Here is a 56,818-nt window from a genome sequence, read left to right as displayed (position 1 = left end):
ATGCTGGCCACCTACCACCGGGCGCGCCACCGCGAGATTCTGATACGGGTGAAAGGGATTGATCTGTTGAACCGCAGTTCAATGATTGAAGCCCGCCCGCTGCGCGATCTGCGTGCGCTGGGACTGAATGCGCTCTATTCGCTGGCACCTGTACGGCGCAGCCTGATGCAAATGGGGCTTGGAGTGAAATCCTAGGCCTGCGGCGGAAAGCATAAGAAACCGGCTTTCCCAAGGGGAAAGCCGGGGCCTTCGGCGAAGGTATTTTCAGCAAGATGAAATCAAGGCCCCACATCTGAGGCCTTTTGCCTGCAAATGGCCCTTAGAGCACCTGATCCAGGGCGGGTTTCAGGCGCGCCAGCGTTGCCTCGACATCATAGAGTTTATCAAGGCCGAAGAGGCCGATCCGAAAGGTGCGGAATGCCTCTGGTTCATCACATTGCAGCGGTACGCCCGCGGCGATCTGCAGGCCAAGGCTGGCGAATTTCTTACCGTTTTGCACCTCTGGGTCGCGGGTGTAGCTAACCACAACGCCCGGCGCGCCAAACCCATCCGCCGCCACGGATGTGACGCCCTTGCCGGCCAGTAGCGCGCGCACGGAATTGCCCAAGTCCCACTGGGCCTGTTGCAGGCGTTCAAACCCGTAGTCCCGGGTTTCCAGCATGGTATCGCGAAAGGCGCGCAGGGCATCGGTGGGCATGGTTGCGTGATAGGCATGGCCACCGTCTTCATAGGCCTGCATGATGGCGCGCCATTGTTTGAGGTTGAGGGCAAAGCTGTCGGAGGTCGTGTCCTCAAGCCGGGCAAGCGCGCGTGGCGAGAACATCACCAGGCCGGCAGAGGGCGCGGCGCTCCAGCCTTTTTGCGGGGCTGAAATGAGCACATCGACACCGCTGGCCTGCATATCCACCCAGGCGCAGCCAGAAGCAATGCAGTCGAGCACCATCAGCGCACCAACTTCATGCGCGGCGGCAGCCATCTGCTGCACATAACCCTCTGGCAGAATGACGCCAGCGGCAGTTTCCACATGTGGTGCAAACACGATACCCGGTTTTTGTGCGCGGATGGTCGCGGTGACCTCGTCGATGGGGGCAGGTGCAAAGGGCGATTGGTCTTCATTTCCTGCCCGACGGGCCTTGAGCACGGTAGAGGAGGCCGTCAGACCGCCGGTTTCAAAGATCTGGCTCCAGCGATAGGAAAACCAGCCGTTGCGCACCACCAGAACATCCTGGCCTTTGGCAAACTGGCGCGCGACAGCCTCCATTGCGTAGGTGCCGCCGCCCGGTACCAGCGCCACTGCCTCGGCCTGGTAGACCTCTTTCAGCATGGCATTGATATCCAGCATCACCGCCTGAAAGGTCTTTGACATATGATTGAGCGAGCGATCGGTGAAGACCACCGAGAATTCGTCGAGACCGTCCGGGTCCACAGTGTTCAAAAGCGCCATTATAGTCTCCGATGTTTTTGCATGACTGCCCGCCCGCCTTGGATACCGGGCGCGGTTACCTTGCAGATATACTGAATTGCGCGCCCGCTCGAAACCCGGCATGGGGCGATAGCTCTGTCCAAAATCAAAAGACAATGCCACCGAATAGGCCTAACCCAAGGGGCCGGGGCGACGTTCTTCGGATAGCAGCACATTGGCATCCACAGAACCGACCCCCGGCAGCAGCATGACCCGGCGGCGCAAGACCCGTTCAAAATCGGCAATATCGCGGGCTGTGACCCGCAGGCGATAGTCGTAAAGCCCCAATACATGTTCCACTGTCTGCACCTCGGGAATGGCGCAGACCGCGCGTTCAAAATCTTCCAGGCTGACGCGGCCCTTGGTGCCCAGTTTGACGCCAAGAAAGACCGTGACACCAAAGCCCAGCTTCTCGCGGTCCAGTTCCAGCCGCCGGCCAGTGATGATGCCCAGATCCTGCAGCCGCTTGATGCGCCGCCAAGTGGCAGGCTGGCTCAGCCCCAGTTTGCGCCCCAGCGCACCCGCCGACTGATTGGCATCGCGCGACAGCGCCTTGAGCAGAGCAAAATCGATAACATCAAGATCGCTCATATTGGCAGGCTTTCATTGGTTTTGATGCGGGCGACATGCATCAGGGCCTCAATATCCGAGATATGCGGCAGGGTCAGAATGGCGCTGCGATAGATCTGCTGATAATGCGCCATATCACGGGCAATCACCGAAAGCCGCACATCGACCTGCCCCAGAAAGGTTTGAATTTCCAGCACTTCGGGAATTTCACGCGCTTTGGCAATAAATTCGTCAAAGGCACGCGGGTTGGCCTTTTCCAAAGTAACCCGCAATGACACTTCAACTGTGTAGCCAAGCGCGTGCCAGTCAATCACCACCCGGCTGCCCAGCAGGACGCCTGCCTCACGCAATTTATCGAGACGGCGCGACAGCCGCGTCGGCGTCATTCCCAGTGTCGCGGCCAGATCCGGAATCGACTGTTCCGCATCGCCTTGCATATGGCGCAATATGCGCCGATCCAGATCATCAAGCATGAAAAGATCAATATCTGAATTTAGTACGAATGAATACTGTAAAAATCCTGTAAGTTCCAGCCAGAACCACCGTGCATTTCGCCCCCTCCTTGCCTATGGTGCCTGCAAACGACAACCAAGAGGATCTTAGAGATGCGCGTATACTATGACCGCGACTGCGACGTTAACCTGATCAAAGACAAGAAAGTGGCCATCCTGGGCTACGGCAGCCAGGGCCACGCCCATGCGCTGAACCTGCGCGATTCCGGTGCCAAGAACCTCGTGGTTGCCCTGCGCGAAGGCTCCCCTTCTGCCAAGAAAGCCGAAGGCGAGGGCCTGAAAGTCATGGGTATCGCAGAAGCCGCAGCCTGGTGTGACGTGATCATGTTCACCATGCCCGATGAACTGCAGGCAGAGACCTACAAGAAATACGTCCACGACAACATCAAGCCAGGTGCTGCCATTGCATTTGCCCACGGTCTGAACGTGCACTTTGGCCTGATCGAGCCAAAAGACGGCGTTGATGTAATCATGATGGCGCCCAAAGGTCCCGGCCACACCGTGCGCGGCGAATATACCAAAGGCGGCGGCGTGCCCTGCCTGGTAGCCGTCGACAAGGATGCCACTGGCAAGGCGCTGGAAATCGGCCTGTCTTATTGCTCTGCCATTGGTGGCGGTCGCTCGGGCATCATCGAGACCAACTTCCGCGAAGAATGCGAAACTGACCTGTTCGGCGAGCAAGCCGTTCTGTGCGGCGGCCTGGTAGAGCTGATCCGCTGCGGCTTTGAAACTCTGGTTGAAGCGGGTTATGCGCCCGAAATGGCCTATTTTGAATGCCTACACGAAGTGAAGCTGATTGTTGATTTGATCTATGAAGGCGGCATCGCCAACATGGATTACTCGATCTCCAACACAGCTGAATATGGCCAGTACGTCACCGGCCCGCGCATCCTGCCCTACGACGAAACCAAAGCCCGCATGAAAGCGGTTCTGGAAGACATCCAGCAGGGTAAATTTGTGCGTGACTTCATGCTCGAAAATGCCGTTGGCCAGCCTACACTGAAGGCCTCGCGTCGCGCCAATGACGAACACGGCATTGAAGCCACCGGCGCCAAGCTGCGCGGTATGATGCCCTGGATCTCGGCTGGCAAAATGGTCGACAAAGAGAAAAACTAAGCTGCCAAACTGGCTTGGCGGAACAGTCCGCCCGGTCTAGTCCCTTTTGGCCTTACTTTTCTGCCGGGCGTTCCATTTCTTGGGACGCCCTTGCTATTTTTTATCAGGAGCCCCCCATGCAGAGCCCAGCCCAAACGCTGCCCGCCCCAACCGGGGCCGGCACCATCAACTGGATCAAGCTGCTTATTCTCGGGCTTATCTGGGGTTCCTCCTTTATGTCCGTGACCCTTGCCCTGCAGGGGCTGGGGCCGATGACGATTGCCGCTGGGCGGATCAGCCTGGGCGCGGCCGCCCTGCTGACCATCACCTCGGTGATGCGTATTGGCCTGCCCTCGCTTGCCAGCCGCCAGGGGCGCCTTATCTGGCTCTGTGCTTTGGGGATGGGTTTTTTCAGCAATGCGCTGCCGTTCTCGCTGCTCAGTTGGGGGCAGACCTATGTGGCCAGCGGCTTTGCCGGGGTCTGCATGGCGGTGGTGCCGCTATTTGTGCTGCCACTGGCACATGTTCTGGTGCCGGGCGAGCGCATGACCCTGCGCCGCGCCCTGGGCTTCCTTATCGGCTTTGGCGGCGTCTTGACCCTGATCGGGTTCAAGGCCTTTGCCAGTGCGGGCAGTGACTATGAATCACTGGCGCGGCTGGCCTGCCTTGGCGCAGCGCTGTGCTATGCGATTGGCTCCATCATCACCCGGCTGTGCCCCGGCGTGAACCTGCTGTCGCTTTCTGCAGCGGCGCTAAGTTGCGGCGCATTGATGATCGTCCCCACCGCCCTGTGGCAGGAAGGCCTGCCCAGCCTGCCTGAGGGACGATCACTGCTGGCGGTGCTCTATCTTGGCCTGGTGCCGACCGCGCTGGCGCAGGTGCTGCTGGTGCAGGTGGCGCGCAGTGCCGGGCCCAGTTTCCTGGCAACCGTAAACTATCAAGTGCCCGTCTGGTCGGTGTTCTTTGGCGCCCTCTTGCTGAATGAAACCCTGCCGCCGCAGCTGTTTGCGGCCCTGGCTCTTATCCTTGCCGGACTGTTGCTCAGCCGCCCGGCCGCCCATCGCCAACGACCATAAAGGGCCAGAATATGCCGGAACATATGGGCCGTTATTGGCTGATGATTGCTACGCTGGGGCTCGTTTGGGGATCCACCTTTCTGGTGATCGAGCTGGCGCTGCAGGGCATTACCCCGGTCTGGCTAACCGCTGGGCGGATTGTATGTGCTGCGCTGGTAATGGGGTGCATCTGGGGGGCGCGTGGTTTTCGCCTGTTTCATGGGGCCCCCAACTGGCCAATCATCGCCACTCTTGGCCTGACCAGCACGGTGCTGCCCTTTCTGCTGATCAGCTGGGGCCAGCAATATATCACCTCTGGCTTTACCGGCGTTGCCATGGCGGGCACCGGTCTGATGGTCTTGCCACTGGCGCATTTTCTCATCCCCGGAGAACGCATGTCGCTGCGCCGCTTTATCGGGTTCCTGATTGGTTTTCTTGGGGTCGCACTGCTGATCGGGACCCAGGCGTTTGACAGCACGGGCGCAGCGCACGAACCCCTGGGCCGGGCGGCATGTCTGGGGGCAGCCGCCTGCTATGCGACTTCGTCAATCCTGACGCGCCGTCTGCCCCCGGTGGATCCCGTGGGGCTGGCGGCTGTCTTGCTGTGCCTTGGCGCGCTGCTGATCCTGCCCCTCGCGCTGATCCTGGAGGGAGCGCCCCCGCTACCCGATCACCAAACACTGTTCTGGATCGCCCTGCTGGGTCTGCTGCCCACTGCGGCAGGCAATTTCCTGCGCATACTGGTCATTCGCGGCGCGGGTCCCACCTTCATGAGCCTCACCAGCTATCAGGTGCCGATCTGGTCGGTCCTGCTAGGCGCGCTGTTTCTGGCAGAACCGCTGCCCGCGACCCTGCTCTTGGCGCTGGGGCTTATTCTATCCGGGGTTTGCATCAGCCAGTGGGGCGCCTTGACCCGGATGTTTACGCCAAAGACAAAGCGAGCCTAATGCACCGCCTGCCACAGGTTCAGTGCCTGAACGGTCTCGGCCACATCGTGTACCCGCAGCAACTGCACGCCTTCGGCCACCCCAGCCAGCGCCAGCGCAATAGAGCCGGGCGCGCGTTTGTCGGCCTCGGGGGCATTACCAATGCTGCCAATAAACTTCTTGCGGGACACCCCCAGCAGGATTGGACAGCCAAGCCCGTGAAACAGGCTCAGCCCTTTCAACAGCGCCAGATTATGTGCCTGCGTCTTGCCAAAGCCGATGCCCGGATCCACCACGATCTGTTCGCGCAAAACGCCGGTTGCTTCTAGTCGATCCACCTGCGCCGCCAGGAAGTCATACACATCCAGCAGGACATTGGCGTATTTTGGATCGTCCTGCATAGTTTCCGGGCTACCCTGCGCATGCATCACGCAGACCGGAGCCCCCGCCTGCGCCGCCAGAGGTGCCAGCGCAGGATCATAGGTAAAGCCGGACACATCATTGATCAGTTGCGCACCTGCGTCCAAGGCCTCCATCGCGACCTGCGCCTTGCGGGTATCGATGGAAATTGGCACCGAAGATACCGCCCGAATGGCAGAAATCACTGGCGCAGTGCGCGTAATTTCCTCTGCTTCGGGTACAAACTTCGCACCAGGACGGGTAGATTCGCCCCCAATATCAAGGATATTGGCCCCATCAGAAATCAAACGCTGGGCTGCACTCAGCCCGGCGGCTACGCCGATACTGCGCCCGCCGTCAGAAAAGCTGTCAGGTGTTACGTTCAAGATCCCCATGATCTGGGGACGCGTCATATCCAGCCCGGCAATGGCGGCGCGGCGAAAACTCAGCCGCTGGCGCATCTCTGCCGGGATAAGCCCAGCCGGAACGATGCGCGGCGGCGCATCCCGGCTTAGCAATTCGACTTCGGAAAACCACAGCGCCCCACCGGCAAGCGGCAGCGCACCTTCTGGTCTTGTCTCTCCATGCCGCACCAACGGCCGGTAATACATCACAACTGTGTTTGCTCCACATCCACGACGCGCAAAGGAACCTGAGGACAGGCAGGCAGCTCGGCGCCAATGACGATCATCTCGCCTGCCTCAAAGGTTGCCGCAAACCAGGCAGCCAATGCAACTGATTCAGACGGGGCCGCAGATGGTCCGTCCACCGCGTCCAGCACAATCTTGGACGGAGCCCAGACGCAGATCTGCCCATTTTTCATTGCCCAGTCGAGCTCTGTCCGGGTGGCGACCACCACACAACGGTCATCTTTTGCCGCCACGCGCCAGGCGTTTTGCTCGATCGACAACAGATCAATGCGGCGCTGGGTCATCTTATGGCCGGTTTTGGGCACCTCAAGTGGATGCGCCCCAACACAGAGAATCAGTGGTCGCTGGCGGCAGGCCATCTGGTCGATCCAGGTAGAGAAGTTTTTGCTTTCGATGGCTGCATTGGACAGGTACATCAGCCGGGGATGCGGTGGCTCATCCTCTTCGACCACGTGGCTCACCTGATCCTTTGAGCGCGCGATCTCGACCCCTAGGGCACCGGGGCCACGGTCCAGCTTTTCGATCCGCACAAAGACCCGCACGGCCTGGGGTTCCAGCAAGATCCGCTCTGCCACGCGTTCTGCCAATGTTTCCAAAAGGTTGATACGCTCTGCCGCAAGCTCATAAGCGATGGCTTCCGTGACCTTGTCATAAGACAGGATCCGGTCCACGTCATCGTCCAGATCGGCTGGTAAGGGCGTCACTTCGACCACGACATTGAAGCTGATCCGCTGGGTATTGCCGCGTTCTGCCTGAAAGGCACCAATCTCAACCTCAACCATGTGATCGCGCAGAGAGATCCGGTCCAGGGGGCCTGGCCGCGCCGTTGCGGCGGCGCGTTCGCTAGGGTGTTCAAAGGCGAGGCGAACTTCTGAAGACATGGGCAAAGACGGGCCTTTGGCTGGCTAACGGGAAAAGGTGGGTTCTGTGTACTCTTGTGCCGGGGCCTTAACAGGCCTGCAAGCGCCAGACTAGAGAGCGAATGCGGCGTTGCAGCTGCTTCGCCCGGCCCAAAACATCCTTCCACGTCACATCAATGGGCCGCACTGGCCAGCCGGCCCCTGCCTTGATCTTTCGCAGATTGCAGGCCGTTTCCGGTACAGAGCTGGCATCAACCTAGCCGTCAGCTCTCGTCGTTCATCGCGGTCCGGTAGCGGTCGTCACGGTAAAACTGGTGCACCCCAATGCGCGTGGTTTTGGTAAAACTGCGGCTCCAGCGCGGACGCACAGCTGTGGTGTGGTAATAGGTGGCGCCCTCGGTCAGGTCCGGGACCTCCCCATCAATCACGGCCCTGGCCACCTTGGCCACCCGCTCATAAGCGGTTTTTTCCCGAATCACCTCTTTGTGTCCATCGCAGGTATAGGTGAACTGACACTGATAGCGCCGCCCAGTACCCTGATTGATTACACCGCACAGCGAATTGGGGAACTGGGCGCTTTCAACCCGGTTCATGATCACTTCGGCAACCGCAAACTGGCCTTTGACCGTCTCGCCGCGCGCCTCAAAATACAAGGCCTCTGCTAGGCAGGCAAAGTTTTCTCCACCCTTGGCCATGGGCTGCTCATCCAACCAGGCTTTCGAAAACGAAAGATCATCTGCTGGCGCATCTTTGGGGCGAAATTGAAAGCCAAGAAAACCGGACAGCCGGGTATTTGGGACCGCGCTCAGGGTGGATTGCTCACGCTTGAACAGGGCACCCAAGCTGGTTTCGGCCGCCGCCACTTGTCCCATCATTGATGTTGCTGCCGCCAGGGCAGCCAAGGTCAGGAATTTCATGTTCAGGGATCCTCATTTTTCCGCTTGCGTGCGGCCTCCCCAGTCCGTCACAAGCGCCTCCCTTAAGCGCATTTTGGCAAAACGTCCAGTTCTGGCAAAATCAGGCCCACACGACACCAGTTCGCCCCCACAGGGACCAAAGAAACGTGGAGGTGAAAAGAGGAAAATTTTCTTAGCTTTTTTCGTAAGTTGGAGAAACCACCCCGGTTTTCTCTTGGATTGCGAGCTGCGCCGCGGCCAAGCGCACCACCGGAACCCGGAACGGGGAACACGAGACATAATCAAAGCCAGCCTCTCGGCAAAATGCGATTGATTCGGGGTTGCCACCGTGTTCGCCACAGATCGACAGGGTCACCTCGGGGTTTGCCTCACGGCCCCGCTGCACGCCAAGCTTCAACAGCTCTCCGACGCCATCGACATCCAGCACATGGAACGGGTCTTCAGGAAAGACCCCCTGCTGCACATAATTGGACATAAAGCGGCCCGCGTCATCTCGCGACAACCCATAGGTCATCTGTGTCAGATCATTGGTGCCGAAGCTCAAGAAAGAGGTATGCGGCGCGATCTCTGCCGCGCGCAGCGCAGCGCGCGGGGTTTCGACCATGATGCCAAGACGGTAATCAAAGGTCTCCCCCTGCTCTGACGCGACAGCCGCCGCCACCGCATCGATGCGCGCCTTGACCAGTTCGACCTCGCGCTTGGCCGAAACCAGCGGGATCATCACCTCGGGCACCACTGGTGCCCTATCGCGAGACGCCAGAAGCGTGGCTTCAAAAATGGCGCGGGCCTGCATGTCGTAGATTTCCGGCACCGTCACGCCCAGGCGCACCCCGCGCAGGCCCAGCATCGGATTATACTCCGCCATATCCTCGACCCGGCGGGTCACATCGCTCACCGGGATCCCCAGGGCCTCTGAAAGCTCCCGCTGGCCCGACTTGGAGGTCGGCAGGAATTCATGCAACGGCGGATCAAACAGGCGAATGCAGACAGGCAGCCCCTCCATGATGCGAAACAATTCATGGAAATCATCGCGCTGCATCGGCAGCAGCCGGGCCAGAACTGCGGCGCGCCGACTTGAGGTTTCGGCAAAGATCATCTCGCGCATGACCGTCAAGCGACCCGGATCAAAGAACATGTGCTCGGTCCGGCACAGGCCAATGCCCTGGGCATTGAAATTGCGCGCCGTCTGCGCATCTGCCGGGGTATCGGCATTGGCACGAATATCGATGTCACGGGCCTCGTCCGCCCAGGCAAGCAGGGCCTGGAAGGCATCATCCTGCGCCGCCTCCAGCATCTCTGGCTCGCCCGCCAGCACCTCGCCACTGCTGCCATCAATGGTCACGATATCACCAGCGTGAAAAACCTGCCCCTTAGAGGAAATCAGCTGTTTCTTGCGGGAATCAAAGGTCATATCCGACGCGCCGACAATGCTGGGCAGGCCAAGGCCGCGCCCGATAACCGCCGCATGGCTGGTCATGCCGCCCTTGCCAGTCAACACCGCCACCGCCGCATGCATGCCGCGCACATCCTCTGGCGAGGTCTCGCGCCGCACCAGCACGCAGGGCTCGCCACGCGCCGCGCCAGACTGGGCATCCGCCGCCGTAAAGACAAGATGCCCGGTTGCCGCGCCGGGACTGGCCGCAATGCCGGAGCCGATCACATCCCGCGCCGCGCTTGGGGCAACCTGACGGTGCAGCAATTCATTCAGCACATGGGCATCCACCCGCATCACAGCCTCATGCGGCGGGATAATCCCATCCTGGGCCAGGGCGACCGCAATCCGCACAGCCGCATGCGAAGATCGAAGCACCCGCACCCCGTCAAGGATATGCAGTTTTCCGTTTTGAATAACAAATTCGACCTGCATCTCTTCGCGTAGACGCTGCCGCATCAGCGCGGCATCCGCCTTGATGCTGGCAAAGGCCTCCGGTGCCAGCTCCTCCAACGAAGGTCCGCGCGCATCCTTTTCCAGGAACAGCGCATTTGACCCCGCCCCCAGGGCCTCGCGCCCCTGGCTCTGGCTCAGGTAGCGGCCCGTCAGTTGCCGCAGGCCGGTCGTCGAATCCACCAGTTGCAACACCCCAGAGCCGCATTCCCCCTGACCCAGCCCCGGGATCATCTCTTGCACCACCAGCCCCAGGCCCGCATCCACCGGCGCGCCCTTGGCCTGACGCAGCAACCGCGCCGATGTCCCCTCCCAGGCCCGTGCCATGGAACGTAAGACCGCCGCCAACTGCTCGCCGGGATCCTGCGGGAACTCCTCATCGGTTTCCGCCTCATAGGCCTGCAGGATTTCGCTCAAGGCATCCGGCCCGCCATCCTCTACATCGTCAAAAACATCCGGGTCCAGCCGCGCCACATGCACCGCATAAGATTGCACAAACCGCAGATACAGCGAGGCCGCAGCCTCCTGCCCCAAAACCTTGCTCAACGACAGGTAGCGCGCGTCGTTCATGCCGATATTCAGGATCGCACTTGGCCCGCCCCAGTCCTGCACCTCTGAAGATGGGCGCACACAGAGCAGCGCATCCTCGGAAAACTCTTCCAGGATGGCGCGAATATCGGGCAACGCCCCTGCGGCCGCATTTTTCACTGCAGCAAAGGACAGGGCCACGGTACAGGGCACCGGCAAATCAAGCCGAACCAGTCGCTGCAGGCATTTGGCCCGGCCGCCGTGACTGGCCGTGGCAATGGGCGCCGTTGCGGTGATCAACGAAGCAAGCGGAGTCTCAGACGGGGGATTCTGCACTGCGGCACCTCTTCTTTGTGTTGCAGCATAATCCCCCAAGATCACACCGCAAGGCCCAAGCCCCGACACCAGGCCGGAAAAGCCATAAAACAGTGCTGCAAATCCCAAAAGCAGGCAAGAAGTCCCCTTTTTTCGCCGCGACGGGGGTCAAGGCCCGCGCAGCGGCCCTGCACAGCAGGGTTCAGCCTTGAGGCCCGCCGCGGCCTCAAAACTCGCAGCGGCGCTTTCAGGGGCAGATCGGCCCCTGAAACGCTTCTCAGCAAAACAAAAAAAGGGCCGCACCACAGCGCGACCCTTGAAGATGTTTGATCCACTTGGCCAGGAAACCGGGCCAATCGTCTTGGCAGACTTACGCTTCGATCCGGGTCAGATCAGCCACCTGGCCGCAGACCTTGCGGATCTGGCTCAGCAGATTCAGCCGGTTGCGGCGAACCACTTCCTTGTCGGAGTTCACCTGCACCGCCTCAAAAAACGCATCCACTGGCTCGCGCAGCGCCGCCATGCCGCCCATGGCGGCCGCGAAATCTTCGGCCTCGATGGCCGAAGAGATCGCCCCCTCGTTTGCGGCAAGCGCATCGAACAAGGCCGCTTCTGCCGGGTCTTCGATGAATTTCTTGTCGGCACCAAAGGAATATTCGACCCCGTCTTTTTCCTCGGCCTGGCTCAGGATGTTGTTGGCGCGCTTGAACCCTTGCAGCAGATTCTCGCCATCCTCGGAGGACATGAACGCCTCAAGCGCGCGGGCGCGTTTCACCAGGAGCGTCAGGTCATCATTGCCCGCCATCGCCACGCAGGCGTCGATCACATCGTGACGGATGCCCTGATCGCGAAGAAAGACCTTCAGGCGGTCGTGGAAGAAGCCCAGCAGGTCACGCGACATGTCCGGCAGGCTGGTTTCCAGCTCTTCCAGATGCTTCGGCAGATCGCCGTCGAATGCGTCAACCACGGTGCGCAGGGCCGAGCCGAAAATGCCGTGTTCGGCAATTTCACCCAGCATGTCGCGCATCAGGCTGGCTGACACTTCGTCATCGCCATTCTGGGCAATCTCGTGGCGCAGCAACTGCGCATCGAAGTAACGGTCCAGTGGCAGCCTGGTGTTGTTTTCCAGCACCAGGCGGATCACGCCCAGCGCGGCACGGCGCAGGGCAAAGGGGTCTTTTGACCCGGTGGGCTTTTCATCAATCGCCCAGAACCCGGTCAGCGTGTCGATCTTATCCGCCAACGCCACGGCGACAGAGACAGCTTCCGTTGGCACCTCATCGCTGGGGCCCAGCGGCGAATAATGCAGCTGACAGGCATTGGCGACCTCTTGCGGCAGACCGGCAGCCTGCGCGTAGTAGCGCCCCATCAGGCCCTGCAATTCGGGGAATTCATAAACCATTTCAGACGACAGATCCGCCTTGGCCACACGGGCGGCCTGTTCGGCCAGATCGGCATCGGCACCGACAACGGGCGCGATCTCGCGTGCGAGGACTGCGATCCGGTCGATGCGTGCGGCTTGGGTGCCAAGCTTGTTGTGGAAGGTCACATTGCCAAGGCTCTCCAGCCAGCCTTCCATGCCGACCTCGGATTTTGCGGTGCGCAGGTCGTTCTCCCAGAAGAACTTCGCATCTGCCAGACGCGCGCTCAGCACCTTTTGGTTGCCTGCCAGAATGGTCGCGCCGTGATCTGCTGTTTCACGGTTGGCCACGGTGACAAAGCCTTCGATCCGACCGGTTTTGGGGTTTCTCACGCTGAAAAATTTCTGGTGTTCCTTCATCGAAGTCTGCAGCACCTCTGGCGGCAGCTCCAGAAATTCAGCGTCGATATCGCCCAGCAGCACCACCGGCCATTCCACCAGGCCGGCAACCTCGGCCAGCAATCCCTTGTCTTCGACCAGTTCCAGCCCACGGGCAAAGGCCTGATTGCTGGCCTCTTGCCAGATCGCCTCGCGGCGTTCGGCCGGGTCCAGCACCACATTGGCGCGCTTCAATTTGGCGGCGTAGTCCTCAAAACCCGATACGCTGATTTCATCCGGTGCCATAAAGCGGTGGCCGCGGGTGGTCTTGCCCGTCGTGATCCCGTCCAGCTCCAGCGGCACCACTTCGCCACCGTTTTCATCGCTCAGCACACACAGGATGGAGTGCAGCGGGCGCACCCAGCGCAGGGTTCCCGCCCCCCAGCGCATGCTCTTGGGCCAGGGAAAGTTGCGAATGGTTGCCTCAAGCACCTCGGCGATGATCGCAGAGGCCGGGCGTCCGGCTTTTTCGATGCTGGCGAAATAGATCGCCCCCTTGGGGGTGTCGCGCTCTTCCAGCTGGTCTCGCGTCAGGCCAGCCCCGCGCAAGAAACCTTCGATTGCCTTGTCCGGCGCTCCCACCTTGGGGCCTTTGCGCTCTTCGCGCAGCGTCGGGCTTTCGGCCAGCAGACCTTCGATTGCCAGGGTCAGACGACGCGGCGTGGAAAAGGCTGCAGCCCCGGCGTAGGTCAGCCCGGCCTCGACCAGGCCATCGGTCATGCGCTTTTTCAGGTCCTCGGCTGCACGCGCCTGCATGCGGGCCGGGATCTCTTCGGAAAACAGTTCAATCAGCAGATCAGGCATCGAAGTTCCTTGCACAGTCGTTGCGCCATCTTTTGACGGCGGGCGCGCAGATAGATTGCGCTTTGGTCTCACGGGGCGGCGGCCATCCCATCACAAGCGGCCACCGCATTTAGATCGTCTTCGGGCTAGTCGCCCTGGGTGGGACGCGGCGGGCAGGTTTCCCCGACCACGGTGCCATCATAGGCTTTTTCACCGCAGGCGTTCAGTTCATGCCAGGCAAAGCCCTGGCCCTGTTCCGTCACCGCAACAATGCGGTCCACCCCGTAAAAGATGTTTTTGACAGAAACAAAGGCCGTCGCAGTGCCATCCGCAAGAGCCGCGCCCAGGGCCTCGGCGTCAAAGCAGTCAAACCAGCCCGGCGCATTGCGCGGGTCCTTTTGGCTGGAAACCTGAAACAGCTGTTCCAGCGCCTGCGGCCGCAGCGGGGTGGTGAAACAGGCGCGATAGCGGATTGGCGAGCTTTCTGCGTCAATCGCCTGGAAATTTTCATAGGCAATCGGCTTGGGGGTCTCGGCGTTCAGTGGCAGCAGCACCACATCCTCCCCCGGGGTCAGGGCAACATCGTCATAGTAGCCATAGACCTGCAGGTAATACATCGCCCCGCCCGCCGCGAGCCCGGAAACGACAAGAACAATGGCAAGAAACTTACCCAACATTAGCAATAACCTTCATAATTTCGCCCCGCACAGCGGCGCGCTTGGGGCACGGTGCCCGGATATGACCACCGCCTTTTCGTCAGCCGCCCTAGGCGGCGAACCCACCGGCGCTGGTCTGCACAAAGGCATCAGCGCATTGCTTGGCCAGGTTGCGCACCCGCCCGATATAGGCCTGGCGTTCCGTCACAGAAATAACCCCACGGGCATCCAGCAGGTTAAAGATATGGCTGGCCTTGATGCACTGGTCATAGGCAGGATGCGCCATGATAATACGTTTGCCGGTCTTTGGGTCGTCATAGGCCTGGGCCAGGATGGTGGCGCATTCGGCCTCGGCCTCTTCAAAGTGGCGCAGCAGGACATCGGTGTTAGCCACATCAAAGTTCCAGCGAGCGTATTCTTCTTCGGTCTGCTTGAAGACATCGCCATAGCTCAGCGGGATCGGCGCATCCGGGTCATTAAAGGGCATGTCCATCACATGATCGACGCCCAGCACATACATCGCCAGACGCTCCAACCCATAGGTCAGCTCGCCGGAAACCGGGTGGCAGTCGTGGCCGCCGACCTGCTGGAAATAGGTGAACTGGCTGACTTCCATACCGTCGCACCAAACTTCCCAGCCAAGGCCCCAGGCCCCCAGGGTTGGGCTTTCCCAATCGTCTTCGACAAAGCGGATATCATGCAGGGACATGTCAACGCCGATTGCCTCAAGGCTGCCGAGGTACAGTTCCTGCAGATTGGGCGGGCTGGGTTTGATCAGCGCCTGAAACTGGTAGTAATGCTGCAATCGATTGGGGTTTTCACCATAGCGCCCATCGGTGGGGCGACGCGAAGGCTGAACATAGGCAGCCGCCCAGGGCTTGCTGCCCAGCGAACGCAGCGTGGTGGCCGGGTGAAAGGTGCCTGCGCCCACTTCCATGTCATAGGGCTGCATGATGGCGCAGCCCTGGCCAGCCCAGTAATTTTGCAGCCGCAGAATGATCTCTTGAAAAGAGCGCGGAGCGGCTCTGGCCGCGCCAGATGTCATCTCAGATGTATGGCCGGTGGTCTGGGTCATGTCCAAATCCTTCGTATGGGGCGAAGTGCAGCAGCAAATGCGCGCTTCTTCCTATGCAAGCCCCCCGGCAGGGTCAACGGCTAGAACGCCACCAGCCCCCGCCAGAGGACCATTGCCACACACGGCACGGGCCGAAACCCGCCTTTTGCCACAACAATTGCCCGGCCAACCGGATTTGCCGTGGCAATAAGGCCATAATCCCCAGTTTGCTGCAGCGCCGGGGGAATTCCCCCCCGCAAGAGGCGTTCCCTTTGCCGCTGCAAAATGTTTATCTGCGCCGCAATAATTTGGTTTACCGGGATAGGGTCCTGATAATGAAAAAATTGATCGCCGCATTGGTTCTGTCGCTACAAGCGCTGGCCATTGGCTTGGTCGTGCCTGCCCAGGCACAGCAAAACACGCAGGAAACCGTCTGGATCCAGGTGGCCGCGCGGCCCTCTCTGGCTTCGGCCAGCGCAGAGGCGCGCGCAATCGCCGCCAGGCTGCCGGATGTGGCCGGGTTTTCCTTGGGCGGCGGCTGGTACGGGGTGCTAATTGGCCCCTATACCCGCGAAGATGCGAATCGCGTGCTGCAGGTCTATCGCTCTGAAGGGCAGATCCCGCGCGACAGTTTCATCGCCTTTCCCGCCAACCTGCGCACCCAGTTCTATCCGCTGGGCGAAGACGCGGCCCAGACGAATGCAGCACCGGCAGATCCTGCACCGCAGAATCCGGATGCAACGGCTACGGCGCCAGCCAGCCCAGAGGTCGGCCAGACCCCAGATACCGCGCCTCTTGCTATTGCGGACCCGGCGCCAGCCCTGCCAGACGAAACCCCGGCACAGGCGCGGCGCAGTGAAAGCCTGCTCAGCAGGGACGAACGCAAAGACCTGCAAGTCGCGCTCAAGGCGGCCGGGTTTTACACCTCTGCCATTGATGGTGCATTTGGTCGCGGCACCCGCGCATCCATGTCGGATTGGCAGGTCTCGAACGGCCATGAGGCGACAGGAGTGCTGACCACCGCGCAGCGCCAGGCGTTGATGGATGACTATAACGCGCCACTGATTTCGGTTGGCATGCGCCGGATCACCGATGAACAGGCTGGCATCTCGCTGGAGATCCCCGCCGCAGAGGTAGGGTTTGCCCGCTACGAACCACCCTTTGCCCATTACGACAGCTCTGGCGATCTGGGCCTGCGGGTGCTGCTGATCAGTCAGCGCGGCGACAAGCGTACGCTCTACGGTCTCTATGACATCATGCAGACGCTGGAAATCGTGCCGCTGGAAGGCCCACGTCAGCGCAGCGGCGACAGCTTCACCCTGGAAGGGCGCAACAGCCGCTTTACCTCCTTCACCCAGGCCAGCCTGAAGAATGGTGAAATCAAGGGCTTTACCCTGATCTGGCCCGCCAACGACGAAGCCCGCCGCGCCCGGGTTCTGGCTGCCATGCAGGACAGCTTTGAACGCCGAGACGGCGTTTTGGATGATGCCGCCGGTGCCGATATTCAGCAGAATATCGATCTGCTGTCCGGCCTGGAAATCCGCAAGCCCAAGATGTCGCGCTCTGGCTTTTTTGTCAGCACCGATGGTGCGGTTGTGACCACTTCTGATGTGGTGCAGGGCTGCACCCGCGTGACGCTGGATCATGGCTACACGGCCGAGGTGCTTGCGCGTGACAGCAAAAATGGCCTGGCCATCCTGCGCCCTGCGCAGGCGCTGGCCCCCATGGCCGTGGCAGAACTAAGCGGCCACAGCCCGCGCCTGCAGTCCGATATTGCGGTCTCTGGCTTCTCCTATGAGGGGGTTCTGGGCGCGCCAAGTCTCACTTGGGGTAAGCTGGCGGATGTAAAAAGCCTGGATGGCAATACCGATATTGCCCGACTTGAACTGACAGCGCAGAGCGGCGATGCCGGTGGACCGGTTGTCGATGCCTCGGGTGCGGTACTGGGTATGCTGCTGCCGCAGGCGGCCAATGATCGCCAACTGCCCGACGGGGTGAGCTTTGCGGTGAATGCTGCCGCCATCCGCAGCGCGCTGGACAGCGCCGGGCTAAGCGCCAAGACCCAGCCTGCGGGCTCGGATCTGACCAATCAGGCGCTGACACGCCGCGCTACAGGCATGACCGTTCTGGTCAGCTGCTGGGACTAACCCAAGACCAATCAGCCAAGATCGCGGCACCTGTTTCTGTGCCGCGATCCAGAACAAAAAACAAAAAGACGCCGGTGGTTTCCCATCGGCGTCTTTTTGTTTCGATACGGATGTCAGCCACGGCACCGCGCTGTTGCCGTGGCCCCCGGCAAAGCCTTCAGCAAGGGGCCGGTTCAATAGGGATGGATGCGGCCATCCCAAGTGTGAAAACATCCCGTCGTCCCCAGGGTCAGCACCTCGACTTCTTCAATCAGACCGCGGGCTGCATCTTCCACACAGATATCGCCTTGATCGCCGCCCATATCGGTGCGCACCCAGCCGGGATGATAGATCCCCACGGCAATGCCTTTGGGGCGCAGATCCGTGGCCAGATTGCGACCCACATTCAGCGCCGCCGCCTTGGATGCCCGATAGGCATAGCTGCCGCCGGGCGCCCGCGCGTGGCTGGCCATCTGCGAAGAGATGATCGCGATCTTGGGCGCATCCGCAAGCCGCAGGTTCGGCAGCAGCGCCTGCACCGTCAAAAAGACGCCAGTGACATTCACCGCCATGCTCTGGCTCCAGATTTCGGCGGTATAGTCTTCCAGCTCCATCCCTTTATCGAGATAGACACCTGCGTTGCACACCAAAAGATCAACAGGGCGCCCCGCCAGTTCGCGGGCAAATCGGGCCTGTGCAGCTGGATCGGTTACATCCAATTGCGCACTGCCAGAGCCATCTCGCGATGTGCCAGTCACTTCATGACCCTGGCTGCGCAGCTGAGTGGCCATTTCAAGGCCAATGCCACGGTTGGCACCGGTAATCACGATATGCATGGGATCTTGCCTCATAAATCTGTGTTAGCTGGTCTAATTTGTCTTCCGATTGCGCCCAAAGGGCAATGGCAAAACCGGAATACCCTCCTCTATCAAGGCCTTGGCCTCTTCTGGTTTGGCCTCACCATGAATAGCGCGTTCCGGCGTATCGCCCAGATGCATCGCCCGTGCCTCGCTGACAAAATCCTTGCCCACATAATCAGAGTTGGCCTCGACCTGACGGCGCAGCGCACGCAGGGCACGCTGCAGTTCTGCGGCCTGCCCCTCTGCCGGGGCGCTCAGCGCGCCAGGACCGGCAACGGGGCCGCCCCGGGGGCCATGGCTGACCTCGGGGTCAACCTTTGCTGGGGACATAGCGGCTGTCGCCGCCCTGCTGTCGCCGCCCTGCTGGCCGGGATCCGACGCCGGGCTGCTCTGCTCTGGTTCACCGATGCCTGAAACAGCTTTGCGCCCGGTGCGCACCCGTGGCGCCATGATGGCCTTTTCGACCTTGGCACTGCCACAAAAGGAACAGGTCACCAGCCCGGCAGAGGCCAGTTTATCAAAGGCAGAGGCCGACTGGAACCAGCTGTCAAAGCTATGACCTTCGGCGCATTTCAGGCTGTAGTTTATCATTCTCTTACTCGTAGCAGGCTTTGCTGAATAGCGGGGCAGTAAATTCAAAATCAAGACAAAAAATGGCCCTCCTGCGGGGGAACGACGCCTATGTTAGGCTTTCGCCGTCAGGATAGATCGGCGCTCAAAGGAGGCCGCGTCATGGGGCGCCGGGCCAGCGGATCACGGGGCCAGCGGCAAGTGACTGATAAATCCCTCCAGCACCTGCGCCTCGGGCAGCCCCGCGTCAATCGCGAGGCGGCGCAGGCCAAAATGCACCAGGGCCACCTCGTGATAATAGCCCGAATAGACATAGTTCGCCGTAGCCCCGGCGGCTGCGCCCAAAATGGGCACTGATTGCGCTGCCAGCTTGTGCCCCAGTGCAGTGGCCAGACGGGGGGCCACCGTGCTGATCAGCTGATTGATCGCCTGGCCAGACAAGCTCAACCGGAGCGAGAAAAAGGCAGTTTCAGCCCCATCATCCCGAGCCAATGGCCCGGCAGAAGCAAAGACCCGCAGGCAGTCAAACATCACGCTTTGCGCATCGGGGTCGAACCCTTCGGATGCGGCGGCATCTTGAATCGTGCGCAATAAAAAGGCAGTCGTCGCCGGCAACTCTATCAGCGCCCCCGGCAGCCCGGCAGCGCCGCCTGCTGCCCCCATGGCCGTACTGACCAAACGATTGACCCTGGGCGTTTGCCCCGGCACCACCCGGCGGGACTGACGCGCCGCCTGCATGGCCAGATGCAACGCCTGCTGGGTCGACTGCTCCAACTGGCCGCGCAGCCCGGCTGGCAACCGTGCCAACACACTCTCGACCTGACCGCCCAGCACATTGAGAAGATTGACCCCAAGGCCACTTGCCGCTTGGTAGCGCTGCGCCAGGGCCGCAAGCTCGGCCTCGAACTCGGCCCCCGTCAGGCTGCGCCGATCTGTCAGTATCTCACTCATCCTGCCGCACTCCTTTAGGAAAAGATTGGCCCGCAGGGCACGGGTTTCAAGGTCCGGCTAGGGGGGCGCCAGCAGCTTCCCAGCGAACCACCCGCCCGGAAACCCCCTGCCAGGCCCCCGGAGCCGTCGCCAAGCCCAGCACCCGATCCGGGTTTGTCGGCGGCGGCATTTCGACACCCGCAAGACGGCGAAATCCAAAGCGCTGATAATAGGGTGCGTCACCGACCAGCATCACCCGCTGCCAGCCATGCTCTGCCGCCTTGGCCAGACTGTCACGAATGAGAGAGCCGCCAAGCCCCTCTCCCTGGTGGGTGGGATGGACGGCAACCGGCCCGAGCAACAGCGCGGTGACACGGGTATTCGGCACCTCTTCGGCATTGGTGACCTTCCGGGCGACGGCCTGGGAAACGCAATCCCGGGGCACCGGATCGCAGCGTTCAATATGGACAGGCCAGAATCGGATCGCGCCCGCCAAAATGCCCAGTTCATCACGGGCTACCTGGCTCAACCCCGGCACCGGTGGCACATCATCGCGCAGGCGATACGACGACAGCGCCTCGCGCCCCGGCGCAAAGCACAGGTCATATAGCGCCTCAACCTCCCAACGATCATCGGGTTGCTCTGCCAACAATTCGATCACGCTACTCGACCTCCGCGCGCTTGCCCGCATCTCTCGGGGCTGGAAATCGCCCTAGCACGGGCGTAAGTCTGGGGCAAACAATTGGAGACGCGACATGTTCTATCGCCCCGAAGACGGCCACGGGCTGCCCCACAACCCCTTTAACGCGTTGATCACGCCGCGTCCGATCGGCTGGATCTCTTCACGCGCCGCTGATGGGCACGACAATCTGGCACCCTATTCCTTTTTCAATGGTGTTGCCTATACGCCGCCGCAGGTGATGTTTGCCTCGACCGGCAGCAAGGACGACCAGCCCGGTACCAAGGACAGCCTGGCAAATATCGAGGAAACCGGCGTCTTTTGCGTCAATATTGTCGGCTACGAGATGCGCGACGCAATGAATGCCACCTCGCAGGCGCTGGCCAAAGAAGTGGATGAATTCGACCATGCCGGCCTCACGGCTGTAGACTGCGACACGATTGACTGCGCCAGGATCGACGGGGCCCCAGCGGCGCTGGAATGCAAGCTCACCCAGATCGTCACCCTGCCGGGCGCGGCCAACCGGGTCGCCTTTGGCGAGGTCACCGGCATTCATCTGCGCGACGACTGCCTGCGCGATGGCATCTTTGATGTGACCACATTCCAACCGCTGGCCCGGATGGGCTATCGTGATTACAGCGTAATCCGCGAGGTCTTCTCGCTGGCACGCCCTGATGACTAAGGATTTCTGATGCCCCTGCCCAACCCGGCCCTGCGCAACCCGATCGTCTTGCCAGATGGCCAGCCCCATGCCGGAACAGTCATGCTGTCGCGTGTGATTTCGCACCCCAATATCCAGGTTGGGGACTATAGCTATGCCTCCGATTTTCAACCTCCGCAGGACTGGGCCAGCCACCTCGCCCCCTATCTCTTTGCCGGGGCGCGTGAACGGCTGGTGATTGGCCGGTTTTGCCAGATCGCCCATGGCGTGCGCTTTATCACCGCCTCGGCCAATCACGCCCAAGAGGGGATCAGCTGCTATCCCTTCCCAGTGTTTGACCCGGATCAGATGGCAGGCTTTCAGCCCGATACGCGCGATACGGTCATTGGCCACGACGTCTGGATTGGCTACGGTGCGATGATCCTGCCCGGTGCCCGGATCGGCGATGGTGCCATCATCGGCGCGGGCGCGGTCGTGCGTGGCACCATACCGCCCTATGCGATCGTGACTGGCAACCCTGCCAGCATTGCCCGCTTTCGCTTTCCAAAGCCGCAGATCGCGCGACTGCTCTCGCTGAAATGGTGGCACTGGCCACAAGAGCTGCTGTCGCGCGCCGAACCGGCCCTGCTGTCGGGCGATCTCGAAATGCTGGAAAGCCTCGCCCCCGACTGACCCGCGCCAGCCCTGACCTGCTGCTTGGGTAAATCCGAACCCCCAAACAAAAAAGCCGCGCCCCGTCAGGGGCGCGACCGCACAACAAACTGGCCGGGTGGCAGCAGGATCAGTGACCGCCAAGAATCCCGGTTTTGACCGAATAGTCCGCCGCTACCTGATACTCAGGATCATCGTCGCTATCGATCATCAGATGGCCGGCCTTAGCCAGCAATTCATGACAATCCCGGCTAAGGTGGCGCAGCATCAAGGTCTTGCCTGCCGCCTCATATTTGCCGGCGATGACCTCGATTGCCTGCAACGCTGACTGGTCCACAACTCGGCTGCGTTCAAATTCGACAATCACCTTGTCGGGGTCATTTTCCACGTCGAACAGCTCGATGAAGCCATCAGTAGAGCCAAAGAACAGCGGCCCCTCAATCTCATAGACCTTGGCGCCTTCCTCACTTTCGGACTCGCGTGTGATGGCATGAATACGGCGTGCGTTGTTCCAGGCATAGGCCAGCGCCGACACGATCACCCCAACCACAACCGCAATGGCAAGGTCGCTCATGACGGTAACGACAGTCACCAGAACAATCACAAAGGCATCCATCGGCGGTACTTTGGTCATGATTTTCAGGCTGTTCCAGGCAAAGGTGCCAATCACCACCATGAACATCACGCCCACCAGCGCCGCCAGCGGGATCTGCTCGATCAATGGCGAGGCCACGACGATGAACAACAACAGGCAGAGCGCCGCGACGATACCGGCAATCCGGGTCCGACCGCCCGATTTCACATTAATCATCGACTGACCAATCATGGCACAGCCCCCCATGCCGCCAAAGAAACCGGTGATCACATTTGCAGTGCCCTGGGCGATGCATTCCTGACTGGCGCCGCCCCGCTTGCCAGTGATTTCCCCCACCAGGTTCAGCGTCAGCAGGCTCTCGATCAGGCCAATGGCGGCCAGGATCACCGCATAGGGCAGGATGATCTTAAGCGTTTCCAGATTGAACGGTGCCAGCATATCCCCGTAGATGCCCAGCCCTTGGCCAAAGGGATTATGCAGCGAGGGCAAGGCCCCCTTGATCGACGCCATATCCCCCACACGCGGCACATCTAGGCCAAAGACGATCACGATACCGGCCACGATGCCAATCCCGGCCAGCGGCGCGGGAATGATCGAGGTGATCTTGGGTGTGGCCCAGATGATCGCCATGGTCAGCCCGACCAGCCCCAGCATCACCATCAATGACAGCCCAGACAGCCACTCGGCGCCACCACTGCCCGGCACCTTGAACTGCGTCATCTGCGCCAGGAAAATCACGATCGCCAGACCATTCACAAAACCCAACATCACCGGATGCGGCACCAGACGGATGAATTTCCCCCAATGCATCACCCCGGCAATCAGCTGAAAAATGCCCATGAGAACCACGGTGGCAAAAAGATATTCGACCCCGTGCTGGGCCACCAGCGCAACCATCACCACGGCCAACGCACCGGTGGCGCCAGAAATCATCCCCGGACGCCCGCCAATCAAGGCTGTTACCAGCCCAACCATAAACGCCGCATAAAGCCCAACCAGAGGGTGCACCCCGGCAACAAAGGCAAAGGCCACCGCTTCGGGCACCAGGGCCAGCGAGACCGTGAAACCCGACAGGATCTCGGTGCGCACCCGCGCAACGGACCAGCCTTCGTCCTGCATGATCGAAAGGTTCGGCGGGGAGATATGATTGGCCAGCAGGGCCATGGCGGCGCGTCTCATTGGGGGGGTACCTGTGATTGGAGGAGCTTTGTTCGCTGCCCGCCCCTAGCGGAATTTCGCCAATGGCACAAGGGCTGGGGCCGCTGTCGGCGGCCTGGCCGATCAGATTGGCCAGGCCAAGACACTGGTCTGAACACTGGCTACAGCAGCTGCCGCAATATACAGCCCCAGCCCAAAGCTGAGATGGGTCAGCAAACTACGTCTGCGCGCGGCCCAGGGGTTAGGCAGTTTGCGCGCCGCAAGCCCCAGCCCAAGCCCCGGCTGCAGGGTTGCCATCGGGATCACCACGGTCAGCGCGCCAAAACCAAGGCACACCAGCAGCTGTGGCTCTGCCAGTGCCGCGCGCCCCAGCACCAGCCACATCGCCGCAGCCAGCCCAACGCCAACCACATAGTGAAACAGCCAGCCCAGAGCCCGGTCAAAAGGCTGCACCGGGGCGGTCTTTGCATCCTTCAGCACCCAGTGGCCCTGCGCTAGCTGTCCCAGCCAGCGCCCCACCAGGGCCCAATCCATGGATTTCTCGTGCAACAGGCGGCTGCGCAGCAAGGTACAGACATCCATAACCCCCGTCGCGATAAGCCCCACCAACAGAATGCGCCCCATTTCCAGATAAAACCCGCTCATCCAAAACTCCTTTTCTTGACGGATGATTGTAACAGGTGTCTTGTTTGCGAATTAAAGCGCACTTGAGGTCAAGATGAAATCGATGGATATCGCCGACGTGGCCGCCCGGGCTGGTGTGAAGCCCTCTGCCCTGCGCTATTATGAAGAGCTGGGCCTGATTGCCGCCGACAGTCGCAAGGGGCTGCGTCGGCAATATGACGCCTCGGTGCTGGACCGTCTGGCATTGATTGCCATGGGGCGGCGGGCCGGGTTCTCGCTGCGCGATATTGCCAACATCTTTGGCCCTGCCAGTGCGGCGCAGGCGGATTTCACCCTTGATCGCGACCGCTTGCTCAGCCGCGCAGAGGAGGTTGACCACCGCATACGCGAACTGGCCATCTTGTCACGCGCACTCCGTCATGTCGCCCGCTGCCAGGCGCCGCAGCATTCCCAATGCCCCACCTTTCGCAAGATGATGGACAGCGCCCTGCAGCACCCCGACCGCAGCCTGCGATAGGCCGCGCCACCGCAAACCACCACCAAAGACCGCCAGCCAGCCGTCCGGTACAGTGGTTGCTGCAGTTGTCAAACTGCCACCAGACAGGCACAAATCAACAGGCACAAATCAACAGGCACAACCGCAGCGCCCCAACCAGGTAGGTGGGCACGCAGGCAGGCAGAGAACCAACCGAATACAACAGGAGCAAGACGCGTGACACAGGACACCATGATCGCCGTGATCGGCGGATCCGGCATTTATGAAATCGACGGGCTGAAGGACGCCAGCTGGACCTCGGTTGAAACCCCCTGGGGCGCGCCCTCGGATCAGATCCTCACCGGGCAGCTGGACGGGGTGAAAATGGCCTTCCTGCCCCGCCACGGGCGCGGCCATGTCCATTCGCCAACCGAAGTGCCCTACCGCGCCAATATCGACGCGCTCAAGCGGCTTGGGGTGACGGATGTGTTTTCTGTTTCCGCCTGCGGATCCTTCCGCGAGCAAATGGCGCCGGGAGATTTTGTCATCGTCGATCAGTTCATCGATCGGACCTTCGCCCGCGAGAAAAGCTTCTTTGGGACCGGCTGCGTCGCCCATGTAAGTGTTGCCCATCCGACCTGTGCCCGCCTGTCCGATGCAGCTGAACAGGCCGCCCGCGCGGCAGGCGTAACGGTGCATCGCGGCGGCACCTATCTCTGTATGGAGGGGCCGCAGTTCTCGTCGATAGCGGAATCCAAAATGTATCGCGAAAGCTGGGGCTGTGATGTGATCGGCATGACAAACATGCCCGAGGCCAAGCTCGCCCGCGAGGCCGAACTCTGCTATGCCTCCATCGCCATGGTCACCGATTACGACAGCTGGCACCCTGATCACGGGGCAGTCGATATCAGCGATATTCTGTCCACGCTACAGGGCAATTCCAGCCATGCCCGCGCGCTGGTGCGCCATCTGCCCGCGCTCTTGGGGCCTGCACGCGCCCCCTGTCCGCAGGGCTGCGACCGCGCGCTGGAATTCGCCGTGATGACTGCTCCCGAAAAACGCGATCCGGCCCTGCTGGCAAAGTTGGATGCGGTGGCGGGCCGGGTGCTGGGCTGACCGCCGCCAACAGGCAGTTTTTCGCAACTGGAGGCGGGCCTTTTTGCCTGCCCCCTTTATATTTCGCCGCCCGCCCCTTCATTAGATAGGTAGCTTCACGGCGACGTGATGAGACACATTCATAGTTGTCAGACAAATTTGAGAGAGCTCCACATGCGCCAAAATGGATTGGATATTGCACGGTTTCTTGCCTATTGCGGCATGGTTCTGGTGAATTTCAGGATTGCAGCGCAGGTCACTGCCGGACAGGATTTTGCCTCGCTGCTGACCAACAGCCTGGAGGGACGTGCCGCGGCGCTTTTTGTTGTACTGGCCGGGATTGGCCTGAGCATGGGCACAAGCACCAAACGCGAAATTCTTGCACGGGCCGGGGTTCTCTTTGCGCTGGGGCTCTTGAACCTGCAGGTATTCGAGGCGGATATTCTGCATTTCTACGCACTGTATTTTCTGCTCGCCCTGCCCTTTGTGAAAGTGGCCCCCCGCCACCTGCTGGCCGCCGCGCTTGGCGCGGTAGTGATTGGCCTCCTGGGGCTTTTGCTGCTGGACTATGAGGCACATTGGGATTGGAATGACCTGAGCTACGCAGAGTTCTGGACCTTGGAAGGATTTCTGCGCCACACCTTTTTCAACGGCTGGCACCCCGTATTCCCCTGGATAAGCTTTGTCTTTATTGGCATGTGGATCGGGCGGCAGGATCTGGGACAAAAAGCAGTTCAGACCCGGCTAATCCTCTGGGGTGGCACAAGCGCCTTGCTGGCCATCCTGCCCGGCCAAATGGTACAAGATCCGGATCTGGCCGCAGTTCTCGGCACCGCAGCGCTGCCGCCGGGGCCGTTCTACATCCTCGCTGCCAGCGGCAGTGCCGCGCTGGTTCTCGGCCTTACACTGCGCGCCACCCCAACCCTGGACCGGCTTGGCCTCGGCGAATGGCTGGCCGCGCCGGGGCGGATCGCACTGAGCCTATATATCGCGCATATCCTGGTGGGCATGGGCACGCTGGAGGCCCTGGGGCAGCTGGATGGCAGTCTCACCCCGCAGCAGATCTTAGGCTATAGCCTTGGCTTCTGTGCGCTCTCCATGATGCTAAGCTGGCTTTGGGGGCTCTTCGCCAGACGCGGCCCACTGGAAGGCCTGATGCGCCTGACAACTCGAGTATTTCGCTGACCTCATGGGGATGCGCCGCACCCTCACCCCTTGCGTGCGTCCTCTGCATCAGCCAAACCCTGTTGGCCTGAAGGCGCGCCCTACGATACCATCTGCCAATAACGGAAAGCCGAACCATGCCAAAGAAGACAGTCGTCAAAGACTATATCCGCACCATTGTTGATTTCCCCCACGAGGGCATCATGTTCCGCGATGTCACCACGCTCTTTGCCGATCCGCGCGGCTTTCGCATGGCCATCGACCAGATGCTGCACCCCTATGCCGGAGAACGGATCGACAAGGTCGTCGGGCTTGAGGCGCGGGGCTTTATCCTGGGCGGAGCCATTGCCCACCAGCTCAGCGTCGGTTTTGTGCCCATCCGAAAAAAAGGCAAGCTGCCGGGCCGCACCATCAGCCAAGACTACAAGCTGGAATATGGCGAAGCCATCGTCGAAATCCATGAAGATGCCATTCAGCCGGGCGAAAAGGTTCTCGTGGTTGATGACCTCCTCGCGACAGGCGGCACCGCCTCTGCCGGGATCAAACTGATCGAACGCCTGGGCGGGGAAATCATTTCCTGTTCCTTTATCGTTGATCTGCCCGATCTAGGTGGCCGCAAGGTTCTGGAAAACATGGGAATGGATGTGCACGTCTTATGCGAATTCGAGGGCGAATAGCCTCTCATCCCTAGTTCTGACAGGGCGGTGTCCTCCCGCCCGTCAGGCCTCCATTCACATGGAGACCTTCCCGTTGGGCATGGCCTTTATGGCTGGAACAGCCATAAAGGCGCGCCGCGCGGATGCGCGGCGCCGGGCCCAAGTGGCCGGTCCTTCCGCAGGAAGGGCACAGGCTACGCGGGAGCGCCCCCTTTACTGCCTCGCAGGCCGTATCAAACCCGCTACAGCGGCAGAACCGCACCGGGGTTCATGATCCCATTAGGGTCCAGCGCCTGTTTGATCGCTCGCATCGCCGCCAGTTTCACCGGATCGCCATAGCGCTGCAGGTCGGCCACTTTCATCCGGCCGACCCCATGTTCGGCGCTGAAAGAACCGCCCCGTTCCTGCACCAGGTCATGCACCCTGCGTTTGACATCTGCAGCAAGGTGTTCATAGTCTACTCGCGATTTTCCTGGGGCCGGAAAGACGTTATAGTGCAGGTTTCCATCGCCGAGGTGCCCAAAGCAGTTGACCCGCATATCCCCCTCGCCCAGGGCGGCAATTGCCGCACCACCGGCCTGGATGAAATCAGGGATCTGCGAAATCGGCACCGAAATGTCATGGCTGGAGATCGAGCCGACCATGCGGTTGGCCTCGGGGATCTGTTCCCGCATCGCCCAGAGCGCCTGCGCCTGGGTTTGCGATTGCGCGATCACCCCGTCCTCGGTCAGCCCAGCCTCTAGCGCCGCTTCAAACAGGTCTGTGAGGGCCGCAACCGGATCTTGCCCGCGCGACAGCCCGAGATCGATCAGCACCGACCAGGTGGGCGGCTCGGCAAAGGGTTGGCGCAGCTGTGGCAGATGCTCTGCCAGAAACGCCAGCCCCTGCCGGTGCATCAGTTCAAAGGCGCTTACCCCCTCGCCCAGACGATCACGCGCCAGAGCCAACAGGGCAATCGCGGCATCGGGCGTTGGCACAACAAAGATCGCCACCCCCTGCCGGGCCGGGATTGGCGCCAGCTTAACAGTGGCTGCGGTGATCACGCCCAAAGTCCCCTCGGCGCCGATCAGCAGGTTGCGCAGGTCATAGCCGGTATTGTCCTTGCGCAGGCGGCTCAGCCCGTTCCAGATCTCGCCATTTGGCAACACGGCCTCAAGCCCAAGACAGAGATCACGGGCATTGCCATAGCGCAGCACATTGACCCCGCCGGCATTGGTGGCCAGGTTGCCACCAATCTGCGCCGTGCCTTCGGCTGCCAGCGACAGCGGAAACAGCCGGTCCTGCGCCAGGGCTGCCTGTTGCACATCGGCCAAAATGGCACCGGCTTCGGCCACCAGCACGTTTTCCTGTGGATAGACAGCCCGGATGCGCGCCATACGTTCCAGCGAGATCAACAAGGGCGCAGCCCCTTCGGGCATGACCTGTCCACCAACCAGCCCGGTGCCGCCACCATAGGGCACCACCGGCACACGCGCGGTATTGGCTGCGCGCACAAGGGTGGCAACCTGGTCAGTGCAGGTTGGCTTGGCCAGCAGACCCACCTGCCCCTGATAGCGGCCACGTGGCTCTTCCAGATATCGCGGTTCACATCGGCACAGTACCCCTTCTGGCAGCGCGGCAGAGAGGGTGGCAGCAAAGACAGCATCAGCGGATTTATATGTCATGCCCCTGCATCCCCAATCCGGCGCCCAATGGCAAGCCTCTTGGCCTGGATCATGGACAACTCAGCCCGGCAGCTGTGCGATTTCACCGGGTGACTGCAAATCCACCGGTGAAATCGCACAGCAAATAACACTCAACCGACCTGGGTTCGCCCCCGGCGATCATGTCGCAGCGCCGCATAGAGGACATGGGTGCGCCAGCGCCCGGCAATCTGCAAATAGGACTGCGCCACACCTTCGTATTTAAAGCCGGATTTTTCCAACAACCCGCGCGATGCGGTGTTTTCAGGCAGGCAGGCCGCCTCGATCCGGCTCAGATCAAGCTTGCCATAGGCATAGTGCACCACCGTGCCTATGGCTTCACGCATGTAGCCCTGTCGGCCAAAGGGCTGCCCCGTCCAATACCCCAGCGTTCCCGCCATCGCCGGTCCACGCCGGATATTGTCCAGGGTGATCGCCCCGACAATCGCCTGATCTTCGCGCCGGATCAGAAACAGCGGCAACGCCGTGCCAGAAGAGATCGAGCGCTGCGCCCAATAAACCCGATTGGTAAAGGACTTGCGTCCCAAATGATCCGCCGCCCAGGCTGGCTCCCAGGGGGTAAGATAGGCCTGACTTTTCAACCGCAGCGCTGCCCAGGGCTGAAAATCCGAATGCACCGGCGGGCGCAGCGTCAGCCGCTCTGTTTCAAGTCGGAGTTTGCGACGGCTCAGCAACATCAGGCGATACGACGCGCCTGCAGCGCAGCAAGGCTAGGGGCCCCCGAAACAGGACCATAGAGCGCCATGGCAGCGGGGGCGCGCAGGGCAAGCTCTTCGGCCATCTGGCGCACATCCTCGGTGCTGACCGCATCAATCAGGGCGACAGTTTCCTCCAGCGGCGGCACCCGTTCCCAGATCTGAACCAGACGTGCCAGACGTTCAGCCCGGTTGGTCGGGCTTTCCAGCCCCATCAGCATGCCTGCCTTCATCTGGGCGCGGGCGCGTTCAACCTCGGCGTCACTCATGTCTTGGGCTGCACGCTTCATCTCATCAATGGTGATATGGGCCAGTTCTTCCAGCTGATCGCCTGCAGTACCCGCATAGATCGTGGTACTGCCAGTATCGGCATACGCGCCGGCCTGGGCGAAGATGCTATAACACAGCCCGCGTTTCTCGCGCACCTCCTGGAACAGGCGGCTGGACATGCCCCCGCCCATAACACCCGCATAGATCTGCGCCGTATAGATCGCATCGTCCCGATAGCCCGGGCTTTCAAAAGACAGGGCAAAATGCGCCTGCTCCAGCTCTTTTGTATGGCGCGCCTCACCGCCGGTAAACTGGGCCGGTTCCATCACCCGGCCGGGGCGGGACTCCATATCGCCAAACAAATCTTCGGCCAATTTCACCAGAGTGGCGTGATCCACAGCCCCAGCAGCAGAAAGGATCATCTGCTCTGGCCCGTAGTGTTCATCAACAAACTGAGTCAGATCTTCGCGACTGAAGGCGCTGACCCGTTCTGCCGGGCCAAGGATGCTGCGACCAAGAGGTTGATTATGATAGCTTTCTTCCTGCAGCCAGTCAAAGATCACATCATCCGGCGTATCCAGCGCCTGGCCGATCTCTTGCAGGATCACGCCACGCTCTACCTCGATTTCGCGCGGATCAAACACCGGGTTGCGCAGGATGTCGGCCAAGACATCCAACGCCAGCGGCACATCATCCTTCAGCACCCGCGCATAATAGGCCGTGACCTCGCGACTAGTATAGGCGTTGATGTAACCGCCGACATCCTCTACCGCCTCGGCGATCTGCAACGCAGACCGCCGCTTGGTGCCCTTGAACGCCATATGTTCAAGGAAATGGGCGATACCGTTTTGCTCCAGCCGCTCGTTGCGCCCACCAGCTGTGACCCAGATCCCGATAGAGGCGGATTGCAGCCCCGGCATGGACTCCGTCACCAGACGGAAGCCATTGGCAAGTTGATGTTGCTGGACGCTCACTGTTTGTTTCTCACTCTGTGATGTTCTTTCTGATATGGGATTCAATGGCGCCAAGGTCATTGGCGATCTGGCTGACCCGTTCGTCGCGTTCAAACAGATCGGCCATCCGTTCAGGCAGCGCCGGATGAAGGCCAGAGGCCTCTTTGACGGCGGCAGGGAACTTGGCGGGATGGGCGGTGGCCAGGGTAATCATCGGCACCTTGGATTCGCGATGCTCTGCAGCGACCTTGACCGCCACGGCCCCATGCGGACACAGCAACTCTCCCGACGCGGCAAGTTCAGACCTGATCGTCGCCAGGGTTTCCGCCTCGGATGCGCGGCCCGATTTATAGGTTTCGGACAGGGCCTGCATGGCACCCTGGCTCACCTCAAATCCGCCAGACTTCAGCTCTTCCATCAATTGCGCAACCGCACCTGCGTCCTTGTCATAGGCAAAATACAAGGCGCGTTCAAAGTTTGACGAGACCTGAATATCCATCGACGGAGAAATCGAAGGCACGGTGTCCCCCTTGTGATAGCCTGCCCCGCTCAGGCAGCGGTGCAGAATATCGTTCTGATTGGTGGCCACCACCAGGTCTTTGATCGGCAGGCCCATCTGCTTGGCGATATAGCCGGCGAAGATATCACCAAAATTACCGGTGGGCACGGCAAAGCTCACCTCGCGCGCAGGGGCGCCAAGGCTGACGGCGGAAGAGAAGTAATAGACCACCTGCGCCAGCACCCGAGCGATATTGATCGAGTTCACCCCGGCGAGCTTCACCCCGTCGCGGAACTCAAAATCATTGAACATGTCTTTGACGCGCGCCTGGCAATCATCGAAATCGCCGTCCAGCGCCAAGGCATGAACGTTCTTGTCAGCAGGCGTCGTCATCTGGCGCCGCTGCACCTCGGACACGCGACCATGCGGATAGAGAATGAAGACATCGACATTGCTGAGGCCGCGAAAGGCCTCCATCGCGGCGGATCCAGTATCGCCTGATGTCGCGCCGGCAATGGTCACCCGCTCGCCGCGCCGTTCCAGCGCCACCTGAAACAGTTGGCCGATCAACTGCATGGCAAAGTCCTTGAAGGCCAGCGTCGGGCCATGGAACAGCTCTAGCAGGAAATGGTTCGGCGCCAGCTGTTTCAGCGGCGCGCGGGCGGCATGGTTGAACCCGGCGTAGGCGCGTTCGATAATGCCGCGAAATTCGTCATCGGTGAAACAATCGCCCAAGAAAGGGCGCATCACGCGAAAGGCGGTTTCCTCGTAAGACAATCCGGCAAGGGCTGCGATCTCTGCCTGGCTCATCTGTGGGATTTCGGCTGGCACATACAGCCCGCCATCACGGGCCAGCCCCGTCAGCATCGCGTCTTCGAATGACAGTTCGGGCGCCTGGCCACGGGTAGAGATATATTTCATCGCTTCAACCTTCGGATTTAGCGTTTGTGCGCCATAGGAAAGAGGCAGTCATCGCGGCCCAGATGAAGGCCAGCGAAAACCAGGTGATCGCATATTGCAAGTGGTTGTTTGGAATGCCAGCACTTGTCACGGGCTGCGGCTGAACTGCGGTTTCGGGCGACACGCTGCGCGCGACAACTAGCACTGGCTCTGTGCCCAAGCGTTTTGCCATATAGGTGACATCGCGTGCATATAGAATGTTTGTGTCCAACTCGGGCGCAGGCGTTGTCCAATCACCTTCGTCAGGCCACAAAAGGTTCCCGGTGATCGCACTGGCCCCGACGCTACGGAGCCTGCCCTTGGCCGCTGATGGCACAAAACCGCGGTCCAACAGAATCCGCCGCCCCTCCTGCGTGACAAGCGGCGCGATGATGCGATAGCCGGTCTCAGCCTCTTTGGTGACCCAGAAAACATGCAGCTCCGGCTCCTCGATCTCTCCGCGAAGGGCCACGGCCCGGTAGGCATCACTGTCAGGGCTGGGCGCGGGTGGAAGGGGCACGGGCGCGGCCGTAATACGTGCCTGGATCGTTGCGAGACGCTCCTCTTTCCAGGCGAGGCGCTGCACCTGCCAGATGCCAAGGCTTACCAGGGCTGCAAGCCCAAGCCCACCAATGACCGCAAGAAAACCCAGTCGCTGCATATCAGTCCCGTTGCCATAAAAAACAGCGCATGAGTTTCCCCATGCGCTGTGCTTGATACGGTCTGTTGCCTGGTTTTAAAACCTCAAACATGTACCCGGTACATTCGGCCGGACACAGCTGCCAGATTACATGGCAGGGGCACCCCAGAGGTAGACGGCAAAGAACAGGAACAGCCAGACGACATCGACAAAGTGCCAGTACCAGGCTGCGGCTTCAAAACCGACGTGCTGTTCAGGGGTGAAATCGCCCTTCATCGCACGGATCAGACAGACGATCAGGAAAATGGTGCCCAGCAGAACATGGAAACCATGGAAGCCCGTCGCCATGAAGAAGTTCGAGTAGAACTCATCCTCGCCGAACTTCCAGCCCTCATGCGCCAGCAGTTCATAATATTCATAGGCCTGCAACAGGGTGAAGAAGACGCCCAGAACGATGCCGATGGCCAGGCCCTGTACCAGCGACTTGCGGTCGTTGTCATGCACCAGCGCATGGTGCGCCCAAGTGACGGCACAGCCCGAAAGCAGCAGCACCAGCGTGTTCATCAGCGGCAGATGGAATGCATCAACGGCATGGATCGCAGGGGCGACATATTCGGTGCCGACATAGGTCTCCATCGGGTAGATCGCATGTTTGAAGAACGACCAGAACCAGGCAAAGAAGAACATGACTTCGGACATCACAAACAGGATGAAGCCGTAGCGCAGACCAATCCGGACAACTGGGGCGTGATCGCCCTCGCGGGCCTCTACGACCATTTTGGACCACCAGTCAAAGGCAGTGTACAGAACGGCAACCAGGCCGATCCAGAACATCCAGGCGGTGATGCCGTGCATCCAGAGAACTGCCCCGAAAAGCATGATGAAACCACCAACAGACGCCATAAGCGGCAAAATCGATGGAGGCAGAATGTGAAAATCGTGATTTTTAGCGTGCGCCATTTAAGTGTCCCTCACCCATCGGCCTGGTTCGTGGTAAGATCTGCCCCGGTGTTTTCCCCGGTCTCGAGGGCTGCATAGCCCTCGGGCAGATCGATTTCATAAAACGTGTACGAAAGCGTGATCGTATGCACGAATTTTCCGTCCCGGTCGGTAACAATTTCCGGGTCGACAAAGAAGGTTACGGGCATTTCCACCCGTTCCCCCGGTTGCAACACCTGCTCGGTAAAGCAGAAGCAATCGATTTTTTCAAAGAACGCACCTGCGGAATAGGGCGTCACATTGTAAGAGGCCTGGCCTGCAATAGGCCGGTCCGTTGGATTGTAGGCTTCATAGAACGCCAGGCCGGTGTCACCGATCTGGATCTCCATTTCGCGCTGCACGGGTTTGAATTCCCAGGCAAAGTCCCGCTCCTTGGAGGCATCAAAGCGCACTGTAACGGTATCGTTCAGGATGGTGTCGGAACCGCGCGCGGCCACGCCTGTGACACCACCAAAGCCCGTGACCCGGCAGAACCAGTCATAAAACGGCACCGAAGCCCAGGAGAGCGCGCCCATGGTGATAACGACGGCCACCAACTGCAGAACCGTCTTTTGTGGACCCTGCATCGCCATCAGTCCTGTGCCCCCTGTTCCTGCGGAAACTGAAACCCGTTCGAGGTCACCTTGACCATAGTCAGGGCCAGCACCAGCACCACGAAACTGCCCAACAAAAGGCCGACGCCCATATTGCGGCCAAAGCGGCGTTTGTGAAGATCGTGTTCTTTATTCAAAGCCATTTTACCAGCCTCCCAGTCCATAGGGTTTCAGGCTTGCTTCCACCAGAATGGCACCAAAGTGCAAAAACAGATAGAGCAAGGACAGCTTGAAGAAGCCGCGCTCTGCCTTGAAGTTATCCGCTTCCGAGTTGTCTTCGTCGCGGCGGAAAATTTTCCAGGCGCCCAGCAGGAACAGCGCATTCATCACCAAAGCGACGGCCAGATAGATCGGCCCGCCAATACCGGAAAACGCAGTTCCAACGGCCAGAACAGCCAGCAAGATCGTATAGACGAGGATGTGAACCCGTGTAGAGCGGCGCCCATGAGTCACCGTCAGCATCGGCACTCCGGCATCATCGTAATCCGACCGCATGAAGAGAGCCAGCGCCCAAAAATGCGGCGGCGTCCACATGAATGTCAGGGCAAACATCAGCCAGGGTTCCACCGACATGGTGCCAGTGGCTGCGATCCAGCCAATCACTGGCGGGAACGCCCCCGCAGCGCCACCGATCACGATGTTCTGCGGCGTCGCCCGCTTTAGCCACATGGTATAGACCACCACATAGAAAAAGATGGTGAAGGCCAAAAAGGCCCCGGCCAGCACATTGGTAGCCAATGCCAGCATGATCACCGACAGACCCGACAGTGCCAGCCCGAGGCTAAGCGCCTCGCCCGCTTCAACCTTGCCCGCCGGAATGGGGCGCGATTTGGTGCGCTTCATCACCCGGTCGATATCGGCATCCCACCACATGTTCAGCGCGCCAGAGGCCCCGCCACCGATGGCGATGAACAAAACAGCGCAAAAGCCAATCACCGGATGCACGCCAACCGGGGCCGCCAACAGGCCAACAAAGGCCGTAAAGACCACCAGTGACATCACCCGTGGCTTCAGCAGCGAGAAATAATCGCCAAAGCTGGCCTCGTCTTCACGGGGAGTGCTGGCGTTGATGCTTGCGTCGCTCATCATAGACCCTTTTGTCGACCAGAAATGCGCAGAACCCTGCGCATTTCTCTGGTTTCATGCCTCTCCCGGCGCGCCATTCTGCGCACCCAAAGAGGCGATTGGTGAGGCGTGCCTCAGTTGGAAGCAACCTGATAGGACTGGGGCAGACCGGCGTATTCGTCGATTGCGCCTTTCAGCCATGCGTCATAGGCCTCTTGGCTGACCACTTTGACGGTGATCGGCATATAGGCGTGGTCCTTACCGCACAGTTCCGAACACTGACCAAAGTAGATACCTTCTTTTTCCGCCTTGAACCACAGTTCGGCCAGACGGCCTGGAACCGCATCCTGCTTCACGCCAAAGGCAGGGATCGTCCAGGAGTGGATCACATCCGCGCCTGTTACCTGCATCACGACGGTCTTGCCAACGGGCACAACAACCGAGGTGTCGGTGGCCAGCAGATATTCATCTTCGGCGAAACCGTTTTCAGCCAGTTTGTCCTTTGGCAGCAGGAAGCTCTCAAAGCCAAACTCGTGGTCGACATATTCATAGCCCCAGTACCACTGATACCCGGTCACCTTGATGGTGACGTCACCTTCAGGGATTTCCTGCTGGCGAAACAGTTCGGGCAGCGAGAAAGAACCGATGAACACAAGCACCAGAATGGGGATCAGGGTCCAGGCGATTTCAATCGGGGTGTTGTGCGTAAAGCTCGCCGATTCTGGGTTGGCGCGGCGGTTGAACCGCACGATAGCGTAGAGCATCAGCCCCGCGACAAAGAGGCAAACGACCGTGATGATGATAAGAATCATCCAGTCGAGTTGGTGGATGCCTTCGGCAAGTTCAGTTCCCGCCGGTTGGAAGTTCAGGCCGCCATCTGTCGGCTTACCAATAGTTTCCAACCCTTCTTGCGCGGCGGCTGGAAGACTGGAAAGGCCAGCAAAAAGGCCCGAAAGCATCAAAGCATTCTTCATATCATGTCCTGATCTTTATTGATCGTGTTGTTCCTACAGCCGATCGCGCCCGCGGAAATGATGATTCCACAAAACGCGCCTGACCCGTTGTCTTTGATGCTGCTTAAAATCATATTCAGGCGTACAGATAAAGAGGCAGGCAAGCGTCAAAGCGTCGCTTTCTTGATTTAGATCAAAAAACCCGAGGTCCGTGACATGGAAAACCCAGCCTTTCGACCCTTTGAAACCCTTCTCCCCGAGAATGAGGCGCTGCCCATTCTGCGGAAGACCCTCACTGGGGCCGATGATGGCGAGATTTTTGTCGAGCGCCACAAGTCCGAAGCCTTGATGTTTGATGATGGCAGGCTGCGCAGCGCCAGCTATGATGCAGCCGAAGGCTTTGGGCTGAGGGCGGTGAACGGCGAAGTGGCAGGCTATGCCCATTCGACCGATGTATCGATTTCTGCTCTTAAACGCGCCGCACAGACGGCTCGGCTGGCGGTTGGCAGCGGTGGCGGCACCTATGCCGATGCCCCGAAACCCACCAATACCAAACTCTATGGCGATGCCGACCCGATTGGCGATCACGCCTTTCCCGTCAAGATCGAAACCCTGCGCGAAATTGATGCCTTTGCCCGCGACCTGGATCCACGGGTGGTACAGGTCTCGGCCTCGATTGCCGCCTCTCTGCAGGAAATTGAAATTCTGCGCGCCGATGGCGTGCGTGTGCGCGACACGCGGCCGATGACCCGACTGAACATTTCGGTGATTGTCGAACAGGACGGGCGGCGCGAAAGCGGCTCGGCCGGGGGCGGTGGCCGCATCGGCCTGGATGGGCTGATTGATCCCGCCGCCTGGGGGGCCAAAGCCAAAGAGGCCCTGCGGATCGCCCTGGTCAACCTAGAGGCCGTCCCAGCCCCGGCCGGTGCGATGGAAGTTGTGCTTGGGCCTGGCTGGCCGGGTATTTTGCTGCACGAAGCCATTGGCCATGGACTGGAAGGCGATTTCAATCGCAAGGGCAGTTCCGCCTTTGCGGGCCTGATGGGCCAGCGCATTGCGGCCCCCGGTGTCACCGTCCTGGACGATGGCACCATCGCAGACCGGCGCGGCTCCATCACGGTAGATGATGAAGGCACCCCTTCGCAAAAGACCACCCTGATCGAAGATGGCATCCTTGTGGGCTTTATGCAGGACCGCCAGAATGCCCGCCTGATGGGGGTCGAACCCACCGGCAATGGCCGCCGCCAGAGCTATGCCCATGCGCCGATGCCGCGGATGACCAATACCTATATGCTAGGCGGCGACAGCGATCCCGGCGATCTGGTCGGCGATATCAAGGATGGCATCTGGGCCGTTGGGTTTGGTGGCGGCCAGGTTGACATCACCAATGGCAAATTTGTCTTCTCCTGCACCGAGGCCTACCGGGTGGAAAACGGCAAGATTGGCGCACCCGTCAAGGGCGCGACGCTGATTGGCGACGGCGCCACCGCGCTGAAACAAATTCGCGCCCTCGGCAATGACATGGCGCTGGATCCGGGCATGGGCAACTGCGGCAAGGCAGGGCAATGGGTGCCCGTTGGCGTTGGCCAGCCCAGCGTGTTGATGGGCGGGCTGACGGTTGGTGGCTCTGCCACCTAAGAGAATCCCAGGGAAGAAGATCAGGATTCCATCGCAGATTTCCGCGCTCCAGCGGCCCAAAGACCAAAGAACGCGTCCCGTATGGGCGCGTTTTTTGTGTTTTTAACGATCCAGAAAGGCCAATACAGGGCAGACTTGCCCCGGCGAATCCAATCTTTCACTTTGGATTTCAAGGCCCTGCTGCATCACGACGGAGGTGACTGAAATGCATGACGTCTTTGTCAAAAAAATTTGGATAATTTTCAGACATTCACACCCTGTTAACCATTGCCGGGGTATTTCATTAACAGCAAATAGGCGGAGCCGCGGATGACTGAAGAAGCACATTCTTCCACTCACCCCCCACTCCCACCCACCACGGAAGAAACTTTGTTTTCCAGGCTTCGTCTTTTGCGCTCTCGACGTGTAGGGCCGGTAAATTTTCACCGCCTGCTGTCAGAGCATGGTTCAGCGCAGAATGCGCTGGAAGCGTTGCCTAAAATGGCGCGTGCTGCCGGGTTCACAGGGTATGAAATATGTCCTGCACCAGTAGTAGCCAAAGAACTATCAACTGCAAAAGCCGCCAAAGCGCGGCTTTTGTGCTTTGATGACCCCCTTTATCCTGCCCCTCTGTCGCAGCTTGCGTCTGCCCCGCCGCTGATTTGGGCGATTGGAGATCTGCAACTGCTGACTCGGCCGATGATTGCCATTGTCGGCGCCCGCAATGCCTCGTCCCTCGGGACGCGTATGGCGCGCAGCCTTGCCAAGGACCTGGGTGCGGCCGGCTATGCGGTGGTTTCCGGACTGGCGCGCGGCATTGACACTGCGGCGCACCTTGCCAGCCTCGACAATGGCACAATCGCGGTGCTCGCCGGGGGATGTGATGTCATCTATCCACCGCAAAACGCCTCGCTGGCTGAAAACATTGCCGCCAGGGGGCTGACCCTGTCGGAACAACCAATGGGCCAGACGCCCCAGGCCCGGCATTTTCCCGCCCGCAATCGCATTATTGCCGGTCTTTCCCTGGCGGTGATCGTGGTCGAGGCCGCCGGCCGGTCTGGCAGCCTGATCACCGCACGCGACGCGCTGGATCTTGGCCGCGATGTCCTGGCGGTGCCCGGCCACCCCTTTGATGCCCGCGCCTATGGCTGCAATGCGCTGATCCGCGATGGGGCCATTCTGGTACGCAACGCCGAGGATGTGATTGCCGCCTTGCCGCCGCTTGGCTCTGACACGCAGCTCCGACCAACCGAAACACCGGTTGCCCAGGCCGCCACCGACCTGTTTCCGCCAGACACTGACCCGGCGGTGCCTGCCCTCGCGCCTGCGCGCCGCCACAAGACCCAAGGCAGGTTGGGCCAACCTTCCGCGCTTAACCAGGCGCAGTCAAACCTGCCCGTTGCCGCGCCCGAGACCCGCAGCCTGCAAGAAACCGCAGCGTTGCACCAACAAATCCTGGCCCGCCTTGGGCCTAGCCCGACGGCCTCGGAACAGGTCATGCGGGATCTAAAGGTTTCGCCCCAGACCTTTTCCCCCGCGATCACTGAGTTGGAGCTGGAAGGCAAGATCGAACGTTTCCCAGGTGGGTTCCTCGCCCGCCATAGCACCAAGCCCTAAGCGCAGCGCCCGCCTTGTAGCGCCCGCCGCCGCGCGGGACCGGGACCCAGACGGGCACAAAAGGGCACCGCGATCTGGCGCAGGCCAATCCGCCGAAAACAGGTCGGGCACCCACCCGAAATTATGATCTGCTTCCCCAGTAATTTGCCCTCTGCTTGCAGCGTCTGGGCTGCGTCCAATGCTCTCTCATTGACATTCTCCCCTTGCGCCGCTGAACTTGCGCAGCCATAGAACGCCCGTTAGTGCACATAAGAGGCCAAAGAATTACATGCCAGTTGTTGTCGTCGAATCCCCGGCCAAAGCCAAAACTATCAATAAGTATCTGGGCTCGGACTACACAGTTCTGGCCTCCTACGGCCATGTGCGTGACCTGCCTGCAAAGAATGGATCAGTTGATACCGACAACGACTTTGAGATGACATGGGAAGTCGGCGCCGACAGCCGAAAACATGTCAAAGCCATCGCCGATGCGTTGAAAGAAGACAACGAACTGATTCTCGCAACTGACCCCGACCGCGAAGGCGAGGCGATCAGCTGGCATCTGCAAGAGGCGCTGACCAAACGGCGGTCGATCAAAAAGGATACCCCCGTTAGCCGGGTGACCTTTAACGCCATCACCAAAGAGGCCGTGGCCGAAGCCATGCGCAACCCCCGTCAGGTGGATATGCCCCTGGTCGAGGCCTATCTGGCGCGCCGTGCGCTGGACTATCTGGTGGGCTTCAACCTGTCGCCGGTATTGTGGCGCAAATTGCCCGGTGCCCGATCGGCGGGCCGCGTGCAATCCGTCTGTCTGCGCCTGATTGTTGAGCGCGAGATGGAGATTGAAGCCTTCAATCCGCAGGAATATTGGTCGGTCAAGGCCAACCTCGCCACCCCGCGCGGCCAGGAATTCGAAGCCCGGCTTACAGTCCTTGGGGGCGACAAGCTCGACAAATACAGCCTGGCCAATTCCACCGCCGCCGAACTGGCCGTGCAGGCGGTGTCCAGCCGAGACATGGTTGCCCAATCGGTCGAGGCCAAGCCTGCCGCGCGCAATCCTTCCGCCCCTTTCATGACCTCGACCCTGCAGCAGGAAGCCAGCCGCAAGTTCGGCATGGGCGCCAAACAGTGCATGAACACGGCACAGCGGCTCTATGAGGCGGGCTATATCACCTATATGCGGACAGACGGCATCGACATGGCGCCCGAAGCGGTCCAGGAAGCGCGCGCTGAAATTGCCACCCGCTATGGCGCCGAATATGTGCCCAGCAGCCCGCGCATCTACAAGAACAAGGCCAAGAACGCGCAAGAGGCGCACGAATGTATCCGCCCCACCGAAATGAGCCGCGATGCAAAGAGCCTGAAGGTCTCGGAAGATGACCAACGCAAGCTTTATGATCTGATCTGGAAGCGGACACTCGCCTGCCAGATGGAGGGCGCACGGCTGGAACGTACCACCGTTGATCTGGGGTCAAAAGATGGCCAGGTCATGCTGCGCGCCACAGGCCAGGTCATGCTGTTCGACGGTTTTTTGCGGGTCTATGAAGAGGGCCGCGATGATGTGGTGGATGAGGACGACAAGCGCCTGCCACAGATCATGCAGGGCGAGGCACTGAAATTTGCCTCCTCTCTTGGGGCGCAGGCCGAAAAAGCCGGCACCACAGCTGCAATCCTGTCCGACAATGCGGCGGTTCTGGGCCTGCAGCACCATACCCAGCCGCCCCCCCGCTTTACCGAAGCAACCCTGGTCAAGCGCATGGAAGAGCTGGGCATTGGCCGCCCCTCGACCTATGCTTCGGTGATTACCACGATCCAGGACCGCGAATATGTCCGCAAGGACAAGAACCGTCTGTACCCCGAAGACAAGGGCCGGATTGTCACCATCTTCCTGCTGAACTTCTTCCGCACCTACGTGGGCTATGAATTCACCGCGAATCTGGAAGGCGAACTGGATGACGTAAGTGCCGGCGGGCGAGACTACAAAGACATCCTGAGCAAATTTTGGCGCGATTTCTCGGCGGCGATTTCAGAAACCTCTGATCTGCGCATCTCCGAGGTGCTGGATGTGCTGGACGAAACCCTTGCGCCGCAACTGTACCCGCCGCGCGAAGACGGTACCGACCCCCGTATCTGCCCAAAATGCGGCCAGGGGCAGCTGCACCTGAAGACTTCGCGCACCGGTGGTTTTGTCGGCTGCGGCAACTACCCCGAATGCGTCTATACCCGCCCCATTTCAGGTGAAGGTGCCGAGGGCTACGAACGGGTGCTGGGCGAGGATGATGGCGATGAAATCCATCTGAAATCCGGCCGGTTTGGCCCCTATGTCCAGCGCGGTGAGGCCACACCCGAAAACAAGAAGCCACCGCGCTCTTCGCTGCCCAAGCAGGGCAAGGATTTCCTGCCGGGTTGGGGGCCGAATGAGGTCACGTTGGAGCAGGCTGTCACCCTGCTGACCCTGCCGCGTGAAATTGGTCCCCACCCCGAAGGCGGTGTCATTTCATCAAACCTCGGGCGGTTCGGCCCCTATATCATGCACCAGCTGCCGGATGAGGAAAAACCAGTCTATGCCAATCTGAAAGAGACGCTGGACGTTTTTGAAATCGGCATGAACCGGGCGATGGAAATGATCACCGAGAAGCGCAACAACCCGGGGCGCGGGCGCCGGGCTGCTGCCAAGGCCCTGCGGGAATTGGGCAACCACCCGGACGGTGGCGCGATAAACATCATGGACGGCCGCTACGGACCCTATGTGAAATGGGAAAAGGTCAATGCCACGATCCCGAAAGAGGTCGAGGTCAAAGATGTGACCATGGAGCAGGCGCTGGAATGGATCGCGGAAAAGGCAGGTAAATCCGGGGCCAAGAAAAAGGCGCCGGCAAAGAAGAAAGCCCCTGCCAAAAAAGCCGCAGCAAAAAAGCCAGCAGCAAAAAAAACCGCTGCCAAAAAAGCCCCCGCAGCACAAAAGGGCACCGGCACAGAAGGCTGATAGCGAAGCCTAGGCCCGTGTTTGGGCGCGTCGTCCGGGTGTCCGCCCAGGTCATTGGCGTATCCGCCCAAGGTCATCAGCGGGGCGCTCCCGCCCGGATCAGGTGATCCATTGGATCCCCCTCTCCCGTTGGGCCCAGCGCCGCGCCTTTGGCGCGGCGTGTTTGCTTGGGGTGCCCCCAAGCAAACGCCTCCTCCATTGTGGCATTTCCACTCGAAACCACACCCTCAGGATCGCGCGACTGCGCCGGGCACAGCCCGGCGCCCGGCCCAAGGGTTTTGTGGTGTTTTCGCGCAGCAGAACACCACAAACGCGCGGGAGCCCCCCCCTGGCCCTGGCGCTCCGTAGTAATACGCGCGGGTCTCGGTATTATTGACTCTGGACCGTCTTGGTACCAGAACCAAGCCCAACTGGCAGTTGATGGGAGAACTCGATGAAAAAGATCTATTCCAACGCCGCCGAAGCCCTCGATGGGGTGCTTCATGACGGCATGTTCATTGCGGCAGGCGGCTTTGGCCTCTGCGGCATTCCCGAGCTTCTGCTCGATGCAATCAAGGAGGCAGGCACCAAGGATCTGACCTTTGCCTCCAACAACGCAGGCGTTGATGACTTCGGCATTGGCATCCTGTTGCAGACCAAGCAGGTCAAAAAGATGATTTCATCCTATGTGGGTGAAAACGCTGAATTCATGCGCCAGTACCTGAGCGGCGAGCTGGAGCTGGAGTTCAATCCCCAAGGCACCCTGGCCGAGCGCATGCGTGCAGGCGGTGCGGGCATCCCAGGCTTTTACACCAAGACCGGTGTTGGCACGGTGATTGCCGACCACAAAGAGCACAAGGATTTTCCCACCGGCCCCGATGGTGCATCCGAGACCTATATCATGGAAGAGGGCATCTTTGCCGATCTGGCCATCATCAAGGCCTGGAAAGCAGATGCAACCGGCAACCTGGTGTTCCGCAAGACGGCGCGCAATTTCAATGCCCCTGCCGCCACCTGTGGCAAGATCTGTGTGGTCGAAGTGGAAGAGATCGTGCCCACTGGCTCGCTTGATCCAGACAGCATCCACCTGCCCGGCATCTATGTGCATCGCATCATCCAGGGTGATCACGAAAAACGCATCGAACAGCGCACAGTCCGCGCAAAACAGGAGGCCTGATCCATGGCATGGGACCGCAATCAAATGGCCGCCCGCGCAGCGCAGGAACTGCAGGATGGCTGGTATGTGAACCTCGGCATCGGCATTCCAACTCTGGTGTCCAACTACATTCCCGAAGGTGTCGAAGTGACCCTGCAATCGGAAAACGGCATGCTGGGCATGGGCCCCTTCCCCATTGATGGAGAAGAAGATGCCGACCTGATCAATGCCGGCAAGCAGACCATCACCGAACTGCCGCAGACCGCCTATTTTGACTCGGCGCAGAGCTTTGCGATGATCCGTGGCGGCAAGATCGCCATGGCCATCCTGGGCGCGATGGAAGTGGCCGAAAACGGCGACCTGGCAAACTGGATGATCCCCGGCAAGCTAGTCAAAGGCATGGGCGGCGCCATGGATCTGGTCGCTGGTGTTGGCCGTGTCGTTGTGGTCATGGATCACACCAACAAACACGGCGACAGCAAGCTGTTGAAGGAATGCAGCCTGCCCCTCACCGGTCAAAAGGTCGTGGATCGCATCATCACCAACCTTGGTGTGCTGGATGTCGTCGAAGGGGGCCTGAAAATCGTTGAATGCGCTGAAGGCGTCACCGAAGACGAGCTGCGGGCCGCAACACAGGCAACGCTTGTTAACTGAAACCGCAAGGCGCTGATTTCCGCCGAGCGGGCCGTAATAGGCATCGGCTGCGGTGTTTTCAGACATTGCAGACATTCCCTGGGTCCATCTGCCTGCGCAGTTGGGCCCTTTTTCACATCTGAACGGCCAAGTCATTGCACCGGTTTGGTGTTTGCCAATCCTGACCTTAACGTAACGTCAGATGGCCATTGGATCCAAAGGCTGGTCTACAGCTCAAAACCCAGAATACCTGCGTCTTTTTTGATAGCATAAAGACCATGTGCACAGATTGCTGTCACAAATACCTTGCCAAGCAGCACAGGTAGTTTATCCGATGGTCCACATTCCAACGATAATACGGCAGGCGCATGACAAACCCCAATGACCTTCCCAAACCGCAACCAACGGAGCGGTCTTCGCGCGATTGGGTGAAGATTCTGGCAAAATACCGCGAGCCGAATGAACTACGCAGCAGCTTTGAGCTTGGTGTCAGTGCCATCCCGTTTGTCCTGCTTTGGGCCCTGGCCTGGTGGGCGCTTTCGATCAGCTACTGGCTGACCTTTGGCATATCGGTACTGAATGCGGCCTTTTTGCTGCGCCTGTTCACCATTCAGCATGATTGCGGCCATGGTGCCTTTTTCAAGAACCGTCGGCTGAGCGACTGGGTCGGCCGGGTGCTGGGGGTTCTGACACTCACCCCCTATGACGTGTGGCGCCGCACCCATTCAGAGCACCACAGCGCGGCGGGGAACCTCGACAAGCGCGGCATGGGCGATGTGCATACGCTGACCGTGGCCGAATACAAGGCGCTGTCGACCTTTGGCAAACTGCACTACCGGGTCTATCGCAGCCCCTTTACCCTGTTTGGCTTGGGGCCTAGCTATCTGTTCCTGTTGCAGAACCGTATTCCACTGGGGCTGATGAACAGCCTGCGCTACTGGACCAGCGCCATGGGCACCAATCTGGCCATTCTGGCAGCGCTGGCGGTGATCTGGTATTTTGGCGGGTTGCTGCCGCTGCTGCTGATCTTTCTGCCCTCGACTATTCTGGCAGCCACGGCTGGCGTTTGGCTCTTCTATGTCCAGCACCAGTTTGAAACCACCCACTGGGAAACGGCCGAAGACTGGCAACTGCACGATGCGGCATTGAATGGCAGCTCTTACTATGTGCTGCCAGCAGTGCTGCAATGGTTCTCTGCCAATATCGGCATTCACCAGGTGCATCATCTTTACAGCCGCATCCCGTTTTACCGCCTGACAGAGGTGATCCGCGATCATTCCGAACTGGGGATGAAGAACCGGCTCACCATCCGAGAGAGCCTGTCCTGTGCCCGGCTGCATCTCTGGGACGAGAATAGCAAACGCCTGTTGTCTTTCTCTCAGGCGCGTGCGCTTTACGGCTAAGCCGCGCAGCACCGATAGACGCGGGGCTCTTACGGACTGGCCCCGCGTTCCCTCCCCTGCCCCTGCAGATGCCTATTTCAACTGGCGAAAAACGCAGCCATCGGAAATCAACTCGGGGGGTGTCAGGCAAAGCGCCCGTGCCACCTGGTAGGCAGCCAGCACCTTGGGAACATAGTCGCGGGTCTCGGCAAAAGGCGGCACACCTTGATGCGCCCGCACCGCGCCCTCTCCGGCGTTGTAGCCCGCCAGCGCCAGCACAGCATCCCCCGAGAACTCTTCCAGCAGCCAATCCAGATATTTAATCCCACCGCTGATATTCTGCGCGGCGTTCAACGCGTCATCGACGCCAAAGCGCGCGGCGGTATCCGGCATCAGCTGCATCAGCCCACCAGCGCCCGCCGAACTCACCGCATCGCTTTCGCCCGAGGATTCCACCGCGATCACCGCCAAGACCAGCGCAGGCGAAACCTTTGTCCCCGCCGAAGACAACAGGATCGGCGCCGCCTGCTCTTGTATGATCTGCTGCATCAGCTGCAGGCCCGGCGTCGAAACAGGTGTGGGCGCGGTCTGCAGGGCGGCCAGGGCGTTTTCTAGCCGATTGCGCTGCCCTTCGCCCTCTAGCCCGGCAGGGACCCGCTGCCAGAACCAGCCATAGCGGCCAACCTCTGCTGCCTCCCCTGCCGGACCGCTTGTGATCTCTGGACTGGTGACCCGAGCCAGAGGCGCGGGCTCGGTAATCTGGATGGTGATCTTTGGTGGTGTACCCGGCTTTGGCGCGGTGACACGCCGCGCTTCAAAGCTGGGAAAGGGCGGCGGCGGCGATTTCGCACCAACCGCCCCGTGGCCATTATCGGTGCCAATGCCAGTCGCGCTGCCACTTTGCTGGGCTGCGGCGGGCTCTGGAGCCAGGGCCAGGGCAAGCGCTGCGCAGAACACCTGCAGTCCCAATATTGATCTCTTGGTCATATCCGTGCTCGCTCAAAGGGTCTTTTGCCCAGCAGACTCGCCGATCGCGGCGACAAATGCCAGTTTTAGCGGGGCAAATCAGGCAAAATCGCCTTATTTCGCCTGTTCTGCCGCTGAACGGCCTCTGAGGTTGATAAAAGGTAAAGAAATAAAATCTACATTATCAACCAGTTAAAACCCTCCTTGTGGAAAAGTTAAATTTAGGCAGGGTTTTCCAGATTCCAGCCCAAATGCTGCCATGCTCTCCCGGCTATATATATTCATCCAAGCGACACAGGGTCGGTGAGAGAGAGAGACAGACCCTGAAACAACGTCGCCAGGACATAGAATATATTTAGTGATCCTTTGGAGGGACAACACAATGATCAAGTTCATCAAAAACTTCCGTAAAGACGACTCTGGCGCCGTGACCGTTGACTGGGTTGTTCTGACCGCTGCCGTCGCTGCCCTGGCCGGTGCCGCATACACTGCCATCGAAACCGCCACAGACACCGTGTCTGGCGACACCGCAACCTTCATCACCACCACCGGTGTAAACACCGTTGGTGCAGATGGTGCGAACGCAAACTGACGCCATAAGGTCTTGTCTCCTAGGCTATTGGCTTAGGCCTGCATAAGTTCCGAGGCCGCGTCTTTCAAAAGGACGCGGCCTCTTGTCCTAGGCTGAACGATTGCGAGTGTGCTATGAAAAAGTTCTGGTTGTTCATTGCCAGTGACGACGGTGCCGTGACTGTAGACTGGGTGGTCATGACGGCGGTTGTGGTTCTACTGGCTGCCATCATCTACACAATGATGCCCACTGCGATCTCTACCGTGGCGGAGAATACCCAAATCTACCTGGAAAGCATCGATTTCTTCTGACGCCATCGCCAGCCAGGCTGCTGCAGAATGCAGAGCCTGCCCTGTTACCACGACACAGCTCCGACCTTGCCAGGGAACTCTGACCCGGTCTGGACAATAATTGAGAGGTCTCAACCATGCGCGCAGTGTTTGGATTAGTCCTGATTGTCGGGGTCGCCCTCGCCGGTGGCGCCGTGATGATGGCCAAGAACTATATCACCGCCTACCAGAATGAGCTTGCACGGGAACGCGCCAATCGTGGCGAAGTGATCCCGACAACAGATGTTTTTGTTGCTAACAAGCCGCTGAAATACGGCGAGCGCCTGACAAAAGACGCCGTGCGCAAGGTGCGCTGGCCCAGCGAATCCATCCCCCAGGGTGCCTTTACTTCGCTTGACGAGTTGTTCCCCCCGGCCAATCCTGGCGATCTGCGGGTTGTGCTGCGGACAATGGAAAAAGACGAGGCCCTGCTGACTGCCAAGCTGACCAATCCAGGCCAGGGTGCCGGGATTACCTCGCAGTTGCGGCGCGGCATGCGCGCCTTTGCGATCAAGGTTGATGTCTCTTCTGGCGTTTCTGGCTTTTTGCGCCCCGGTGACCGTGTCGACGTTTACTGGACCGGGTCGGTACGCGGTCAAAGCAGTGGCGGCAATCAGGAAATCACCCGGCTGATTGAACCCAGCATTGAACTGATCGCCGTTGACCAAAGCGCCAGCTCTGAAATCAATGGTGCAACCATCGCCCGCACCGTGACCGTCGCGGTACAGCCCGGACAGGTTGCTGCGCTGGCACAGGCGCAGACAACCGGGCGGCTGTCGCTGTCGCTTGTTGGGGCCGGTGACGATACTGTTGCTTCCGTCATAGAAGTGAACCAGCGCAGTCTTTTGGGGCTGGGCGAACGCCAGATACCAGAGCCGGTAGAGCAAAAACGCGTCTGCACCATCCGCACCCGACGCGGTGCAGAGGTGGTCGAGATCCCGATCCCCTGCACCAACTGATCCGGTCGCCCCCCTCCTGGCCACCATCTCGCCAGAGCGATAACTGATGTGTTCTCAATAAATTGCCCCATATACCGAGCCATCCCAAAAGGGTGGCTCGGTTTTGTCTGTTGCCATCGGCCCACAGCAAAGCCGCCTCAGAAGCCATTGATTCTTGCAATAATTCACAAATTGCAGCACAGTGCCCCACAACACCGGGCAAAAAGACCCGAAATTGAGGCGTGATCGGAAAGGCAGGTCACATGAAAATTCGTAGAATTATGACGGCGGCGCTCACTGGGCTTTCGCTGCTCTGCATGAGTGCGCCAGATGTGGCGCAGGCCAATGGGCTGCGGGTTGTCAAGCGCGGCACCTCTGTCACCTTGGACGTGCCAATGAACCGCGCAGTGGTGGTCGAAAGCGACGACCCCTTTGCCGAGCTGAGCATCGCCAACCCCAATATCGCCGATATTTCATCCCTATCGGATCGTACCATTTATGTGCTGGGCAAATCACCGGGCCTTACCACGCTGACGTTGTTGGATGCCTCTGGCCAGTTGATCACCAATGTAAACGTCCGGGTTGCGGCAGATGTGTCGGAATTCAAACAGCGCCTTGGCCAGATCCTGCCCGGTGAAAAGATCGAGGTCCGCACGGCCAATGACGGTATCGTGCTGTCCGGCAATGTCTCTAGCGCGGCCCGACTGCAACGTGCCCTTGATCTGGCCGAACGCTACGCCCCCGAACGTGTCAGCAATTTGATGAGCGTCGGTGGCGTGCAGCAGGTGATGCTCAAGGTACGCTTTGCCGAAATGCAGCGCTCGGTCTCCAAGGCGCTGCACGCGTCGGTCACTGGCGGTCACCGCAACAGTACGAACCCCAATACCGGCGGCGAAACTGGCCAGTTCCTCATAGGCGGAAACGGCATCGGAAACCCGCTGCAGGTCAAGGACGGCATCGCCGGTGCGCTGGCCTTTCAGTTTGGCATCGGTTCGATGCAGGTTGGTCTGCTGCTGGAAGCGCTGGAAAAAAAGGGCGTGGTCCGGACCCTAGCTGAACCGAACCTCTCTGCTCTGTCAGGTCAGGAAGCAAAGTTTCTGGCTGGTGGCGAATACCCCATCCCTGTTTCTCAGGAAGCGGGAGTTGTCACCATTGAATTCAAACCCTTCGGGATCGAGCTGAACTTCACCCCTCGGGTGGTAGACGGCGACTTGATCAATCTTGAAATGCGCGCCGCGGTCTCGGCCATTGACGCCAGCAACTCAATTACCGCAGCCGGTCTGGAAATCAGCGCTTTTTCGCGGCGTGAAACCTCTACCACCGTGGAACTGCGCGATGGCGAAAGCTTTGCGGTGGCTGGTCTGGTGCAGGACGATTTCCTTGATAACACGTCGCAGGTGCCATGGATTGGTGACGTCCCTATTCTGGGCAGCCTGTTCCGCAGCGCCGACTATCGGCGCAATCAGACCGAACTGGTGATCATTGTCAGCGCCCATCTGGTCACGCCCACCCGTGGCGAAGCCCTCAGCCTGCCGACCGATCGCATCAAGCCGCCAAGCGAGGCTGAACTGTTCCTGCTGGGCCGTACGGCCAATACACAGAAAGGCCCCGCCAGCGAAGTTGCCAAGCAAGACTTCAATGGCTCTTACGGCTATGTGATGGACTGACCTAAAGGATGACCGGGAAAATGATCAAAAGCATGACCCTCGTTGGGCTGGTTCTTAGCATCTCAGCCTGCAGCTATAATCAGGCAGGAGAGCCACTTGATGAAAGCCTTCTGGGGGCATCGACGCGCAACAACGCCGCGATGATGAGCGGCGAAGACGCCTATGCCATCCAACTGGCGACGCGCTTTGCCGAGGAAGTGCCAACCACCATCAATTTTGCTTTTGATGACGCCAGGCTGGACGGCGAAGCCCGCGCGGTTCTGGATCGCCAGGCCAGCTGGATCAAGCAATTCCCCGAAGTGCGCTTCCGCGTCTATGGTCATACCGATTCTGTTGGCAGCAGCAGCTACAACAAACGTCTGGGCCTGCGCCGCGCCCGCGCTGCCGTCAACCATCTGGTCAGCCGTGGTATCAGCCGCAATCGCCTGGAGGCCATGGTATCGCAGGGGGAAAGCCAGCCGCTGATCCTGACCCAACAGGCCGAACGCCGCAATCGCCGCACCGTGACCGAAGTCAGCGGCTTTCTGAAGCGCCATCCTACGGTTCTGGATGGGAAATATGCGCAGATCATCTACCGGGACTATGTGGCCAGCGCAGTATCCAATACCACGCTTACCTCCGATCAAGCGCTGAACACCAACCTGGAATAGGTAAGGTTCCTTTAACAATTCCCTACATTTGGGGCTTTTTGGCCCCAATCTTGCCCAGATCTTCATCGACATTGAGCCTCAGAGGTAACCTGCGTTCCGTCTTGCGTCAGGCGACTTTGAAACCAAGAGGATGATGTCGATGAGCAGTGAAGTGCCGCAAACAGAAACCCCTGCCATTGTCGCCTGCACCATCAGCCGCGACGTGCAGAACTTTGACCTCTTGATTGAAGACATGGAAGCGGCCCTGGGCGAGGCCTGGGGCGATCTGGGCTTTAACGAAACCCTGGCCTTCTTTGCCCAACCCGAAGCCGAAACCCTTGAATTTGTAGCCCTGGCGATGGATGGCGAAGACGAAGCCAACCTGGCCCAGATGGGAGAGATCATCAGCCAGGCCAAGGCGCGCGACATCAAGGTAATCCTGATCGCCGAAGAAGTCAGCCCGGCGGCATTGCATACCCTGCTGCGCCAGGGGGCTGATGAATTCATCCCCTACCCGCTGCCCGAACGCGAATTACAGGCGGCAATTGACCGGCTGAGCACACCTGAACCAGAGCCCGTCGCCGCAAGCACCCTGCACCCATTGCAGGAAAACTCCCGCCGTGAAGGCGCGGTGATCGTTTGCCACGGGCTGGCCGGAGGCACCGGTTCGACCACCCTGGCCGTGAATCTCGCTTGGGAACTGGCAGAGATCAGCACACAGAAATCGCCTTCGGTCTGCCTGTTGGATTTCGACATGCAGCAGGGGTCTGTCTCTACCTATCTGGACCTGCCCCGCCGAGAGGTGGTGATGGAGATGTTCAACGAAACCGAGAACATGGATGCCGAAATGTTTGGCCAGGCCCTGTTGCCGTTTCAGGAAAAACTGCAGGTGCTGACCGCACCCAGCGAAATGATCCCGCTTGAATTCATCACGGTTGAAGATGTGGAACGCGTGGTGGAAATGGCCCGCAGCCATTTTGATTTTGTCATCATTGATATGCCTCATACGCTGGTGCAATGGTCTGAAACCATCCTGCAAATGGCGCATGTGTATTTCGCCCTGATCGAGCTGGACATGCGCTCTGCCCAGAACGCGCTGCGGCTGAAACGGGCGCTGCAATCCGAAGGCCTGCCTTTTGACAAGCTGCGCTTTGCCCTGAACCGGGCGCCAAAGTTCACCGATCTCAGCGGTAAGAGTCGCGTCAAACGGATGGCCGAAAGCCTGGACATTGCCATTGATCTGCAGCTGCCAGATGGCGGCAAGCCCATCGCCCAAAGCTGCGATCACGGGCTGCCACTGGCCATGTCCAACGCCAAGAACCCCCTGCGCAAAGAAATCGCCAAATTGGCGCGCTCTCTGCATGATCTGGGGGCCAGTGAGGCCGAGGCCGCCGCCTAGTTTCGAACCTCTGAAACGTCATAGAGCAACCTTGGGGGTCTCTCATGTTTTCCAAATACAAGAAGCCAGTCACCAAACCAAAAGCAGAAATCGCCAAACCAGCGGCCCTAGCTGCCGCAACCCCCGTGCCTGCCGCCAAGCCGAGCGCAAGCCTGCGCCGCCCCACAACCGCGCGCATAGCCGCCGAGGCCACAGCCCAGGACAAAGAGCGCAAACGCCAGGAGAGACTGAGCGACATCAAGGTTCAGCTGCACCGCGATCTGCTGGAAAACCTCAATCTGGCAGCCCTGGAAACCGCCCCGGAAGCGGAATTGCGCGGCGAGATATCGGCCATCGCCTCAGAGCTGCTCGAGGAAAAGGGCATTGTGCTCAACCGCGAAGACCGCATGACCCTGAACAAGGAACTCTACGACGAGGTGACCGGCCTTGGCCCGCTAGAGACCCTGCTGCAGGATGACACGGTCAGCGATATTCTTGTCAATGGTCCGCATCAGATCTTTATCGAGCGCAGCGGTAAACTGCAGCTGAGCAATATCGCCTTCAAGGATGAAAAGCACCTGATGCGGATCATCGACAAGATCGTCTCGGCCGTTGGCCGCCGGGTCGATGAAAGCAACCCTTATGTCGATGCCCGCCTTGCCGATGGCTCGCGTTTCAACGCCATGGTCCCCCCGGTTGCGGTGGATGGTTCGCTGGTGTCGATCCGAAAGTTCAAAAAGGACAAACTCGGCATTGATGATCTGGTTGAATTTGGCGCCTTCACAGAAGAAATGGCCGCCTACCTCCAGGCGGCGGTCTCCACCCGGCTCAACGTGATCGTCTCGGGCGGGACCGGTTCTGGTAAAACCACCACGTTGAACGCGCTATCCTCGTTTATCGATAATTCCGAACGTATCCTCACCATCGAAGACACCGCCGAACTGCAGCTGCAACAGACCCATGTGGGCCGGATGGAAAGCCGCCCACCCAATGTGGAAGGCAAAGGCGAAGTTTCCCCGCGCGACTGTCTGAAAAACGCCCTGCGGATGCGGCCTGATCGCATCATCGTCGGTGAAACCCGTGGCGAAGAAGTCATCGACATGCTGCAGGCGATGAACACTGGCCACGATGGGTCGATGACCACCATTCACGCCAACTCGGCGCGCGATGGGATTTCACGACTGGAAAACATGATCGCCATGGCCGGCATGGAGATGCCAATCAAGGCAGTCCGCAGCCAGATCTCTTCAGCGGTAAACGTGATTGTACAGGCCTCGCGCCTGCAGGATGGCTCTCGCCGCATGACGTCGATCACCGAAATCACCGGCATGGAAGGCGATGTCATCTCCATGCAAGAGCTGTTCCGCTTTCAGCGCGTAGGCCTGACCCCCGACAACAAGATTATTGGCCATTTCACCGCCAGCGGTGTGCGCAGCCACTATTCCGAGCGCTTCCGCCTCTGGGGCTATGATCTGCCGCCGTCGATCTACGAACCCAGCCAAGTGGAGGTCTGAACATGCAACTGAGTGCAGAGCCGGTCATCTATCTATTGATCTTTGTTGGGGTGGTGGTGCTGGTCGAAGGCATCTACCTGGTTGCCTTTGGCAAATCCATCCGGCTGAACAGCCAGGTCAACCGTCGCCTTGAAATGATGGAAAAGGGCAGTTCCCGTCAACAGGTACTGGAGCAGCTGCGCAAAGAGATGGGGCAACATGGGAAATCCAAGACCATCCCGCTCTACTCCTTGCTGGCGGAACGGGCACAGAAGGCGGCAATTGCCTTTAGTCCCAAGCAATTGATGCTGATCATGGCGGGCCTTGCCACCTTTGCCTTTATCGGGCTGAGCATCGGCACCGGCACCCCCCTGCCCGCGCGGATCCTGGCCGCGATTGTCATCGGCATTGGCGGTGTGTTCTTCTGGGTCAACAAAAAAGCCGCTAAACGCATGAGCATGATCGAAGAGCAACTGCCCGATGCGGTTGAGCTGATGGTGCGCAGCCTGCGTGTCGGCCATCCGTTCAATTCGACTGTGCAGATCGTCGCCAATGAGATCGAAGACCCGCTGGCCACCGAATTTGGCATCATCGCAGATGAAAGCACCTATGGCCGCGATATTGGCGAAGCCCTGAAGGAAATGGCCGAACGACTTGATATTCAGGATCTGCGGTTTTTGTCGGTGGCGGTGACCATCCAGCAGCAATCAGGCGGCAACCTGGCCGAAGTGCTGGCCGGCCTGGCCAAGGTGATCCGGGCACGATTCCGCCTGTTTCGCCGGGTCAAGGCGATCACGGCCGAGGCCCAGTGGTCAGGCAAATTCCTGTCTGCCTTTCCCTTGCTGGCGCTGATTGGCACCCTGGTCAAGGATCCACACTACTATGACGGCGTCATGGATCACCCCTGGTTCATTCCTGCCTGTTTCTTTGTTGGGATCATGCTAACGGTCAATCTGTTTGTCATGCGCGTCCTGACCAACATCAAGGTATGAGGAGCACGACATGAGCATCCTGACCACAATAGAAACATTCCTGACCGACCAATTTGGCGCCTTTGGCCCGCTTTTGGTACTGGGGGTGCTGGGCGTGTTTATGGTTCTGCTGGCCGTTCTTTTGCTGCTGAACCAGCCAGAAGATCCACTCAGCAAGCTGCAGCGCGAGATAGCCCCCGGCCCCAGCAACAAGCCGCAAACAGAGCGCCTGCGCCAAAAAAACCGCAACGAGCAGTTGCAAAAATTTGCCAGCTTCCTGGAACCACAAAACGCCGAAGAGCTCTCAGCGATGGAGTTGAAGCTGCGCCAGGCGGGCTATGCCTCCAAGGATGCAGTACGGGTGTTTCACTTTGCCCAGATGGCCTTGGGGTTGCTTGGCCTGGCAGCCGGGCTATTCTATGTCTATGTGCTGAACGCCGATTTCAAATTCGACACCCAGGCCATGGTGTTGCGGATCATTGGCCCCGGTGGTGCGGGCTATCTGCTGCCAAAATACTGGGTCACCCGCCGCATTGCCGAGCGCAAGGAAGAAATCGAATCCGGTTTCCCGGATTCGCTTGATATGATGCTGGTCTGCGTTGAAGCCGGTCAATCACTGGATCAATCCATCGTGCGCGTTGCGTCTGAATTGCAGGCCTCCTACCCGCAGCTGGCCTTTGAATTTGAAATTGTCGCCCAGGAAATGAAGGCCGGCAAGGACAAGGAAAAGGTGCTGCGCGACATGGGCACCCGCTGTGGGGTGCAGGACATTTCCTCTTTTGTGACCGTGATGATCCAATCTGCGGCCTTTGGGACCTCGATCGCCGAAGCGCTGCGGGTCTATGCCGCCGAAATGCGAGATAAACGAGTCATGCGCGCCGAAGAGGCCGCAAATAAGTTGCCAGTGAAGATGACCATCGCCACAATGATGCTGACGGTGCCGCCGCTGCTGATAATCCTCGTTGGTCCGTCGATGCAAAACATTGCGAATATGGGCAACACTGGCAACTGATGATGACGACATTCAAACGGATCTTTTCCGTTTTCCGATATGGACCGCGCACTGCCGCCCTTGCTTTCTGCTGGGTGGCAGTTGGCTGTTCTCCATCTGCAATTTCCGAAAACACCTCTGGCACCTGGGCCCCGGGCGTCGACACCCGGCAAGAGGGCGAAGATCCGCTGGTGGTGGGGCATCGCCTGATGGCGGCGGAAGAATACGAACTGGCCCTGGATGCGTTTATGCGGGCCACGCTGGACCACGGGCTAACGCCGGAAATCCTGTCCAGCCTCGGCTCTGCCAACCTTGGGCTTCGGCGGTTGGGTCAGGCCGAAGACCTGCTGCGGCGCGCCATCAAAGCCGCCCCTGACTGGGCAGCCCCGCACAATAATCTGGGTGTCGTGCTGCTTGAACGCGGCAAAACCCCCGAGGCGGTGCAAATTCTCAAGCGCGCCTATGCGCTCGACAATGGCGAAAGTGACGCAATTCGGGATAATTTGCGCATGGCCCTC

Annotated in this window: 54 protein-coding genes (2 of these 54 only partly in view); 27 read left to right on the top strand and 27 right to left on the bottom strand. The window is 59.8% G+C overall.

Annotation, left to right across the window (positions count from 1 at the left end; genetic code table 11):
- Window positions 1-195: the final stretch of a UbiH/UbiF family hydroxylase gene (locus ACN0VH_RS15645; protein WP_417701133.1), read on the top strand. It extends 1,005 nt beyond the left edge of the window; the window shows 195 of its 1,200 coding nt (coding positions 1,006-1,200); its start codon lies beyond the left edge, outside the window; it ends in the stop codon at window positions 193-195.
- A gap of 124 nt (window positions 196-319) precedes the next feature.
- On the opposite strand, the gene ACN0VH_RS15640 is transcribed toward ACN0VH_RS15645, so the two are convergent.
- From ACN0VH_RS15640 to ACN0VH_RS15630, 3 genes are all read right to left on the bottom strand, one after another.
- Window positions 320-1,444, bottom strand: a complete 1,125-nt coding sequence (locus ACN0VH_RS15640) for an aminotransferase class V-fold PLP-dependent enzyme (protein WP_417701131.1) — start codon at window positions 1,442-1,444, stop codon at window positions 320-322.
- Window positions 1,445-1,594: 150 nt separating this feature from the next.
- Window positions 1,595-2,053 (bottom strand): Lrp/AsnC family transcriptional regulator, encoded by a 459-nt coding sequence (locus ACN0VH_RS15635; RefSeq protein WP_278921294.1) that lies wholly within the window; start codon window positions 2,051-2,053, stop codon window positions 1,595-1,597.
- Entirely contained in the window at window positions 2,050-2,505 is a 456-nt protein-coding gene (locus tag ACN0VH_RS15630) for an Lrp/AsnC family transcriptional regulator (protein ID WP_278921295.1), read from the bottom strand. Before ACN0VH_RS15630 ends, ACN0VH_RS15635 begins: the two co-directional genes overlap by 4 nt.
- 132 nt (window positions 2,506-2,637) lie before the next feature.
- Between ACN0VH_RS15630 and ilvC the strand changes: the two genes are divergently transcribed.
- The 3 genes from ilvC (at window position 2,638) to ACN0VH_RS15615 (ending at window position 5,641) form a co-directional block, all read left to right on the top strand.
- Window positions 2,638-3,660 (top strand): ketol-acid reductoisomerase, encoded by a 1,023-nt coding sequence (gene ilvC, locus ACN0VH_RS15625; protein ID WP_278921296.1) that lies wholly within the window; start codon window positions 2,638-2,640, stop codon window positions 3,658-3,660.
- Between the two features lie 116 nt (window positions 3,661-3,776).
- Complete coding sequence (locus ACN0VH_RS15620) at window positions 3,777-4,715, top strand: DMT family transporter (protein ID WP_278921297.1); 939 nt, start codon at window positions 3,777-3,779, stop codon at window positions 4,713-4,715.
- 11 nt (window positions 4,716-4,726) lie between these two features.
- On the top strand, window positions 4,727-5,641 hold the full coding sequence (locus tag ACN0VH_RS15615) for a DMT family transporter (RefSeq protein ID WP_417701128.1): 915 nt from the start codon (window positions 4,727-4,729) through the stop codon (window positions 5,639-5,641).
- Here ACN0VH_RS15615 and folP read toward each other — a convergent pair.
- The 7 genes from folP to ACN0VH_RS15580 all read right to left on the bottom strand — a co-directional run bounded on the left by folP (window position 5,638) and on the right by ACN0VH_RS15580 (window position 15,486).
- A complete protein-coding gene (folP, locus tag ACN0VH_RS15610; protein WP_278921299.1) occupies window positions 5,638-6,633 on the bottom strand; it encodes a dihydropteroate synthase in 996 nt (331 codons plus the stop codon). The two genes, ACN0VH_RS15615 and folP, sit on opposite strands and share 4 nt — an antisense overlap.
- Window positions 6,630-7,550, bottom strand: a complete 921-nt coding sequence (locus ACN0VH_RS15605; RefSeq protein ID WP_278921300.1) for a dihydroneopterin aldolase — start codon at window positions 7,548-7,550, stop codon at window positions 6,630-6,632. Before ACN0VH_RS15605 ends, folP begins: the two co-directional genes overlap by 4 nt.
- Before the next feature lie 242 nt (window positions 7,551-7,792).
- Window positions 7,793-8,446, bottom strand: coding sequence for a cell wall hydrolase (locus tag ACN0VH_RS15600; protein ID WP_278921301.1), 654 nt, complete (start codon window positions 8,444-8,446; stop codon window positions 7,793-7,795).
- Between the two features lie 172 nt (window positions 8,447-8,618).
- The gene (locus ACN0VH_RS15595; protein ID WP_278921302.1) at window positions 8,619-11,195 is read right to left on the bottom strand and encodes a putative PEP-binding protein; all 2,577 of its coding nucleotides are present in this window, start codon (window positions 11,193-11,195) and stop codon (window positions 8,619-8,621) included.
- A gap of 349 nt (window positions 11,196-11,544) precedes the next feature.
- On the bottom strand, window positions 11,545-13,776 hold the full coding sequence (gene glyS, locus ACN0VH_RS15590; RefSeq protein ID WP_417701124.1) for a glycine--tRNA ligase subunit beta: 2,232 nt from the start codon (window positions 13,774-13,776) through the stop codon (window positions 11,545-11,547).
- 125 nt (window positions 13,777-13,901) lie between these two features.
- A complete protein-coding gene (locus ACN0VH_RS15585; protein ID WP_417701122.1) occupies window positions 13,902-14,432 on the bottom strand; it encodes a DUF6446 family protein in 531 nt (176 codons plus the stop codon).
- 88 nt (window positions 14,433-14,520) lie between these two features.
- Window positions 14,521-15,486 (bottom strand): glycine--tRNA ligase subunit alpha, encoded by a 966-nt coding sequence (locus ACN0VH_RS15580; RefSeq protein WP_417701120.1) that lies wholly within the window; start codon window positions 15,484-15,486, stop codon window positions 14,521-14,523.
- A 314-nt stretch (window positions 15,487-15,800) separates the two neighbouring features.
- Between ACN0VH_RS15580 and ACN0VH_RS15575 the strand changes: the two genes are divergently transcribed.
- Window positions 15,801-17,612, top strand: coding sequence for a trypsin-like peptidase domain-containing protein (locus ACN0VH_RS15575; RefSeq protein WP_417701118.1), 1,812 nt, complete (start codon window positions 15,801-15,803; stop codon window positions 17,610-17,612).
- A 173-nt stretch (window positions 17,613-17,785) separates the two neighbouring features.
- Here the strand turns inward: ACN0VH_RS15575 and ACN0VH_RS15570 are convergent, their stop codons facing one another.
- The 4 genes from ACN0VH_RS15570 to ACN0VH_RS15555 all read right to left on the bottom strand — a co-directional run bounded on the left by ACN0VH_RS15570 (window position 17,786) and on the right by ACN0VH_RS15555 (window position 20,612).
- The gene (locus ACN0VH_RS15570) at window positions 17,786-18,427 is read right to left on the bottom strand and encodes an SDR family oxidoreductase (protein WP_417701116.1); all 642 of its coding nucleotides are present in this window, start codon (window positions 18,425-18,427) and stop codon (window positions 17,786-17,788) included.
- Between the two features lie 33 nt (window positions 18,428-18,460).
- A complete protein-coding gene (locus ACN0VH_RS15565) occupies window positions 18,461-19,042 on the bottom strand; it encodes a DUF1178 family protein (RefSeq protein WP_417701114.1) in 582 nt (193 codons plus the stop codon).
- Window positions 19,043-19,204: 162 nt separating this feature from the next.
- Window positions 19,205-19,972 (bottom strand): EcsC family protein, encoded by a 768-nt coding sequence (locus tag ACN0VH_RS15560; protein ID WP_278921309.1) that lies wholly within the window; start codon window positions 19,970-19,972, stop codon window positions 19,205-19,207.
- 46 nt (window positions 19,973-20,018) lie between these two features.
- On the bottom strand, window positions 20,019-20,612 hold the full coding sequence (locus ACN0VH_RS15555; RefSeq protein WP_417701112.1) for a GNAT family N-acetyltransferase: 594 nt from the start codon (window positions 20,610-20,612) through the stop codon (window positions 20,019-20,021).
- A gap of 94 nt (window positions 20,613-20,706) precedes the next feature.
- On the opposite strand from ACN0VH_RS15555, the gene ACN0VH_RS15550 reads away from it, so the two are divergent.
- Both ACN0VH_RS15550 and ACN0VH_RS15545 read left to right on the top strand, forming a co-directional pair.
- Complete coding sequence (locus tag ACN0VH_RS15550) at window positions 20,707-21,312, top strand: flavin reductase family protein (protein WP_278921311.1); 606 nt, start codon at window positions 20,707-20,709, stop codon at window positions 21,310-21,312.
- Between the two features lie 9 nt (window positions 21,313-21,321).
- Window positions 21,322-21,963, top strand: coding sequence for a CatB-related O-acetyltransferase (locus tag ACN0VH_RS15545; RefSeq protein ID WP_278921312.1), 642 nt, complete (start codon window positions 21,322-21,324; stop codon window positions 21,961-21,963).
- 109 nt (window positions 21,964-22,072) lie between these two features.
- Here ACN0VH_RS15545 and ACN0VH_RS15540 read toward each other — a convergent pair whose 3' ends face one another.
- Together ACN0VH_RS15540 and ACN0VH_RS15535 are read right to left on the bottom strand one after the other, a co-directional pair.
- On the bottom strand, window positions 22,073-23,716 hold the full coding sequence (locus ACN0VH_RS15540; RefSeq protein WP_417701109.1) for a SulP family inorganic anion transporter: 1,644 nt from the start codon (window positions 23,714-23,716) through the stop codon (window positions 22,073-22,075).
- A gap of 102 nt (window positions 23,717-23,818) precedes the next feature.
- Entirely contained in the window at window positions 23,819-24,340 is a 522-nt protein-coding gene (locus tag ACN0VH_RS15535; protein ID WP_278921314.1) for a DUF2938 family protein, read from the bottom strand.
- Window positions 24,341-24,422: 82 nt separating this feature from the next.
- Here ACN0VH_RS15535 and ACN0VH_RS15530 point away from each other — a divergent pair, with 82 nt between their 5' ends.
- The 4 genes from ACN0VH_RS15530 to ACN0VH_RS15515 all read left to right on the top strand — a co-directional run bounded on the left by ACN0VH_RS15530 (window position 24,423) and on the right by ACN0VH_RS15515 (window position 27,730).
- Entirely contained in the window at window positions 24,423-24,836 is a 414-nt protein-coding gene (locus ACN0VH_RS15530; RefSeq protein WP_417701106.1) for a MerR family transcriptional regulator, read from the top strand.
- A gap of 210 nt (window positions 24,837-25,046) precedes the next feature.
- Window positions 25,047-25,910 (top strand): S-methyl-5'-thioadenosine phosphorylase, encoded by an 864-nt coding sequence (locus tag ACN0VH_RS15525; protein WP_417701174.1) that lies wholly within the window; start codon window positions 25,047-25,049, stop codon window positions 25,908-25,910.
- Window positions 25,911-26,063: 153 nt separating this feature from the next.
- Window positions 26,064-27,074 carry a DUF418 domain-containing protein gene (locus tag ACN0VH_RS15520; protein ID WP_417701104.1) on the top strand — a complete coding sequence of 337 codons (1,011 nt, stop codon included), beginning with the start codon at window positions 26,064-26,066 and terminating at the stop codon, window positions 27,072-27,074.
- Between the two features lie 116 nt (window positions 27,075-27,190).
- Window positions 27,191-27,730: an adenine phosphoribosyltransferase gene (locus ACN0VH_RS15515; protein WP_278921318.1), complete on the top strand. Its 540-nt coding sequence runs from the start codon at window positions 27,191-27,193 to the stop codon at window positions 27,728-27,730.
- A gap of 221 nt (window positions 27,731-27,951) precedes the next feature.
- Here ACN0VH_RS15515 and ACN0VH_RS15510 read toward each other — a convergent pair whose 3' ends face one another.
- From ACN0VH_RS15510 to coxB, 10 genes are all read right to left on the bottom strand, one after another.
- Window positions 27,952-29,373 (bottom strand): FAD-binding oxidoreductase, encoded by a 1,422-nt coding sequence (locus ACN0VH_RS15510; RefSeq protein ID WP_417701102.1) that lies wholly within the window; start codon window positions 29,371-29,373, stop codon window positions 27,952-27,954.
- A gap of 131 nt (window positions 29,374-29,504) precedes the next feature.
- On the bottom strand, window positions 29,505-30,089 hold the full coding sequence (locus tag ACN0VH_RS15505; protein ID WP_278921320.1) for a GNAT family N-acetyltransferase: 585 nt from the start codon (window positions 30,087-30,089) through the stop codon (window positions 29,505-29,507).
- Window positions 30,089-31,351, bottom strand: coding sequence for a M16 family metallopeptidase (locus tag ACN0VH_RS15500; RefSeq protein WP_278921321.1), 1,263 nt, complete (start codon window positions 31,349-31,351; stop codon window positions 30,089-30,091). Before ACN0VH_RS15500 ends, ACN0VH_RS15505 begins: the two co-directional genes overlap by 1 nt.
- A 10-nt stretch (window positions 31,352-31,361) precedes the next feature.
- The gene (gene thrC / locus ACN0VH_RS15495; protein ID WP_417701100.1) at window positions 31,362-32,750 is read right to left on the bottom strand and encodes a threonine synthase; all 1,389 of its coding nucleotides are present in this window, start codon (window positions 32,748-32,750) and stop codon (window positions 31,362-31,364) included.
- Window positions 32,751-32,754: 4 nt separating this feature from the next.
- Window positions 32,755-33,429: an SURF1 family protein gene (locus ACN0VH_RS15490; RefSeq protein ID WP_278921323.1), complete on the bottom strand. Its 675-nt coding sequence runs from the start codon at window positions 33,427-33,429 to the stop codon at window positions 32,755-32,757.
- Between the two features lie 126 nt (window positions 33,430-33,555).
- Window positions 33,556-34,368 carry a cytochrome c oxidase subunit 3 gene (locus tag ACN0VH_RS15485; RefSeq protein ID WP_278921324.1) on the bottom strand — a complete coding sequence of 271 codons (813 nt, stop codon included), beginning with the start codon at window positions 34,366-34,368 and terminating at the stop codon, window positions 33,556-33,558.
- An 11-nt stretch (window positions 34,369-34,379) separates the two neighbouring features.
- Window positions 34,380-34,979: a cytochrome c oxidase assembly protein gene (locus ACN0VH_RS15480; protein WP_278921325.1), complete on the bottom strand. Its 600-nt coding sequence runs from the start codon at window positions 34,977-34,979 to the stop codon at window positions 34,380-34,382.
- Entirely contained in the window at window positions 34,979-35,143 is a 165-nt protein-coding gene (locus ACN0VH_RS15475) for a cytochrome c oxidase system small membrane protein (RefSeq protein WP_232403756.1), read from the bottom strand. The genes ACN0VH_RS15480 and ACN0VH_RS15475 overlap by 1 nt, the downstream gene beginning before the upstream one ends.
- Window position 35,144: 1 nt before the next feature.
- Entirely contained in the window at window positions 35,145-36,086 is a 942-nt protein-coding gene (gene cyoE, locus ACN0VH_RS15470) for a heme o synthase (RefSeq protein ID WP_278921327.1), read from the bottom strand.
- 113 nt (window positions 36,087-36,199) lie between these two features.
- Complete coding sequence (coxB, locus tag ACN0VH_RS15465; RefSeq protein WP_278921328.1) at window positions 36,200-37,039, bottom strand: cytochrome c oxidase subunit II; 840 nt, start codon at window positions 37,037-37,039, stop codon at window positions 36,200-36,202.
- A gap of 195 nt (window positions 37,040-37,234) precedes the next feature.
- On the opposite strand from coxB, the gene tldD reads away from it, so the two are divergent.
- The 6 genes from tldD to ACN0VH_RS15435 all read left to right on the top strand — a co-directional run bounded on the left by tldD (window position 37,235) and on the right by ACN0VH_RS15435 (window position 46,388).
- Window positions 37,235-38,656 (top strand): metalloprotease TldD, encoded by a 1,422-nt coding sequence (gene tldD, locus ACN0VH_RS15460; protein ID WP_417701098.1) that lies wholly within the window; start codon window positions 37,235-37,237, stop codon window positions 38,654-38,656.
- A 309-nt stretch (window positions 38,657-38,965) separates the two neighbouring features.
- Entirely contained in the window at window positions 38,966-40,252 is a 1,287-nt protein-coding gene (dprA, locus tag ACN0VH_RS15455; RefSeq protein WP_278921330.1) for a DNA-processing protein DprA, read from the top strand.
- Between the two features lie 268 nt (window positions 40,253-40,520).
- Window positions 40,521-43,217, top strand: a complete 2,697-nt coding sequence (topA, locus tag ACN0VH_RS15450; protein WP_278921331.1) for a type I DNA topoisomerase — start codon at window positions 40,521-40,523, stop codon at window positions 43,215-43,217.
- A gap of 433 nt (window positions 43,218-43,650) precedes the next feature.
- Complete coding sequence (locus tag ACN0VH_RS15445) at window positions 43,651-44,373, top strand: CoA transferase subunit A (RefSeq protein WP_278921332.1); 723 nt, start codon at window positions 43,651-43,653, stop codon at window positions 44,371-44,373.
- A 3-nt stretch (window positions 44,374-44,376) separates the two neighbouring features.
- Entirely contained in the window at window positions 44,377-45,006 is a 630-nt protein-coding gene (locus tag ACN0VH_RS15440; RefSeq protein ID WP_278921333.1) for a 3-oxoacid CoA-transferase subunit B, read from the top strand.
- Between the two features lie 347 nt (window positions 45,007-45,353).
- Window positions 45,354-46,388 (top strand): fatty acid desaturase, encoded by a 1,035-nt coding sequence (locus tag ACN0VH_RS15435; RefSeq protein ID WP_278921334.1) that lies wholly within the window; start codon window positions 45,354-45,356, stop codon window positions 46,386-46,388.
- Window positions 46,389-46,460: 72 nt separating this feature from the next.
- Here the strand turns inward: ACN0VH_RS15435 and ACN0VH_RS15430 are convergent, their stop codons facing one another.
- Complete coding sequence (locus ACN0VH_RS15430) at window positions 46,461-47,354, bottom strand: lytic transglycosylase domain-containing protein (RefSeq protein WP_278921335.1); 894 nt, start codon at window positions 47,352-47,354, stop codon at window positions 46,461-46,463.
- A gap of 361 nt (window positions 47,355-47,715) precedes the next feature.
- On the opposite strand from ACN0VH_RS15430, the gene ACN0VH_RS15425 reads away from it, so the two are divergent.
- From ACN0VH_RS15425 to ACN0VH_RS15380, 10 genes are all read left to right on the top strand, one after another.
- Window positions 47,716-47,925, top strand: a complete 210-nt coding sequence (locus ACN0VH_RS15425) for a hypothetical protein (protein ID WP_417701097.1) — start codon at window positions 47,716-47,718, stop codon at window positions 47,923-47,925.
- Window positions 47,926-48,038: 113 nt separating this feature from the next.
- Complete coding sequence (locus ACN0VH_RS15420; RefSeq protein WP_278921337.1) at window positions 48,039-48,215, top strand: hypothetical protein; 177 nt, start codon at window positions 48,039-48,041, stop codon at window positions 48,213-48,215.
- A 116-nt stretch (window positions 48,216-48,331) separates the two neighbouring features.
- The gene (cpaB, locus tag ACN0VH_RS15415; protein WP_417701096.1) at window positions 48,332-49,192 is read left to right on the top strand and encodes a Flp pilus assembly protein CpaB; all 861 of its coding nucleotides are present in this window, start codon (window positions 48,332-48,334) and stop codon (window positions 49,190-49,192) included.
- Window positions 49,193-49,434: 242 nt separating this feature from the next.
- The gene (locus ACN0VH_RS15410) at window positions 49,435-50,838 is read left to right on the top strand and encodes a type II and III secretion system protein family protein (RefSeq protein WP_417701095.1); all 1,404 of its coding nucleotides are present in this window, start codon (window positions 49,435-49,437) and stop codon (window positions 50,836-50,838) included.
- A 20-nt stretch (window positions 50,839-50,858) separates the two neighbouring features.
- On the top strand, window positions 50,859-51,488 hold the full coding sequence (locus tag ACN0VH_RS15405) for an OmpA family protein (RefSeq protein ID WP_417701093.1): 630 nt from the start codon (window positions 50,859-50,861) through the stop codon (window positions 51,486-51,488).
- Between the two features lie 139 nt (window positions 51,489-51,627).
- On the top strand, window positions 51,628-52,866 hold the full coding sequence (locus ACN0VH_RS15400; protein ID WP_278921341.1) for a CpaE/TadZ family protein: 1,239 nt from the start codon (window positions 51,628-51,630) through the stop codon (window positions 52,864-52,866).
- A 44-nt stretch (window positions 52,867-52,910) separates the two neighbouring features.
- Window positions 52,911-54,359: a TadA family conjugal transfer-associated ATPase gene (locus tag ACN0VH_RS15395; protein WP_417701091.1), complete on the top strand. Its 1,449-nt coding sequence runs from the start codon at window positions 52,911-52,913 to the stop codon at window positions 54,357-54,359.
- 2 nt (window positions 54,360-54,361) lie between these two features.
- Window positions 54,362-55,330: a type II secretion system F family protein gene (locus tag ACN0VH_RS15390; RefSeq protein ID WP_278921343.1), complete on the top strand. Its 969-nt coding sequence runs from the start codon at window positions 54,362-54,364 to the stop codon at window positions 55,328-55,330.
- Window positions 55,331-55,340: 10 nt separating this feature from the next.
- Window positions 55,341-56,321, top strand: coding sequence for a type II secretion system F family protein (locus ACN0VH_RS15385; RefSeq protein WP_278921344.1), 981 nt, complete (start codon window positions 55,341-55,343; stop codon window positions 56,319-56,321).
- Between the two features lie 2 nt (window positions 56,322-56,323).
- Window positions 56,324-56,818, top strand: partial view of a tetratricopeptide repeat protein gene (locus tag ACN0VH_RS15380; protein WP_278921345.1) — the 5' portion only. It continues 114 nt past the right edge of the window; the window shows 495 of its 609 coding nt (coding positions 1-495); its start codon is at window positions 56,324-56,326; the stop codon falls past the right edge of the window.

It is taken from the genome of Pseudophaeobacter sp. (assembly GCF_048267565.1).
GTDB lineage: Bacteria > Pseudomonadota > Alphaproteobacteria > Rhodobacterales > Rhodobacteraceae > Pseudophaeobacter > Pseudophaeobacter profundi.
The sequence above is the reverse complement of the archived record's forward strand: the minus strand, read 5'-3'. Positions and strand labels throughout refer to the sequence as shown.

Excerpts from the sequence above, each read along its gene's own strand:
- ACN0VH_RS15580 (WP_417701120.1), bottom strand. The coding sequence starts at position 15,486 with ATGACCCAGACCACCGGCCATACATCTGAGATGACATCTGGCGCGGCC.
- ACN0VH_RS15520 (WP_417701104.1), top strand. The coding sequence starts at position 26,064 with ATGCGCCAAAATGGATTGGATATTGCACGGTTTCTTGCCTATTGCGGC.
- ACN0VH_RS15560 (WP_278921309.1), bottom strand. The coding sequence starts at position 19,972 with ATGAGTGAGATACTGACAGATCGGCGCAGCCTGACGGGGGCCGAGTTC.
- ACN0VH_RS15570 (WP_417701116.1), bottom strand. The coding sequence starts at position 18,427 with ATGCATATCGTGATTACCGGTGCCAACCGTGGCATTGGCCTTGAAATG.
- ACN0VH_RS15605 (WP_278921300.1), bottom strand. The coding sequence starts at position 7,550 with ATGTCTTCAGAAGTTCGCCTCGCCTTTGAACACCCTAGCGAACGCGCC.
- ACN0VH_RS15420 (WP_278921337.1), top strand. The coding sequence starts at position 48,039 with ATGAAAAAGTTCTGGTTGTTCATTGCCAGTGACGACGGTGCCGTGACT.
- ACN0VH_RS15535 (WP_278921314.1), bottom strand. The coding sequence starts at position 24,340 with ATGAGCGGGTTTTATCTGGAAATGGGGCGCATTCTGTTGGTGGGGCTT.
- ACN0VH_RS15510 (WP_417701102.1), bottom strand. The coding sequence starts at position 29,373 with ATGACATATAAATCCGCTGATGCTGTCTTTGCTGCCACCCTCTCTGCC.
- ACN0VH_RS15540 (WP_417701109.1), bottom strand. The coding sequence starts at position 23,716 with ATGAGACGCGCCGCCATGGCCCTGCTGGCCAATCATATCTCCCCGCCG.
- coxB (WP_278921328.1), bottom strand. The coding sequence starts at position 37,039 with ATGAAGAATGCTTTGATGCTTTCGGGCCTTTTTGCTGGCCTTTCCAGT.
- ACN0VH_RS15435 (WP_278921334.1), top strand. The coding sequence starts at position 45,354 with ATGACAAACCCCAATGACCTTCCCAAACCGCAACCAACGGAGCGGTCT.
- topA (WP_278921331.1), top strand. The coding sequence starts at position 40,521 with ATGCCAGTTGTTGTCGTCGAATCCCCGGCCAAAGCCAAAACTATCAAT.
- ACN0VH_RS15410 (WP_417701095.1), top strand. The coding sequence starts at position 49,435 with ATGAAAATTCGTAGAATTATGACGGCGGCGCTCACTGGGCTTTCGCTG.
- cyoE (WP_278921327.1), bottom strand. The coding sequence starts at position 36,086 with ATGAGCGACGCAAGCATCAACGCCAGCACTCCCCGTGAAGACGAGGCC.
- ACN0VH_RS15405 (WP_417701093.1), top strand. The coding sequence starts at position 50,859 with ATGATCAAAAGCATGACCCTCGTTGGGCTGGTTCTTAGCATCTCAGCC.
- ACN0VH_RS15575 (WP_417701118.1), top strand. The coding sequence starts at position 15,801 with ATGAAAAAATTGATCGCCGCATTGGTTCTGTCGCTACAAGCGCTGGCC.
- ACN0VH_RS15395 (WP_417701091.1), top strand. The coding sequence starts at position 52,911 with ATGTTTTCCAAATACAAGAAGCCAGTCACCAAACCAAAAGCAGAAATC.
- ACN0VH_RS15600 (WP_278921301.1), bottom strand. The coding sequence starts at position 8,446 with ATGAAATTCCTGACCTTGGCTGCCCTGGCGGCAGCAACATCAATGATG.
- ACN0VH_RS15485 (WP_278921324.1), bottom strand. The coding sequence starts at position 34,368 with ATGGCGCACGCTAAAAATCACGATTTTCACATTCTGCCTCCATCGATT.
- tldD (WP_417701098.1), top strand. The coding sequence starts at position 37,235 with ATGGAAAACCCAGCCTTTCGACCCTTTGAAACCCTTCTCCCCGAGAAT.
- cpaB (WP_417701096.1), top strand. The coding sequence starts at position 48,332 with ATGCGCGCAGTGTTTGGATTAGTCCTGATTGTCGGGGTCGCCCTCGCC.
- ACN0VH_RS15550 (WP_278921311.1), top strand. The coding sequence starts at position 20,707 with ATGTTCTATCGCCCCGAAGACGGCCACGGGCTGCCCCACAACCCCTTT.
- ACN0VH_RS15565 (WP_417701114.1), bottom strand. The coding sequence starts at position 19,042 with ATGATAAACTACAGCCTGAAATGCGCCGAAGGTCATAGCTTTGACAGC.
- dprA (WP_278921330.1), top strand. The coding sequence starts at position 38,966 with ATGACTGAAGAAGCACATTCTTCCACTCACCCCCCACTCCCACCCACC.
- ACN0VH_RS15440 (WP_278921333.1), top strand. The coding sequence starts at position 44,377 with ATGGCATGGGACCGCAATCAAATGGCCGCCCGCGCAGCGCAGGAACTG.
- ilvC (WP_278921296.1), top strand. The coding sequence starts at position 2,638 with ATGCGCGTATACTATGACCGCGACTGCGACGTTAACCTGATCAAAGAC.
- ACN0VH_RS15425 (WP_417701097.1), top strand. The coding sequence starts at position 47,716 with ATGATCAAGTTCATCAAAAACTTCCGTAAAGACGACTCTGGCGCCGTG.
- ACN0VH_RS15430 (WP_278921335.1), bottom strand. The coding sequence starts at position 47,354 with ATGACCAAGAGATCAATATTGGGACTGCAGGTGTTCTGCGCAGCGCTT.
- ACN0VH_RS15615 (WP_417701128.1), top strand. The coding sequence starts at position 4,727 with ATGCCGGAACATATGGGCCGTTATTGGCTGATGATTGCTACGCTGGGG.
- ACN0VH_RS15630 (WP_278921295.1), bottom strand. The coding sequence starts at position 2,505 with ATGCTTGATGATCTGGATCGGCGCATATTGCGCCATATGCAAGGCGAT.
- ACN0VH_RS15620 (WP_278921297.1), top strand. The coding sequence starts at position 3,777 with ATGCAGAGCCCAGCCCAAACGCTGCCCGCCCCAACCGGGGCCGGCACC.
- ACN0VH_RS15515 (WP_278921318.1), top strand. The coding sequence starts at position 27,191 with ATGCCAAAGAAGACAGTCGTCAAAGACTATATCCGCACCATTGTTGAT.
- ACN0VH_RS15545 (WP_278921312.1), top strand. The coding sequence starts at position 21,322 with ATGCCCCTGCCCAACCCGGCCCTGCGCAACCCGATCGTCTTGCCAGAT.
- ACN0VH_RS15475 (WP_232403756.1), bottom strand. The coding sequence starts at position 35,143 with ATGGCTTTGAATAAAGAACACGATCTTCACAAACGCCGCTTTGGCCGC.
- glyS (WP_417701124.1), bottom strand. The coding sequence starts at position 13,776 with ATGCCTGATCTGCTGATTGAACTGTTTTCCGAAGAGATCCCGGCCCGC.
- ACN0VH_RS15640 (WP_417701131.1), bottom strand. The coding sequence starts at position 1,444 with ATGGCGCTTTTGAACACTGTGGACCCGGACGGTCTCGACGAATTCTCG.
- ACN0VH_RS15400 (WP_278921341.1), top strand. The coding sequence starts at position 51,628 with ATGAGCAGTGAAGTGCCGCAAACAGAAACCCCTGCCATTGTCGCCTGC.
- ACN0VH_RS15480 (WP_278921325.1), bottom strand. The coding sequence starts at position 34,979 with ATGGCGATGCAGGGTCCACAAAAGACGGTTCTGCAGTTGGTGGCCGTC.
- ACN0VH_RS15385 (WP_278921344.1), top strand. The coding sequence starts at position 55,341 with ATGAGCATCCTGACCACAATAGAAACATTCCTGACCGACCAATTTGGC.
- ACN0VH_RS15635 (WP_278921294.1), bottom strand. The coding sequence starts at position 2,053 with ATGAGCGATCTTGATGTTATCGATTTTGCTCTGCTCAAGGCGCTGTCG.
- ACN0VH_RS15505 (WP_278921320.1), bottom strand. The coding sequence starts at position 30,089 with ATGTTGCTGAGCCGTCGCAAACTCCGACTTGAAACAGAGCGGCTGACG.
- ACN0VH_RS15390 (WP_278921343.1), top strand. The coding sequence starts at position 54,362 with ATGCAACTGAGTGCAGAGCCGGTCATCTATCTATTGATCTTTGTTGGG.
- ACN0VH_RS15530 (WP_417701106.1), top strand. The coding sequence starts at position 24,423 with ATGGATATCGCCGACGTGGCCGCCCGGGCTGGTGTGAAGCCCTCTGCC.
- ACN0VH_RS15490 (WP_278921323.1), bottom strand. The coding sequence starts at position 33,429 with ATGCAGCGACTGGGTTTTCTTGCGGTCATTGGTGGGCTTGGGCTTGCA.
- ACN0VH_RS15585 (WP_417701122.1), bottom strand. The coding sequence starts at position 14,432 with ATGTTGGGTAAGTTTCTTGCCATTGTTCTTGTCGTTTCCGGGCTCGCG.
- thrC (WP_417701100.1), bottom strand. The coding sequence starts at position 32,750 with ATGAAATATATCTCTACCCGTGGCCAGGCGCCCGAACTGTCATTCGAA.
- ACN0VH_RS15445 (WP_278921332.1), top strand. The coding sequence starts at position 43,651 with ATGAAAAAGATCTATTCCAACGCCGCCGAAGCCCTCGATGGGGTGCTT.
- ACN0VH_RS15525 (WP_417701174.1), top strand. The coding sequence starts at position 25,047 with ATGATCGCCGTGATCGGCGGATCCGGCATTTATGAAATCGACGGGCTG.